Consider the following 57,671-nt stretch of genomic DNA (forward strand, 5'->3'; position numbering starts at 1 on the left):
GATTGAAGGTGGTCAAATTGATTGGGCGGGTCACGCAAACGATGCGGGTTGGATGTTAAACGAGCTGCTTAAATTTGATGAAGCTGTTGAAGCTGTGCATGAATGGGTAAAAGACCGTAACGATACACTAGTCGTTGTGACTGCAGACCATGAAACGGGCAGTTTTGGTTTTAGTTATTCAAAGCATGAGCGACCAGAAGCACAGACGCTGTCTGGTGATGGTATGTATGTTAACGGTGTTGCAAAAGAATATCACCCCAAGTTTAACTTTGGCCCACTTGCGCAATTAGACAAGCTTTACGCACAAACGGGCACCTTCTTCGATATTCTAGCGGCAGCAGCTCCAGATGAAGCCTATGAGAATGTGTCTGGCTCAACGTGGCAAGCAACAATTGCAGATATGACAGCGTATACAGTGACGCTAGATAACGCGGCAAAAGTTGGTCAGAGCGTATACGATGAAAATAGCGCGGATATGATCCCTGCGTTTGAAGACTTTAGTGATTTCTATGTGTATGCGAAAGAAGACTATACAGGTAAAATTGCACGAGCGCTTGCGTCAGAGCAAAACGTTGTTTGGGGCACGGGCACCCATACCGCTGCCCCTGTCCCTGTTTATGCTTATGGCCCAGAAGGGGTAACTAAGCAATTTTCAACGATGCAGCATCACGTTGATATTGCTAATAAAATGATGACTGCGCTTGGTTTAACTGAATAAACCAAGCTCAAAACTCATTAAGCCACAGCAATGTGGCTTTTTTCTGTCATTAAGGCCAGAAACTCATTTTGTGGTAGCGGCTTTGAATAGTAATAGCCTTGACCAAAGTCGCATCCTGCTTGTTTTAGCAGTTGATGTTGAGTGGCTGTTTCGACGCCTTCAGCAATAACACGTAAGCCCAATCGATGTGCCATTAGAATGATGGTCTCACAAAGTGTTAAATCGTCTTCATTAGTGGCGATACTGTCCACAAAGCGCTTATCTATTTTTACAAAATGGCAATCTAATTGTTGTAAATAAGCCAAAGAAGAATAACCGGTGCCAAAGTCATCAAGTGCAAATTGAAAACCATGTTGTTTTAGTCGCTCAACACGTTGCTTAGTACGACTATCATTATGCAGCATCATACCTTCAGTAACTTCGAGCACGACTTGCTTTGCAGCGATGTTTAACGTGGTTAATTTGTCATGCCAAGATGCAAGTGTGCAGTTTTTCGCGGCAAATTGTACCGGAGATACATTAATACTTATTTGGGTATCATGACCTAAGTGCTGTAACTGAGTCAGGGTATCCAGTGATTGTGTGAAAGCAAAATCACCAATATTGTGAATTAATTGGGTTTCTTCAGCTAAGGGAATAAACTCAGCTGGGCTTACCATACCTTGCTCAGGATGACGCCATCGTATCAGTGCTTCTGCTTTTACAATATGGTTGTCATGCAATGACACAATCGGCTGATAGTGCATTTCAAACTGGCTGTGATTGAGCGCTGTTCGGATACCTTTAAGCATTTGCATTCTTGATTCTGCTACTTTTCGCAAAGTATCATCAAAGATGACATAGCCGTTGCGGCCTTGTTGCTTCGCTCGATACATTGCTTGGTCGGCGGCTTTTAATAGTGACTCAGCGCCATTACCGTCGTTTGGGGTCGCGGCAATTCCAATACTCGCAGTAATGTGGCACTGCTCATCTTGGATCTCAAATGGCTGTTTTAATGCGGACTGAATTTGCGCGGCGAGTGCCTTACACTCGGTTTTATCCTTATCATCAGGTAGGACAAACACAAACTCATCACCACCAATACGTGATAAAAACGCCTGCGGTGAGATTTTTTTGAGCCGCTCGGCCACGGATTTTAGTAATAAATCACCGTAATAGTGACCTAAAGTATCGTTAATATCTTTAAAATTATCGAGATCTAGTAGTAATACAGCCGTGCGTCGTTTGCTACTATTAACTTGCTTTTTCAGGTGCTTTTTGAGGCCAACGCGATTGTGCAGATCTGTTAGTTCGTCAAAATGCGCCTGTCGCCAAATTAGCGCATCTTTTCGTTTTATTTCTGTAATATCGGTGAAAATAGCAACACGACGGTAGATCTCTCGATTCTTGTCATAGACACTGTCGATGGTTAACCACTCGGTATACAGTTCACCATTTTTCTTGCGATTAACGATTTCACCTTGCCAGCGACCATGTTCATTTAATTGTTTCCACATAAGTTTATAGAAGCTGTGATCATGCTGCCCAGAGCTTAGTATGGAGGTTGATTTACCTAATACTTCTGCACGGGTGTATCCTGTCACTTTAGTAAATGCAAGGTTAGCGTCTAATATAAAGCCATTAGCGTCGGTAATTATCATGCACTCGCTACTGTTATTGTAAACTAGCGCCGCCAGATTTAAGGCTTCTTCTTGGTGTTTACGCTGACTAATATCACGAAAAATAAGCAGGGCTTGAGGGTGTGACTCAATCGCACACAGGCGACACTCAACAACTTGATTGGCTGTGGGGGAAAACTCCAGTTGTACGTAGGTGTCATCGTTTAACATCGCGAGCTCTGCACAGATCCTCTTGTATATATGCTCGGGCAACAGTGCCTCTAGGGTGTGAGCACCATCTGTGTAAGCACCATATCGAGACAAAATTTGTGCGTGTTGGTCTAGGCGTACATAACTATCTGGTAAGGCATTAATCAACGCTCTGACTACCGCGAGTCTGTGGTTGGCGTTATCTTCTGCGGCTAGCCTCGTTCTTGCCATGTGTGCAAAACGTTCAGCAATATGCTCAAACTCACTCGGTACTTTTGTAGCTTCAAAATCAGAGTCTTGTTTACCGGATTCTAATTTGGCAATGGCGTGCGTTAAAGTTCGTAATGGTTTAAGCAGTTGCTGTTTTAGCTGCCAATGTGTTTGCCAAAATAACAGGGCGACCACCGAAAAGAAAATCCCCAAGAATATGGCAAAGCGGTTGTCAATCTTGCTTAACTGAGATTCAAAATCAAAACTAAAATAAATTTGTAAAGCGCGGCCGCTGCTATCTAAAGGTTGTTTAACATAGACTAAGCGGTTGCCTTGTGGCGTTTTAAGTAAGGTTGCTTGCTGTTGCAAATTGCGAGGCCAAGCTGTACTTACAGCGCGACCAAGCTCAGCCTTAGAGGCTGGGTATTGTGCAATGATCTGATCTTTTGCATCAGCTATCATAACGCGCGTCCCAACAGGCAAAGGTAGTTTTGCAAGGGTTTGACTCCAATGAGTCAAGCCTTTTACGGCAACGAGCATAAACAAAAACTGCTGCTGTTGATCATAAATAGGCAGTGCAAAGTTCACGGTAGCGCGCTGCATGCTTCTGTCTATCTGGTATTCACCGACACTGAATTTGGCGGTGCGCATGGCCGCTTTAAAATAGCCTCTGTCAGCAATATTAATGGCACCTTGTCCGGTTTGGTGCGTGGTGCAGAGAACATCTCCTTGGGCGTTGACTATGCCTAGGTTCGCCAAATTTGGGCTGAGAAGCATCGCATGATACAAAAGGGCAGGGCAATTGCCATTGTCTACTTTAAGGTGGTCAATACGAGTCGATAATTGCTGCAACACAAGTTCTGTATCGGCAAGCTCTACCTGTTGGATAGCCGCAACCTGCTTAGCATAATGTAAAGCTTGCTGTGACTGTTGTGTTAACGCCTGCTGACGTTGCTCACATAATAAGAATAAAATAATGATCAAACATGGTAAGCAGAGTAGAACAAGTAAGCGATAAAATCGAAACTTTATTGAAGAATTTAGAATAATCCCACCTGTGGAGCTGATCAAAGAGCGCGAATGATACCGAATCCAAAGGGGACAACCAAGCAAATTTGCATAAATAATTCACTGTTTTTGGGACTGTCACACTCTCCTTGAAGTTAGGAATTTTTAATTTCTAATTTTAAAGTATGAGATGATTATCAAGTCAAAATTATTGGTGTTTTTTCTGTTCTCCACTTTTTTCCACCAAATTCATGATCTTCCACAAATCCCGCGATTTTTCTGGCTTGCAAAGGTGTTAAAGGTACCGACTTAGCTTGACAAAAGTGCTTGTCAAGCCCTAAACTGTTCTTCTGTGGTAAAAAGTGGGTTTTAGTGGTTCAAACTGGATCAGCCAACTTATAAATAGGGTCACTCATGTTTCGAGGTGCAAGTTCGCTAGCTTTGGATGACAAAGGGCGCTTTGCGGTACCAACCAAGTACCGTCAACCGCTGCTGTCTGAAGCTCAGGGGACGGTTATTTGTACTATTGCGATCAATGAACCTTGTTTGTGGCTTTACCCACTCACCGAATGGCTAGAAATTGAGACCAAATTAAGTCGCATCTCTAACACCAATCCCAGAGTAAGGCGCTGGCAACGCATGTTGCTCGGTCATGCTACAGAATACCAACTAGATAAAAACGGCAGAATTTTATTAGCTCCGGCACTACGAGCACATGCACAGCTTGGGAAAAAAATTATGCTAGTTGGATTGCTAAATAAATTTGAAATTTGGGATGAAGAACGCTGGTATCAGCAAATGCAAGCAGATACTGAAATTGAACATTCAGGAAACTTTGAGGAAAGCCCTGAATTGGAAAACTTTTCCTTGTAGGGGTAGATAAATTAATGAGCGAAGAGTTTAAGCATATTTCGGTGTTAATGGCCGAGACATTAGATGCTCTAGCAATCAATCCCGAAGGTATTTATATCGACGGAACATTTGGACGAGGTGGGCACTCAGGCGAAATCCTCAAGCGATTAACCTCTGGGCGTTTGCAAGCGATTGATCAGGATCCTCAAGCGATCAAAGCTGCTCAGAAGTTTGCTGATGATACGCGCTTTGCAATCGCGCGCAGTCGTTTTTCAGAAATAAAATCAGTCGCTGAAGAGGCTGGAATTTTAGGTCAAGTCGACGGTATTTTACTGGATATAGGCGTGTCTTCTCCTCAACTTGACGATGCCGATCGTGGTTTTAGTTTTATGAAAGACGGGCCACTGGATATGCGGATGGATCCTGATTCGGGTCGAAGTGCTGCTCAATGGCTCGCTGAAGCTGAGCTAGAAGAAATGGTGTTTGTGATAAAAAAATACGGTGAAGAGAAGTTTGCCACCCGTATTGCACGTAAAATCATCGAAACACGCGAGCACACCGCAATTACCACCACGGCGCAATTAGCGCAATTAATTGATGATGCTGTGCCTGTAAAAGATAAGCACAAGCACCCCGCAACTCGCACTTTTCAAGCTATTCGAATTTACATTAACAGTGAGTTAGAAGAAATTCAGACGGCATTGCAAGCCTCCCTAGCGGTATTAAAACCTGGTGGGCGGTTAGTGGTGATCTCGTTCCATTCCTTAGAAGATCGTATCGTAAAGCAGTTTATCAAGAAGCAGAGTAAGGGAGAGGCGATACCCAGAGGTCTGCCTTTAACGGATGAACAACTTAAACAAAATCTCACCTTAAAGGCCGTGGGTAAAGCCATTAAACCGAGCGATCAAGAGATTGCACTGAACCCACGCTCTCGCAGCTCGGTATTGCGAGTGGCGGAGAAGCTCTAATGAATGCCAGCAAGCAACGCCAACCGAATCTGTTTGTCGAAATTAGCCACTTCTTAATTTCTAATAAGCTGACGGCGTTGTTGCTGGTGACGATCTTGATTTCTGCACTTTGTGTTGTTCAGATCACACATTTAACTAGGCAACAATTAATACTACAAGATGAGCTATTACAGCAACGTGATGAATTAGATCTGCAATGGCGTTACCTCGTTGTTGAAGAGGAATTTTATTCACAGCATGCAAGGATTGAAGAGATTGCCAAAATGCAGCTAGAAATGAAACGTCCAACAAGTAAAGACGAACAGGTGATTGTGCTGCCATGAATAAGCCAAAGCAAAAGACTCAATCAATCATCACTTGGCGCTTTGCGCTGGTATGTGGCGTGATGCTTATGGTTTTTATGACTTTGGTCGCACGAGCGGCATTTTTGCAAGTCATAGAGCCTGATAAAGCGATTAAAGAAAACGAAAAGCGTACAGTTCGTGTTGAAAAGTTAAATGTTCAGCGCGGGATGATTTTTGACCGAAATGGCAAAGAGCTAGCGGTAAGCGTACCTGTGGTAAGTGTGTATGCTGATCCTTTGGCGATCGATAAAGCGTTGGCAAAAAAGGTACTCCGTAAAGCTCGCAAAGAGGGAGAAGACCACAAGGCATTGGCACAAAATGAGCCAGAGCTGACATTGCGAAAACAAGCTTGGTATGACGATGAGATCCGTTGGAAAGAACTAGCCGATGTGCTCAGGCTAAAACCACAAAGTGTAGATGAACGGCTTAGGGGAGACCCAAGCCGTCGTTTTGTTTATTTAAAGCGGCAAGTGACAGCAGTCGTCGCTAATTATATTCGTCAAATGCGCCTACCAGGCGTTCACCTGCTTGATGAGTCTAAGCGCTTTTACCCAAGTGGTGAAGTCACGGCACATATGATAGGTGTAACCGATATTGACGGCAAAGGTATTGAAGGTGTGGAGCGGATGTTTGATTCTGCACTCACCGGCACTGCTGGTAAACGAACAATCCGTAAAGATGCTCAAGGCCGTGAGGTTCAGGTTTTATCTGAAGAACAACGGGTTGAGCCTGAAGATGTGTACTTAAGTATTGATTTACGTATTCAAGCCATCGCATACCGAGCGCTCAAATCCGCAGTTTTGAGCTACAAGGCGACTTCTGGCTCAGCAATAGTAGTAGATGTTCACACTGGTGAAATTTTAGCTTTAGTAAACAGTCCAAGTTTTAATCCTAATGATCTGAGCACGGCAGCGCCCTATAAACGTCGTAATCGCGCCATGACAGACTTATTTGAGCCAGGTTCAACACTAAAGCCTTTGGCGGTGTTAGCAGGATTACATTATGGCGCAATCCAAGCTAATGACACGATAAATACACACCCTGGTTGGATGAACTTAAGTGGTGGGTTAGTTAAAGATACACGTAATAATGGGGAGCTAAGCCTCAGAGAAATTCTTAAAATCTCCAGTAATATGGGGGTGGCTAAAATTTCGCAAATGCTACCGAAAGAAGCATTCATCAATTTATATCAACAAGCTGGTTTTGGCGAACCGACAGGGTCAAATATGATTGGTGAAAGCGCCGGATTGTTTTATCCAAACCGTCGCTGGTCTAACTTCGAAATAGCAACCTTGTCCTATGGCTACGCGGTTTCTGTGAGTACGGCACAAATGGCAAGGTTATATGCCATGTTTGGCGCTGGGGGCATATTGAGACCTTTGACCATAGTGAAGCAAGACGAAGTCCCAGAGGGGAGACGTATATTTAGCGAGCAAGATACTCAAGCTGTAGTGGAAATGATGGAATCTGTGTTTGAGCGTGGCGGCACCGCCCATAACGTAAAAGTTGATGGGTATCGCGCTGCGGGGAAAACCGGTACTTCAGAAAAAGCAGTAGCAGGCGGCTATGGTGATGAGTATGTCGGTTATTTCGCGGGGGTTGCACCGGTGAGCGATCCGCGACTTGCGGTGGTTGTTATGGTTAATGAGCCAGCAGGTGATGTTTATTACGGCGGCCAAACTGCGGGACCGGCTTTTGCAGAAATCATGTCTAATGCACTAAGAATTTTAAATGTAGCGCCAGATAAAGGGCGTGTAGCGTATGTTTCAGGAGCCGATAATGATGCGTGATTTGGCTCAAATATTAAGTGAATTTGGAGTCAATACTCATACTATTGAAGTTAAGAACTTACGAATTGATAGTAGAGCGATTGAACCTGGAGATTGCTTTATTGCGTTACAGGGGCATACCCAAAACGGCGCTAAATATGCTGCCAGTGCAATTGCGCAAGGAGCTAAGTGCGTATTAGCTGAAACAGCAAGTGAACCAAATGTGGCACCAGAGCAGGTTATTTTTGTGGATAACCTAACTGAGAAACTAGGGGCTATCGCTGCCCAATTTTATTGCCAGCCAAGCAAAAAGCTGAAATTAACAGGGGTGACCGGTACCAACGGCAAGTCTACGACTACTGCCATGATTGCTAATTTAGCCACTTTAATTGGCCGCGCAGGAGCGGTGGTTGGGACTCTTGGCTTTGGTCATCCTGATACACTTATTCCATTGGCAAATACCACGCCATCAAATGTCGACTTACAACGTATTCTCGCTACGTTGAGCCGCGATTTTACGCACGTAGCTATGGAGGTTTCCTCTCACGGTTTAGTTCAGGGGCGCGTTGATGAGTGTAACTTTGATGTGGCGATTTTCACTAACCTGACTCGTGATCACCTTGATTATCATGGTGATATGCAAAGCTACGCAGAAGCCAAAAAATTACTTTTTACTCGTTGTGCGCCTAAGCACAAGGTCATCAACATTGATGACGAGGTTGGCGCTAGCTGGGCGCATGCCCTCAATGATGAAACTCTCGTTGCTTACGGGCGCTGGGATGCAAAACATGCGTTCAAGCAATACGTATTTTTTGATGCAGTATCAACACATCCGCATGGTTTGAGCGCGACATTAAAAACCAGCTGGGGTGAGTGTCAAATTAACGTGCCACTCTATGGTGAGTTTAACCTGTATAACTTAACTGCTGCGTTTGCCAGCTTACTCCTTCAAGGAGAAAGTCTCGAAACACTAGCCTGTGCCTGCGTTAAATTATCGCCGGTAGCTGGGCGTATGGAGCCTTATAGTGCACCAGAAAAGCCAACTTGTATTGTCGATTATGCCCATACCCCCGACGCTTTAGCGCTAGCGTTACAAGCATTACGTGCACATGTCCCAGGCGAACTTATCTGTGTGTTTGGGTGTGGTGGTGATAGAGACAAAGGCAAACGTCCTGAGATGGCCCGAGCGGCGGAAAAGTTTGCGGATAAATTGGTGATCACCAGTGACAATCCTCGCAGTGAAGATCCTAATGTAATCATTGCAGATATTAAGGCAGGACTCATCAACCCTGAGTATGCTGTCTGCCAGCCAGATAGAGGGCTGGCCATTCAACACGCGATAGCGCTGGCTGATAAAAATAGTGTGGTGTTGATCGCGGGTAAAGGTCATGAAGATTATCAGATTATAGGTACTGAGCGCATTGATTTTTGCGATAGGCAATGTGTTACAGCGATTTTAAAAGGGGAAAAGGCATGATCAAGATGGATTTCTCTTGGCTTGCAGCAGTCTTAAAAACCTCTTACAACGGGGAGAATTTGGCAGTCGCTAACATCAATACGGACACCAGAACCATTGAGTCTGGAGAAGTATTTTTAGCGCTTAAAGGGCCTAACTTTGATGGCCATCGCTTTTTGGAAGTGGCTAAGGCGCGGGGCGCGATAGCGGCTATTGTATCTTGCCCCGATGAAGATATTGATTTAGTGCAGTTTGTCGTTGATGACACCCGTATTGCTTTAGGTCAAATTGGTAAAGCTGTGATTGACACTGTGGCGCCTAAAACCATTGCGATCACCGGCAGTGTTGGAAAAACCACGGTAAAGGAAATGTGCGCTGCTATTTTAGCGCAAAAAGGCAAAGTGTTAGCAACAAAAGGTAATTTTAACAATGATATAGGTGTTCCTTTAACCTTGCTGCGGTTGACTGAAGAAGATCAATATGCAGTGGTTGAATTAGGTGCTAATCATTTAGGGGAAATAGCCTATACCACCGCGCTCGTGAGTCCTGATGTTGCCACTGTATGCAACGTTGCACCTGCACACATTGAAGGGTTTGGCTCAATAGATGGTGTAGGTAAAGCCAAAGGGGAAATCTTTTCAGGCCTAAAGGTAAATGGTGTCGCTGTGATTAACGCTGATAGCGATTACGCTGCGATGTGGCAAGAAAACCTAACTGTCACGAATGTTAAACGTTATAGCTTGCATGAACAGCTCGACATATGGGTGGACGAGGTGGCGCTAGACGAGTTGGCTAGACCTACCTTTAAGTTATGCCGAGACAACCAGAGTGTCAGGGTTAGCTTACCACTTTCAGGACAACACAATGTCAGTAATGCGCTCATTGCTGCGGCGTTAACAACTGAGTTAGGTGCCAGTCTTGAAGAAGTGGCTACGGGTCTTGCACAGATGGCTGAAGTGAAAGGCCGAGTCAACATGATCCAAGTGTCAGATACGCTACGAGTTGTTGATGATACTTACAATGCCAATGTCAAGTCGGTCAATGCCGCCATTGATTTACTGGCTTCGATGTCAGGATATAAAGTATTAGCGCTAGGTGATATGGCTGAGCTTGGTGAAGGGGCTCGTGAGTATCACAAAGAAGTAGGCGAGTACGCGAAACAGCAAGGCATTGATGAGTTGTTTTCTTTGGGGGTGCTAAGTAGTAGCGCCAGTAATGTATTTGAAAAACCAAATCGTCATTTCTCCACAAGAGAAAGTTTGATGAAGGCGTTAAAAGTAGTGTTGGCTGAGCAATCAGGCCGATGCACGGTCATTGTAAAAGGATCACGTAGCGCGCGGATGGAATTGCTGGTTGAAGAATTAGTAAACGCTGGCCAGTCGGATAGCGAGACAGGAGAAGTAACATGTTAGTTTGGCTAGCCGAGTATCTTACCCAATACTATTCGGGGTTTAACGTTTTTTCTTACCTCACTTTAAGAGCGATTTTAGGTATTTTAACAGCCTTGATGATCTCTTTATATTTCGGTCCAAAACTTATTGCGGCACTACAGCGCATGCAGATTGGACAAACAGTACGCGATGATGGCCCTGAATCTCATCTTTCTAAATCTGGTACACCAACCATGGGCGGGATTTTGATCCTTGCAGCTATTTTTACCAGCACGTTACTTTGGGGAGATTTGAGTAACAAATATGTATGGGTAACGCTGTTTGTGATCGGCAGTTTGGGTATTGTGGGTTTTGTTGATGATTATCGCAAAGTGATCCGAAAAGATAGTAAAGGCCTTATCGCCCGTTGGAAATACTTTTGGCAGTCAGTGATCGCAATCTCTACCACTGCATTTTTATACATCACCTCAACCAATGCGGCTGAAACAACCCTAGTTGTACCATTTTTGAAAGATGTCCTGCCGCAACTTGGTTTGTTCTACTTGGTGATGAGCTATTTTGTGATTGTGGGCACTTCAAATGCCGTTAACCTTACAGACGGTCTTGATGGGCTGGCGATAGTACCAACTATCTTGGTTGCTTCGGCTCTTGCCATTATCGCTTATGTGACTGGTAACGCGAATTTCTCAAGCTACCTTCATATTCCTCATTTACCACTAACAAGTGAGTTGGTGGTGGTCTGTACTGCAATTGTTGGTGCTGGACTTGGCTTTTTATGGTTTAACACTTATCCCGCACAAGTGTTTATGGGGGATGTTGGCTCGTTAGCCCTTGGTGGTGCACTTGGCATTATTGCAATTCTGGTGCGCCAAGAATTGGTGTTGATCATTATGGGTGGCGTATTTGTTATGGAGGCACTGTCCGTTATTTTACAAGTTGGCTCGTACAAGCTCCGAGGACAGAGAATTTTTAGAATGGCACCTATTCATCATCACTATGAACTAAAAGGCTGGCCTGAACCTCGCGTGATCGTGCGCTTTTGGATCATTTCAATCATTTTGGTGCTAGCAGGTCTTGCCACGTTGAAGATTAGATAATGACGTATATTGAACAATTACAAAAAAAACATATCACCGTACTGGGGCTTGGCGTCACAGGACAAGGGATTGTGCGTTTTTTGTTGTCGCACGGTATCAATCCAAAGGTGGTAGATAGCCGTCCGGTTCCTCCCTGTGCAGATTGGCTGAATCATAATGCACCGGATTGTGAGGCGGTATTTGGCAACCTTGCAGATGCCGCTTTGGCACAGACCGACCTTATCATTATCAGCCCAGGGATCCCGCTTTTTGAACAGAGCGTGGCACAGGCTATTGCTAAGGGAGTGGAGGTAATTGGTGATATTGAACTATTTGCTCGACTGAACACTCGCCCTGTTATTGCTGTAACTGGGTCAAATGGCAAGTCGACAGTGGTGAGTTTAGCAACAGAAGTACTCAAAGCCGCAGGGTTAAAAGTTGGACTTGGCGGAAATATTGGCACGTCAGTACTGTCAATACTTGATGATGAACGCGATGTGTATGTGTTGGAGCTATCTAGTTTTCAGCTAGAAACAACCCACAGCTTAGCTTGTTTGTCTGCGATGATCTTGAATATTACAGAAGATCATATGGACAGGTATCCAGATTTTCAGGCCTATATTAAAGCCAAGCAGCGTATTTATCAGCATGTTGAACATATTGTTTTTAATGCTGAAGATCAACATACCTTTGCAGAACATGGTCAAGGCAGCAGTGTATCCCTCACTGAAGGGGATTATCATTTGATGAAGGTGGCACACGAACCTTATTTTGCCTACAAGCAAACGCCATTATTGCCTGTAAGCTCGCTTGCGATGGTGGGTAAACACAATCAGTTTAATGCTTTGGCCGTGTTGGCATTATTGGCGCCGATGCAGCTGCCAACTAGCGCATTTGTCACTGCATTTGGAGCGTTTCGTGGCTTACCTCATCGCTGTCAATTGGTCGCGGATGTTGCTGGCGTGCGCTATTTCAACGATTCGAAAGCCACCAATGTAGGGTCAACGGTGGCTGCGATTGAATCATTAGCAAGCACTAAGCGAAATATTATCTTGATAGCCGGCGGTGATGCCAAAGGTGCCGATTTAACACCGTTGAAAGCACCGCTAAACGCACACTGTAAAGCTCTATTTTGTTTTGGTCAGGACGGTGAGCAGTTTATGCCGCTGCTGCGCAACAGCCATAGAGTCAATAATCTTAAAGAAGCGGTTATTGCGGCAAAGAGTATTGCTACCATTGGGGATATTGTCTTGCTTGCGCCTGCGTGTGCCAGCATAGATATGTATCCAAATTATATGGCTCGCGGTGATGAGTTCGTTCAGTTAGTGGAGGAACACACGCTTGTTTAGTATCACAAACCTAAGAGAGGCTTTAACGCCTCGCCAGTCCGAAAGCTTGTTTGACGTGCCATTGATGTACTGCATGCTGATGCTTATTGGAGTGGGGTTTGTGATGGTCACGAGTGCATCAATGCCGGTTGCCGAGCGCCTGTTTGATAATCCGCTGCACTTTACTATTCGGCATGTCATTTTTTTAGTCGGCTCTTTTTTACTGTTTTGGTTTACCTCAAATATTCCGATGACTTGGTGGAAACGGAGCAATCCATATTTGTTACTTTTTGGACTGATATTATTGGTTGCAGTACTGATTATCGGCAGAGAAGTGAATGGCGCGAGACGATGGATCCCGTTGGGGCCGTTTGGTCTGCAAGTTGCTGAAGCGTCAAAGCTATTTTTCTTTAGTTATATTGCGGGTTATTTGGTACGCAAACGCGATGAAGTACAAGAGAATATCAAAGGCTTCGCCAAGCCCATGATAGTATTTGCGGCTTACGCATTTTTAATTTTAATGCAGCCTGACTTAGGAACTGTAGTGGTCATGTTTGTCACAACGGTTGGTTTGTTATTTTTAGCAGGCGCAAAGTTATGGCAGTTTTTCACTTTGATGTTAACAGGGGTTTCTTTGGTGGTGTTACTCATCATCATTGAGCCTTATCGAATGAAGCGAGTAGTCGGTTTTTTAAATCCTTGGGAAGACCCATTTGGTGCCGGTTATCAATTAGTACAGTCGTTGATGGCTTATGGACAGGGAGGCTGGTTTGGTCAAGGTTTGGGCAATAGCATCCAAAAACTACAATACCTGCCAGAGGCGCATAACGACTTTATTTTTGCTGTCATCGCTGAAGAGCTCGGCTTTGTTGGTGTATTCAGCATTATCATTTTACTGGGTGTGTTAGTGACTCGAGCGCTTTTTATTGGTCAAAAAGCACTGAAGGCCAATAAGGAGTATGAGGGGTACTTTGCGCTGGGGATTGGTATTTGGTTTGCTTTTCAAGCCGTTGTAAATATTGGCGCAAGTGCAGGGATCTTGCCCACCAAAGGCCTCACTCTGCCATTTATCTCTTATGGTGGTTCGAGTCTTTGGGTGATGACAATTGCGGCTGCTATTCTACAGCGTATTGATTTTGAAACTAAAATGTCGACAAGGCAAGCAACATCCCGTGGAGGTAGGCGATGACAAAGCGTCTTCTTGTGGTTGCGGGCGGTACAGGAGGGCACATTTTTCCTGGTATTGCTGTAGCGCAGTTTCTACAAAGCCAAGCCTGGCTAGTGAGCTGGGTTGGGACTGCCGATAGAATGGAAGCCGACGTGGTTCCACGTTACGGCTTTGAGATAGATTTTATTGCCATGAAAGGGGTTCGTGGTAATGGTATAAAACGCTTAATTACCGCGCCATTTATGGTGCTGAAGGCCATACTTGCAGCCAAAAAGATATTGCGACAACGTAAGCCCGATGTGGTTTTGGCTATGGGAGGCTATGTGACGGGGCCTGTTGGTGTGGCTGCAAAACTGCTTGGGATCCCTTTGGTGATCCACGAGCAAAATGCAGTTGCGGGAATGAGTAACAAACTGTTGGCTAAAATTGCCACCAAAGTATTGGCAGGGTTTCCAGGCGCATTTAGTGAAAAGCTCGCTGATGTCGTAGGCAACCCTGTGAGAGCGAGTGTGGCCGAGATAACAGAAAAATCGCCTTCGGTACCGCTAAACATATTGATAGTGGGAGGCTCGCTTGGCGCACGAGCACTCAATGAAGTGGTACCTGAAGGGCTGGCTCAGTTACAACAACAAGCACCTGATGTATCACTGGCAGTTCGCCATCAAAGCGGCAAAAACAATCAAAATGACGTGCAAAAACATTATGAAAATGTGGGTGTTAATGCTGAGGTCAGCGAGTTCATTCATGATATGGACACTGCATACGCTTGGTCAGATATTGTAATTTGCCGGGCAGGCGCCTTGACTGTAAGTGAAATCGCGGCTGCTGGAAAAATGGCAGTATTTGTGCCTTTTCCACACGCTGTTGATGATCACCAAACAGCGAATGCTCAGTTTTTAGTCTCAGCGGGGGCTGCACAGCTAGTACAGCAATCACAGTTGAGCGCTGAAACACTCACGCAGATATTATTGCCCTTAGTCACTGAGCCGAAAAAAATTGCACTGATGGCAGCTAAAGCGAGACAATGCGGTAAGTCGGAGGCAACGGCTAAAGTTGCCCATATTTGTACAGAATTATCGAATTAGGAATGTAAATGGAAGCTTCAAGCAGAAGAGCAATGCGACGTATCAACACCATCCACTTTATTGGAATTGGTGGTGCTGGTATGGGTGGTATTGCCGAAGTGCTGGCCTTTGAAGGTTACCGTATCACAGGTTCAGATATTGCTAACAGTGCAATGACTGAGCGTTTAAGCAAAATGGGCGCTGAGGTTTTCATAGGCCACCATGCCGATAATGTAAAAACCGCAGATGTGGTTGTAGTGTCTAGCGCAATTAATGAGCAAAACCCAGAGATCCAAGCTGCGCTTGCCAATCGAACACCGATTGTTCGACGTGCAGAAATGCTTGCCGAACTGATGCGCTTTCGCCACGGTATAGCAGTAGCTGGAACGCATGGCAAAACGACAACAACAAGCTTGATTGCGAGTATTTTTGCCAAGGCACAGTTAGATCCTACTTTTATCATTGGCGGTCTATTAAATAGTGCTGGTAGCAACGCCAAAGTAGGTAGCAGTGAGTACCTTATTGCGGAAGCAGATGAAAGCGATGCGTCGTTTTTACACTTGCAGCCAATGGTATCTGTAGTTACAAATATCGAAGCAGATCATATGGATACTTATGACGGTGACTTTGAAAAAATGAAAGACACCTACATAGAGTTTATCCATAATTTACCGTTTTACGGTTTAGCGGTTGTTTGTATTGACTCCCCTGTAGCAAAAGAGCTACTACCTCGCTTTGCAAGACCCACTATTACTTATGGCGAAGCGGCGGACGCTGACTATCAGTTATTTGATTTCACACAAACACAGAGTGAATCACACTTTAAAGTAAAAACAAAAGAAGGTGAGGTGCTTGAGGTTACACTCAATATGCCAGGTAAGCACAATGCTCTCAATGCTGTGGCATCGATAGCTGTTGCTAAAGATCACAACATTGAAAATGATGCGATTTATCAAGCATTAGCGAGCTTTGAAGGCGTTGGCCGTCGCTTCCAACATTATGGTGCATTTAAAAACGAAGTTGGAGAAGTGATGTTAGTTGATGACTACGGACATCATCCCTCTGAAGTCGCTATGACCATCCAAGCTGCAAAAGCTGGCTGGCCAGATAAGCGCCTTGTGATGATCTATCAGCCTCATCGCTATAGCCGCACAAGAGACCTATATGAAGATTTCGTAAAAGTACTATGTGATGCTGATAAGTTACTGCTGTTGGATGTTTACAGTGCTGGTGAAACACCAATTGTTGGTGCAGATAGTAAAAGTTTGTGCCGTAGCTTACGTCAACGTGGCGTAGAGCCTATCCATATCAGCGATCATGCTGAACTTGCGCAAGTATTAGCAACCACGCTACAAGATGGAGATTTAGTGTTAACGCAAGGAGCTGGTAATATTGGCCAAATCGTAAAACAGCTAGCCGCAACAGGGCTATCAATAGAGCAATTAAAACAGAGTAAGTTATGAGTAGTCAGTTTGGTAAAGTAGCAGTATTACTTGGTGGCAGTTCGGCTGAGCGAGAAGTTTCGCTTAAGTCTGGTAATGCGGTATTAAATGCTTTTGTTAGCCAAGGTGTTGACGCAATTGCTTTTGACCCAGCAGAGCGTAATTTATGGGAACTGAAAGAACTCGGTGTGGAACGCGTATTCATTGCGCTACACGGTCGTGGTGGCGAAGATGGCACGATTCAGGGCGCTCTTGAGTTTATGGGGATCCCATATACAGGTAGCGGTGTATTAGGCAGCGCGCTTGCGATGGATAAAGTTCGCTGTAAGCACTTATTTCAGTCGGCAAAGCTCAGCACTGCACCTTACGCTGTCGTGAGCAAAGAAACGGGATTTGATGCTAAGGCACTCATAGCACAATTTGGTAAAGTCATGGTCAAGCCGAGCCACGAAGGCTCTAGTATTGGTATGGCACAAGCCGATAGTGAAGAAAGCCTCACTGGAGCACTAAATAACGCCTTCAAATTTGACGACCAAGTTTTAGTAGAGCAATGGATCACAGGTCGCGAATTTACGGTGTCCATGCTAGGTAAAGATGCGCTCCCTGTTATTGAAATGCGTACCCCACGTGGGTTTTACGATTACGAAGCTAAGTACCAAGTTAATAGCACTCAATACTATTGCCCTGCAGAGATTAGCGCAGCGCATACTGAACAATTACAGGTGATGGCAAAACACGCGTTTGAATTGGTTGGCGCGACGGGGTGGGGGCGAGTTGACGCAATGCAAGATGAGCAGGGGCATTTCTATTTATTGGAAGTCAATACCGTTCCCGGCATGACAGAAAAGTCTCTCGTGCCTATGGCTGCAAAAGCAACGGGTGTAAGTTTTGAGCAATTAGTTGTTCGCATTTTGGAGCAAACCCTTTAAGATGCGAGCATTTTTGGTGAAGGCAAAGCTTATCAGTTCCAAAGTGAACTGGCCCCTGTTCTGGGGACTGGGCTTTTTCTTTGCTGTTATTTTTACATTGATACGAGGTACATACTGGGTAAGCGATTGGTTAGTCGTGCATCATGATGCACAGATAAAAACGCTAAAAGTACTTGGTAAGCCTTATTTTACCAATGAAGATGACATTGTAACGGCGATAAAAACGACCGACTTAACGAGTTTCTTTAAATTGGATGTAAAAGCGGTGCATGAGGCCGTAAAGTCGCTTCCATGGATTGCCACGGTATCGGTTAGAAAACAATGGCCGGATACACTGCAAGTATATGTGGTGGAGCATAAACCCGTTGCACATTGGAATAGCGACTTATTACTCAATAGTGATGGTGAAGTATTTCAAGCGATAAGCAACAAATTACCAGAAGGGCTACCGGAGTTATATGGCCCTGAAGGCAGTGCTGAGGAAGCTTGGCACACATTTAAGCAGTTTAAAGCTTTATTGGCCGTGAACCAGTTTAGGTTGGAGAGCCTCGCGCTTTCTGAACGTTTTGCTTGGCAATTATGGCTAGATAACGGCATCCGCTTGAATTTGGGACGAGAAGATAAAGCCAAACGAGTACAACGTTTTATAGATGTATATCCTCGCATGGAGCGCCCTGAAGGCAAAGTGATAGACGTGATTGATTTAAGATACGACACGGGACTGGCAGTGAGTTGGAAAGAACCCATTGAGCAGAAAGAACAACAAAATAACAAGAGTGAAGCATGACGAAGTCGGCAGAAAGAAACTTAGTGATTGGATTGGATGTGGGCACATCAAAGGTCGTCGCCACGGTTGGGGAAATCACTGTGGACAATCAACTTAGTATTGTCGGTGTTGGGCGCCAAGATTCTCACGGAATGGACAAAGGCGGAGTGAATGACTTAGACCTTGTTTCTGAATCCATCAAACGTGCCGTAGATGAAGCTGAGCTAATGGCAGATTGTCGAATTAGCTCGGTATATTTGGGGATTTCTGGCAAACACATTCAATGTCAAAATGAAAGCGGTGTGGTCGCAATTAACAACGCGGAAGTGACGGATGATGATATTGCCAATGTTATCCATATTGCACGCTCTGTGCCTATGTCTGCTGAGCGCAAAATGCTGCATTCATTGCCACAGGAATATAGCATCGATATGCAAGAGGGAATTAAAAACCCACTAGGCATGAGCGGTGTTCGAATGGAGGCAAAAGCTCATATTATTACATGCTCGAATGATATGGCTAAAAACATCGAAAAGTGTGTTGAACGCTGCGGTCTACAAGTTGATCAGTTGACGTTTAATGCACTGGCGTCGTGCTACTCGGTACTGACGGAAGATGAAAAAGAACTGGGTGTTGCAGTATTAGATATCGGTGGTGGCACCATGGATATTGCAATTTATGTTAATGGTGCATTGCGTCATACCGCGGTTATTCCTGTTGCTGGAAATCAAGTGACGGGAGATATTGCAAAAATATTTAGAACACCTATTTCGCATGCCGAGTCTCTGAAAGTACAATATGCGTATGCCGCAAGCCAAATGGCCTCAAGTGAAGAAACCATAGAAGTACCAAGTGTGGGTGGGCGACCTGCACGGATAATGTCGCGTCATACATTATCTGAAGTAGTAGAGCCTAGATTCAGAGAGCTATTTGAATTAGCGCAAGACGAAATTCGTCGTTCTGGGTTTGAAGACCAAATTGCGGCTGGCCTTGTGCTCACCGGCGGTAGCGCCAAGATGCAAGGAGCACAAGAAGTAGCTGAAGATATATTCCAAATGCCAGTCAGAATAGGTAAACCGATTGGTATTAAAGGATTAACTGATTATGTGGATGACCCTGCATATGCAACAGCCGTTGGCCTATTACAATATGGTCGATCGCTGCAATCGATGAATGCACAGAAGTCGAAAGCAGATGTAGAGGGGAGTTGGTGGAACCGTGTTACAAAATGGTTCCAAGGCGAGTTTTAATACTCAAGTCGGAGAGTGAAGATGTTTGATATTATGGAACAGCACAGCGAAGAAGCTGTCATTAAAGTCATCGGTGTTGGTGGCGGTGGTGGTAACGCCGTAGAACACATGGTGAATCAAGAAATTGAAGGTGTTCGTTTTATTGTTGCGAATACTGATGCACAAGCGCTACGCCGTTCATCTGCGGATGTTACGGTACAGCTTGGTACACAAATTACTTCGGGCTTAGGTGCTGGCGCAAACCCTGAAGTGGGTAAAAGCGCAGCGGAAGAAGACCTTGAGACTATAAAAAGTAGTCTAGAAGGCGCCGATATGGTCTTTATTGCCGCAGGTATGGGTGGTGGTACAGGTACTGGTGCTGCACCTGTGGTTGCTCGCGCGGCAAAAGAATTAGGTATTTTGACTGTCGCTGTAGTTACGCGCCCATTTGACCTAGAGGGCAAAAAGCGTATGGCGGCAGCAGAGCAGGGGATTGCCGAGTTGTCAGAAATTGTAGATTCACTTATTACAATTCCGAACAACAAACTGCTTAAAGTTCTTGGTAAAGGGACTACACTGCTAGATGCGTTTGCTAAAGCGAATGATGTACTCTATGGCGCAGTTCAGGGGATCGCAGAGCTGATCACCCGTTCAGGTCTAATCAACGTTGACTTTGCAGATGTAAGAACGGTGATGTCAGCAATGGGGACAGCTATGATGGGAACTGCATCAGCAACAGGCCCAGACAGAGCGCAAGAAGCTGCTGAAGCTGCAATTTCTAGCCCTTTACTCGAAGATGTTGATTTAACTGGCGCAAAAGGTATCTTGGTAAATATTACTGCGGGTATGGATATCACTATCGAGGAGTTTGAGGTCGTCGGTAATCATGTCAAAGCACTGGCGTCAGAAAATGCGACAGTTGTGGTTGGTGCGGTAATTGACCCTGAAATGAGCGAAGAGCTAAGAGTTACCGTCGTAGCTACTGGCTTGGGTGGAGATCGTCGTCCTCAGTTTGGTATTGTAGACAATGGTTTCAAGCAAGCGTCAGGTTCGGATGCGGTAGGTGGAGCACAATCAAGCTCACAAACTAGCATGTATGTACCAAGTTTTACACAGCCACAAACGTCATCAGCTGAGCCTGAACAGCCAGCTGAAGCGCCAGCTCCTCAAGTGCAAGAGCAAAAAGCAGCACCGAAGCCGGCCACAAATGCGAGCAATGATAGTAAGGAAAAAGGCGACTACTTCGATATTCCTGCTTTCTTGCGTAAGCAGTCAGACTAAAGTTGGTATAAAAATTAAACAGAGATTGGCAGTTTGGCGGAACTATGTTATACTCCGCCGCCTATCTGAAATTTAAGTGGGCGAATATATGATTAAACAACGTACGATTGCACAAGTCGTAAAAGCCACAGGTGTAGGTTTACACAAAGGTGAAAAGGTCACGATCACTCTCCGACCAGCTGGTGTGAATACAGGTGTTGTATTTCGCCGCGTTGATCTAGACCCAGTTGTTGACTTTGAAACAACGCCAGAAGCTGTGGGCGACACGCAACTGTGTACGTGTTTAACGAATAAAGACGGTGTTCGCTTGTCTACTACTGAGCATTTAATTGCTGCGGTAGCTGCACTTGGGATTGATAATCTAATTGTTGAATTAGATAGCGCTGAAGTGCCGATTATGGATGGCAGTGCATTGCCATTTATCTACTTAATTCAGAAAGGCGGTATTGAAGAACAAAATGCTGCTAAGCGTTTTATTCGCATTAAAGAGAAGGTGCGTGTTGAAGACGGCGACAAATGGGCTGAAATAGAGCCTTACGACGGCTTTCATATCGACTTTGAAATTGACTTCAACCATCCTGCAATAAATGCGAGCCGCCAACGTATTGGTTTAGACATCACTGCACAAAGCTTCACTGAAGAGATCAGCCGAGCGCGTACTTTTGGTTTCATGCGAGACATTGAGTACATGCACGCTAATAATCTTGCATTAGGTGGCAGCATGGATAACGCAGTGGTGCTGGATCAGTTTAAAGTATTGAATCCTGATGGGCTTCGTTATGCGGACGAATTTGTAAAGCACAAAATTTTAGACTGTGTTGGCGACATGTTTATGGCGGGCCACAACATTCTAGGAAAAATTTCATGCTACAAATCAGGTCACGGCCTTAACAACATGTTACTGCGCGAGATTATGGCGACAGAATCAGCATGGGAGTGGGCAACCTTTGAAGAGCCGGTCAGCATGCCTGCACCAGGTATGGAAGCTGGTATCAATACTGCAACTGCTTAAAAATCTTAATTGGTATCAATAAAAAAATGACGCTGAGGCGTCATTTTTTTTGCGCTGCGGTTGCGTGTTTGGCTAATTTTTCTAGCTTGGCCTTCAATGAAGGTGGTGCCGACTCTGCTAATGCCAGCAGTTGCTCGCCAGTTGCTTGGCTCATGTTACGGTTAGCTTTGTAAGCTGTGGATGGTGACTCAACAGTATTGTTTAGCCGCTGTTGTGCCTCAGGGTTTGTTGTGATTTTCACTAAAGCGCAGTCATGAACACCCGCCTTTCGAAAAGCGCTAAGTATATCCATTTTTAAAAAGTTGAGGCGTGTGGCTAGGGTCGCTGAAGCGGCCTCTATTGTGAGTGTGCCTTCTCGATAATGCGCGACTCGACACTTCTTACTCAAAATAGGTCCGAGCGTCTCGGCTAAGCAAGTTTGTAATTGTGCGGCCTGCGCACTTTTTTGGCCATACTGATTGAGTTTATCAGACCACCCACCCATAACTTCATCCAATGGCTTTGGATTGTAGCGATTTTTAGCCAATGACTTACTTCCCGTAGGTTGAAAAATAAAAAATAACCGCCATATCAACAAGCACAGGTACATGACGTATCGTATTTGTCGTTTCTTAGTCTCTTTGAATTATAACAGAGACTCGATATTGAGAAATCCATAAGTACTAATATTTGTGTGAATACAAATCTGGGATTTGAGAAATAAGCGAGTTAATACCAATTTTCTTAATTAAGAGGTCTATTTTGAGGCAACAAAATCTTGTCGATAACTAGGCAAAAAATTTGCTATTTAGTTGTTCTAAATAAGAAATTTTTAACGCTGTTAGCGTCAGATTTGCTCCTTCAAATCGAGCAGGTATTAAGTCAAATTGGTATAACTTATTTCTTAAAAAACTCATCTAGCGTATTTACCCTGAGGGTTTGATAAGGCGTGCCCTAACTTGCTGTTAAGGCAAAGCTTAATTTATCTCATTGTCTAGCGTCGAAAACGGCTGCTAGAAAGGTATTAATTATCTGAAGCCCAGGCTATTTACCCTCTTTCGTCATGTTATCTGCATGGATAAAGTGAGCTTCTGTCAGTTTACACCCTAAATTGAACAAGTATTGAGCAAGATAGTGTTAGCTATCATCAGCCGTGCGCTTGGTCAATTTGTGTGAAAAACTGGCTGTGCGAAAGGTACTTATTATCCGTTGCTCAGGTTATATGACCAGTCAAACCAAATCGATGAGGCGCTTTAGAGTGATGTGTCAATAAAACTTGATAACGTGCAATGGTAACCTTACGCCTAACAGTAAAGATTTCTTGCAATTAAGGCCGGTATTATTTGCTCAATAAGGTTTGCAGAAGCAAAGAGTCTGGTATGATAGGGCATAATTTTAATTCGGCAATGCACAAATGCTCACTCCTAAATTGGCAATCTAGCAACTTGAATTTAGGAACGCTTTTGTCGCCAGCAGGACAAGCGCGACCCAGTCTTAATAACACTGGCTTAGAAGTATGGGTCAGCCAATACACAGAGTGAATCGGTTCAAACATGTTAGCTAATATTTTTACCAAAATTTTTGGTAGTCGTAATGATCGCACCATCAAAAACTTAAGAAAAACAGTCGCCTTAATCAATGCCTTAGAAGAGCAGTATACCAAATTAAGCGATGACGAATTAAAAGCCAAAACCGCTGAATTCAAACAGCGTGTTGAGCAGGGATTAAGTTTAGATGACTTATTACCAGAGGCGTTCGCTACGGTGCGAGAAGCATCTAAGCGCGTATTTGGAATGCGTCATTTCGATGTGCAAATGATAGGTGGTATGGTGTTGCACCAAGGTCGCATTTCAGAAATGAGAACGGGTGAAGGTAAAACATTAACTGCGACGCTACCTGCATATTTGAATGCACTCTCTGGTAAAGGCGTACACGTGATCACGGTGAATGATTATCTAGCGAAACGTGATGCTGAAACCAACCGCCCACTATTTGAATTTTTAGGGTTGACTGTTGGCTGTAACGTACCAGGTATGATGCCGCAACAGAAAAAGCAGGCCTATGGCGCTGATATTACTTATGGGACAAACAACGAGTTTGGCTTTGACTACCTGCGCGATAACATGGCATTTAGCGTTGAAGAACGTGTTCAACGTCCTCTGAACTATGCTGTTGTGGATGAGGTGGATTCAATCCTTATCGATGAAGCGCGTACACCTCTTATTATTTCAGGCCCAGCTGAAGATAGCTCAGAATTATATGCTGAAATCAATAAAATCGTTCCTGAACTTGTGCAGCAAGAAAAAGAAGATGAAGAAGGCGTTGAAGGTGATGGCGACTTCACTATTGATGAGAAAGGCAAACAAGTTCATTTAACTGAACGTGGTCAAGTTAAGGTCGAAGAGCTACTTACTGAGCGTAATCTAATTGAAGAAGGTGATTCGCTCTATTCTGCTGGCAACATTTCATTGTTAAGTCATGTTTATGCTGCGCTTCGCGCTCACAAACTGTACCAAAAAGATGTTGATTACGTTGTTAAAGACAACGAAGTTATCATCGTTGATGAACATACAGGTCGTACGATGGAAGGGCGTCGTTGGTCTGAAGGTTTACATCAGGCTGTTGAAGCAAAAGAAGGCGTTCGAATTCAAAATGAAAACCAAACGTTGGCTTCAATCACTTTCCAGAACTATTTCCGCCTTTACAACAAGCTTGCAGGTATGACAGGTACGGCGGATACGGAAGCATTTGAGTTCCAATCAATTTATGGTCTAGATACTGTTGTTATCCCAACCAATAAACCTATGGTGCGAGATGACCGTGCAGATTTAGTCTACTTAACTCAAGAAGAGAAGTTTGAAGCTATTCTTGAAGATATTCGAGGCTGCCAAGAACGTGGCCAACCTGTACTCGTTGGTACAGTATCAATCGAAAGTTCTGAATACCTTTCTCACTTCTTACGTAAAGAAAAAATCGAACACAACGTACTGAATGCTAAATTCCATGCGCAAGAAGCTGATATCATTGCAGATGCAGGTTTGCCAGGAAAAGTGACTATCGCAACAAATATGGCGGGTCGTGGTACTGACATTGTGCTTGGTGGTAGCTGGCAGTCGGATGTTGAAAAACTTGAAAATCCGTCTGAAGAGCAAATTGCTCAAATTAAACAGGAATGGAAAACTCGCCATGATGCTGTACTCGCGTCAGGTGGTTTGCACATCATTGGTACAGAACGCCATGAATCTCGTCGTATTGATAACCAGTTACGTGGTCGTGCTGGTCGTCAAGGTGATGCTGGTTCAAGCCGCTTCTACTTATCAATGGATGATGCGTTAATGCGTATTTTTGCTGGTGAACGCATGACTAACATGATGCGCAAACTAGGCATGCAACGTGGTGAGGCTATTGAGCATCCATGGGTGAACCGCGCTATTGAAAATGCACAGCGTAAAGTTGAAGCACGCAACTTTGATATTCGTAAACAACTACTTGAATATGATGATGTGGCAAACGACCAACGTAAAGTAGTTTATGAGCAGCGTAATGAGCTACTCGAAGAAGGTAATATCTCTGAAACTATCACCGCTATTCGTGAAGACGTATTGAATGCGACTATCGATCAATACATTCCACCACAGAGCCTAGCTGAAATGTGGGATGTTCCAGCGTTGGAAGAGCGTTTGAAAAACGATTTCCATGTTGAGCTTCCGATTGCGAAATGGCTTGAAGAGGATACCAAGCTTTACGAAGAAGTACTTCGTGAGCGCATTATTGAAGAAGTAGATAACGCCTACAAGCAAAAAGAGCAGATGGTGGGTGAGGATGTACTACGTCATTTCGAAAAAGCAGTGATGTTACAGAGTCTAGATCAGCACTGGAAAGATCACTTAGCGGCGATGGATCATCTGCGCCAAGGTATCCACTTACGTGGCTACGCGCAGAAAAATCCAAAGCAGGAATATAAGCGTGAATCGTTTGAGCTGTTCTCACAAATGCTTGAGAATTTGAAGATTGACGTTGTAGGTGTTCTGAGCAAAGTACAGGTTCGTGCAGAGGAAGATGTTGAGAAAGTTGAAGAGCAACATCGTAAGAGTGAGCAAGCACCACGCGAATATCAACACGAAGAAGTTGAGCGCGTAGGTGGTGAAGCACCACAGGGCGCTGTAGTGAGCGACCGCACTGAACCAAAAGTGGGCCGTAATGAGCCATGTCCTTGTCAGTCTGGCAAGAAATATAAGCAGTGTTGTGGCAAGCTAAAATAATTGAATAATCATTATTTAATACCAATTTGACTTAATACTTGCTCAATTTGAAGGAGTAAATCTGACGCTAACAGCGTTAAAAATTTCTTATTTAGAACAACTAAATAGCAAAATTTTTGCCTTGTTATCGACAAGATTTTCTCACCTCAAAATAGACCACTTTATTAAGAAAATTGGTATAACTTTAAAAAAGCGACGAACAGTCGCTTTTTTTATGAGGAAAATCATGGAAAAAAAACGAGTAGAAGTTGCTGTTGGGGTAATTGAAAAAAACCAAAAAATCTTTGTTTGCTTGCGCAGCAAAGATCAACACCAAGGTGGGCTGTGGGAATTTCCTGGCGGTAAAGTTGAAGCTGAAGAAGACGTATTCTCTGCCTTAAAACGTGAGTTAAAAGAGGAAATCGGGATTGATATACACAGCTCTACTGAGTTGATGAGGATAGAGCACGATTATCCTGATAAAGCGGTGTGCTTACATATTCATATAGTTACTGAGTTCGCAGGAGAAGCACATGGCGCTGAGGGGCAACCATCACAATGGGTAGCGATTTCGAACTTACACGAGTTAGACTTCCCAGCGGCAAATAAAGCCATTGTGGAACGGTTACAAGCGGCACAAAAAGAGTGACAAACTTTGTTACTAAATACCAAGCTTGAATTATAGTCATCCATATGGAGCATCAGTAGACTAGTGTATGGTCGTCATACGACGAAACTCTATCAGGGGAATTTACATGAAAAAATTATCATTGACCGCTGCAAGTGTTGCGCTTGCACTGGGGTTGATTGGTTGTAGCGAACAACCGCAAACACAACAAGTTGAGCAGCCTAAGACACAAGAAGTTATGCTAAGCTCGGGTATTGAACTTAGTAATATAGATAAATCAGTTCGTCCTCAAGACGACTTTTACTATCATGTGAATGGACATTGGCTCGAAAATACGATTATTCCAGCAGACAAATCCAACTATGGCTCATTCACGCAACTGTACGATGACTCCCAAAAGGCATTGCGCAAAGTACTCGAAGAAGCAGCCAATAATAGCACTGCAAAAGCGGGATCAGACGAGCAAAAGTTGGGTGCGTTTTATCAAAGTTATATGGATGAGGGTGCAAGAAATGAGCTGGGGCTAACGCCTATCAAGCCTTATCTTAGTGAGATCCAAGCGCTGAAAAGTAAGTCAGAACTGCCAACTATCTTTGCTAAAATGCGTTTAACTGGCGCACATACTCCTTTTGGTTGGTACGTAAATAATGATGCCAAAAACTCAAGTGAAAATGCCCTATACATGTTCCAGTCGGGTTTAGGCTTGCCAGATCGTGACTACTACCTAAAAGATGATGAAAAATTCACTAAGATCCGTGAGCAATATCAGCTATATATAGAGCAGCTCATGGCCAAAACTGGGCATAAAAACCCAGCGCTAGCCGCGTTAAATATTCTAGAGCTAGAGAAGCAAATTGCTGAAGCACAGTGGACGCGTGTAGAAAGTCGGGATGCAACCAAAACCTATAATAAATTAACCGTTGAAGCTTTTAACAAATCAATGCCAGATTTTGATGCCGCAGCATTTTTACGTGCATTAGGGATCAAAACGGACTCATTGATCGTCAGTCAACCGAGCTTTTTTGAGTCATTATCTAAAATAATTGCAAGTACCGATTTAGAGGTGTGGCAAGACTATTTTGCTTTCCACTTTACCAATGACTACGCAGAGCTATTGAGCAAAGATGTGGTTGATCTTAAGTTTGGTTTCTTTGGTAAGACGTTACGTGGCGTTGAAGCACAAGCACCAACATGGAAAAAAGCCGTTGATGCGAGTAATTCAGTACTTGGTGAAATGCTTGGAAAGATTTACGTTAAGTCTTACTTCCCACCTGAAGCTAAAGCACGAATGGAAGAGTTGGTAGCCAACCTGATCAAAGGTTTTGACCAAGCTATTGACGGCCTTGAGTGGATGAGTTCAGAAACCAAAGTCGCAGCAAAAGAGAAGCTCAATAAGTTTACTCCTAAGATTGGTTACCCAGACAAATGGAAAGACTACTCGGCACTAGACATTAGCCCAGATGACTTAGTAGGAAACTATGTTCGTTATAGTGAGTTTGCTAATCAGGAGATGATTGACAAGTTAGGCAAGCCTGTTGATCGTGGTGAATGGTTTATGACGCCACAAACGGTCAATGCTTACTATAACCCAGTAAACAACGAGATCGTATTCCCTGCGGCCATTTTACAACCGCCATTTTTTAATCTAGAAGCTGATGATGCTGTAAATTACGGCGCAATTGGTGCGGTTATCGGCCATGAGTTAGGTCATGGCTTTGATGACCAAGGCGCTAAATATGATGGCGATGGTAACCTTAGAAACTGGTGGAGTGAGTCTGACTTAGCTCAGTTTGAAACGCGTAGTCAAAAATTAGTTGAGCAGTTCAATAGCTTTAAACCATTTGAGGATGCAGCGGTAAATGGCCAGCTGACGCTTGGTGAAAATATTGGTGATTTAGGTGGATTAACGGTAGCTTACAAAGCCTATCAGATTTCTTTAGCTGGCAACAAAGCGCCTGTTATTGATGGCTATACGGGTGAGCAGCGGTTCTTTATGGGATGGTCACAGATCTGGCGCCGTAAATACCGTGATGAAGAGCTGCGTAATCGTCTAATGACAGATCCGCATTCGCCAAGTCACTATCGAGTCATTGGTGTATTACCAAATATGCCTGAATTTTATCAGGCGTTTGATGTGAAAGAAGGTGATAAGATGTACCTGAAGCCAGAAGACAGAGTAAAGATCTGGTAATTTCGCACACATCTATTATGGCGGGTTTACTCAGTGCAAAGAGTAAATCCGCTCTTCTCATTACGCTTTAACTCTTCAAATAACCTCAGTAGAACAACACCCTACCTACAAAAATAAGATTGCCTTTGTGACAAAAGCGAGTAGCTTACATTTGCTTAGCATAAAGAGATTAAAAAATAATGATAGCGCTGTCATTTTAACTTTTATATGATGTTTGGGAACAATAAGTGATTAAATGCTGTTCATATTGAATTGGACATGAAGACTGGGAGCAAAAGATGAAAATAAAAACGACTTTGCTTGGGGCGATGATTGCTGGGTGCGCGTTCTATACACAAGCATCATTGACTCAACAGCAACTCACGCAGTTTGCAACTGACACACATTTTGAATTTGCCGTAGAAAATAATTTCAGCAACGGAGCTGAGGGGTTCAGTGGCTCTATTACATTGACTAATAATTCAAAAGTGGATCTACCTAAAGGGCAAAGTGACTGGCAAATTTATATCCACTCTGTACGTCATATTTCAACCGAGTCTTCAAACGGATTACGATTTGAACATATTAATGGCGATCTTCACCGTATAACACCGACAGCATCATTTGCAGGATTAAAATCAGGCGAAAAACTACAGCTTTTATTCGATGGTAGTGCATGGGTTGCTGCATACAGTGATTTTATGCCGCGTGCTTTTATGGTGTCTGGTAGTAATAAACCAGTGATATTTGCTAACACAGATACTGAAGACATGACCCAGTTTGTTGCGCCATTTGAACGTGAAAACCAGCTTAAAAGATACAACACACCAACCGACTACACCAAAATAGCCACAGCTGAATTACGCTATGAACGTAATCAAAGTAATGTTGACGTAGCAAAAGCTGATGCGCTTAAACGTATCATTCCCAAACCAGAATTTATTGATTTTAATCGCGGTGAGATTACCTTAAATAGCGATTGGCAAATCCGTTATGCTGGACGGCTAAAGTCTGAGGTTGAAGTCTTTCAAGAGGACTTGTCGGAATACGGCCTCAACCTAAAGGCTGAGCCAAATCATATCTCTGAAGGTAACTTACCAACTATTCGCTTGAAAGTTGCTAAAAGCTTAGGTCGAGACTATGACTACAAGAAAGCTGGCTCATACACCCTAGAAATAGACGATGATGTCATAGAAATTGTCGGAATTGATAACGCGGGTGTGTTTTATGGTATCCAAAGCCTGCTCGCGCTCTTTCCTGCTGGAAGCAAAAATGAAGTGACTTTGTCTCATGTGGAGATTAAAGACTCTCCTCGCTTCGACTGGCGTGGTATGCACTATGATAATGCTCGTAACTATCACGGTAAAGAGGCGCTATTTAAGTTAGTTGAACAAATGGCACGCTATAAGCTGAACAAGTTCCACTGGCACTTTTCTGATGATGAAGGGTGGCGCTTAGAAATTCCAGATCTTCCTGAGCTGACTCAAGTTGGAGCGTATCGCTGTTTTGATCTAGAAGAACGTGAATGCTTACTAACGCAGTTGGGCACTGGTCCTTTTAAATCTGGAACGGGTAATGGTTACCTTTCTCGTGAAGATTTTGTAGAGTTACTTAAATTTGCCAAAGCACGTCATATTGAGATCATCCCGGAAATTGAAAGCCCAGGACATGCTCGGGCAGCTATTAAGTCTATGGAAGCACGCTACCATAAGTTAATGGCCGCAGGTAAAAGTGACGAAGCAAAAGCTTATTTGTTGACAGATATTGATGATAAATCTGAATATCTAACGGTACAGCTTTATAAAGATAACTCAATTAATGTGTGTTTAGACTCAAGCTACGCTTTTATGGAGAAAGTTGTATATGAGCTACAAGATATGTACCGTGAAGCTGGGACTATCTTAAATACGGTGCACTTTGGTGGAGATGAAGTCGGTAAGGGGTCTTGGACACAGTCACCAGCTTGTGATGCGTTATTTGCAAAAGCAGATAATGGTGTTGCCGGGCCTAACGATCTTAAGCCTTACTTCACGCAGCGAGTTGCAAAATTACTTGCTAAAAGAGGGATAACACCGGGCGCATGGGAAGATGGCCTCATGTATAATACCACGACAACGTTCAAGCGAGATGAATTTCCGAATCCACAGTTTTTAGTAAATACATGGGATAATATTTGGGAGTGGGGGGTTGCAGATCGCGCGCATCGCTTTGCCAACAATAACTATCAAGTTATTTTATCTCATGGCACTCATTTGTACTTTGATCATCCGTATGAAGCACATCCGCAAGAACGTGGTTATTATTGGGCGACTCGTTATACCGATACTAAAAAGTCTTTCTCTTATATGCCGGACAATGTTTATGCAAATGCTGACTTTACCCGAAACAGAGAGCCGATTGAAAACTTAGAAGCATTGGTTGGTCGAGCGCTACCACCGTTGAAAAAACCACAAAATATAATTGGGATGCAAGGACAGATATGGAGTGAAACAATCCGTACTGAAGAGCAAGTGTTGCGGTTAATCTTCCCGCGTATACTCTCAGTTGCCGAGCGTTCATGGCATAAAGCCGATTGGGAAGGGCGCAAAATAGATAAAGCGGAGTTAGACAAAGACTTTTCATTATTTGCAGCGGCACTATCACTGAAAGAAATTGCTAAGTTGCAAAATGATGGGGTTAATCCAAACCTACCTGTGCCAGGTGCCAAAGTGGTACTTGGAAAGCTGAAAGCTAACAGTGCATTTCCTTTTCTTCCTATCGAGGTGAGTTTGGATAATGGCGAGTCTTGGCAACAATATACTGGACAGATGAGTATCGCGGATAAAAGTAAAGTGCTACTCAGAACACGCATGGGTGACAAAAATGTCAGCCGCGTTACGGGATTAAATTAAATTACTTTGAACCACTGCGCGCTGTTTGGGTTGGCGCGCAGCTACAAACACGATAAAAATATTCAATTAGAACAATTGAATATAAACTTTTTAGCCAGTCTATATGGATGTAGACTCGTCACGTTTGTAGCGCAGTGGTGAAATGTATAATGTGTTTTTAACTGCTTTAACGCACAGTTAAAGAAGCAAAAAGAGTGAAGCGCAGCCTTCTATATACAAAAAGCTGGATGTAGCTGAGCGCCTTGCTCAAAATCTATCTGGAAATGAAACAAATTTTAACGTAAAGTTAAATGTCAGCGCTGTCATTTTTGTAAAAGAAAGACTGTAAAAGCAAAAATAAAAAGGCAAAAGCCAAACGAACAATAAACGATGAGTAATGTTTATGGAAGCTACCGTGTCGAATACAACAAAACGAAGTAATGCTATCCCGATGGCGATAGTCGCCGCCATGTTTTTTATTCTTGGCTTTGTGACTTGGCTCAACGGGTCTTTGATGCCATATTTGGAACAAGTGTTGAAACTCACTCCATTCCAATCTTCATTTATCCTATTTTCTTTCTATATTGCGGTCACGTTTACTGCCGTGCCTTCAGCACTCGTTATCAGAAAGGTCGGCTATAAAAACGGTATGGCTATCGCCATTGCAATGATGATGTGTGCCGCGTTACTTTATATTCCAGCTGCAAAAACACAGATGTTTGCACTATTTTTATTTGCACAGTTCACCATGGGAATTGGTCAAACATTATTGCAAACTGCGGTAAACCCATATGTGGTTCGTATTGGCCCTGAAGAATCAGCTGCGGTGCGAGTGAGCATCATGGGTATTTTGAACAAAGGAGCAGGTGTGGTTGCACCATTGGTGTTTACAGCCTTAGTGTTAAGTAATTTTACGGATATGGCAGGTAAAGACTTAACTCAGGCCGACATCGACGCGATGGCGAATGGCTTAGTTGGCCCTTACCTTGGTTTAGCTGTTTTTATTGGCATATTTGCTTTAGGCATCAAGTTTGCGCCACTGCCAGAGCTTGAGAAGGAAGGTGAGGAAGAGCACGGTTCAGTAAAAGAAGCATTACAGCACCCGAACCTAAAACTTGGCGTCATTGCGCTGTTTTTATACGTTGCGGTTGAGGTAATTGCAGGAGACACGATTGGCTCGTTCGCACTAGCGCTTGGAGTTGAGAAGTATAGCGTCATGACTTCTTATACCATGGCATGTATGGTTGCCGGTTACATATTAGGTATTTTATTAATCCCAAGAGTGATCTCTCAAGAAAAGGCTCTAACCGCTTCTGCTATTCTTGGTGTATTACTGACACTGGCAATTTCATTTGGTAGCCCCGACTCGTTCATTATCTCAAACCTACTTGGTTTGTCAGCGTTACCTGATATTCTATTAATGGTTGCAATACTCGGCTTGGCTAATGCCATTATGTGGCCTGCAATTTGGCCTCTCGCATTATCTGGACTTGGCAAGCTAACCAGTGTAGGCTCAGGGTTATTGGTTATGGGAATTGCCGGTGGTGCATTTGGCCCTGTATTCTTAGGTTTAGCTAAAGGTACGTCTGGTACAGTAGAGTCGCAGCAAATAGCGCACCTTGTAATGCTGCCTTGTTACTTATTCATTATTTTCTATGCTGTAAAGGGCCATAAGCTCAGAAAGAAGGCGTAGCAAAATAACGTAAAGCATTTCTATGTATGTAGAAATAATCCCGTGTGTGATGCCACCTGAATAAGGTGGCATTTTTTATTTCTATACCTATCAGGCCATGTGGTTATACCAATAGACTTACTACTTGCTTAATTTGAAGGAGTAAATCTGATGCTAACCGTGTTAAAAATTTCTTATTTAGAACAACTGAATAACCTGAGCTTTGGATAATTAATACCTTTCTAGCAGCCAGCTATTAGCACGTATATTCGCCTTGCCTACAGAGCGTAGGTACCTTAGAGAGAGCGGGACGCGGTAGCGGAGTTATCGACAAGATTCTGTCGCTTCAAAGTAGACCACTTAATTAAGATAATTGGATATCGATGTTTTTTAAAGTGTGAAAGCAGTGTGGTCGGCAAGCTAAAACCAATCGTTTTTTCAACTCAGCCAGACAATTTAGTCAACAGCAGCAAATGGCGTAAAAAACAGTTTGATTAGGATGAATTGAGCACTAATAAGGTAAGAAATTCTATGATGCAGGAAAGAATGGGGCGACTGATGGGGCTCGAACCCACGACAACCGGAATCACAATCCAGGGCTCTACCAACTGAGCTACAGCCGCCACAAAAAGAATTGAACACCTCGTTTGGTGTGGCGCGCATAATACATAAGTTTTTAAAAAAAGCAAAGCGAAATATGCAAAAAAACGGAGAAAAAGATTTTTTTGCATAAAAATTCTGCATACAGCAAATATTCATATATCCTATGTATGATCCGGACGATCTAATAATATTTCTAATTGACCAGACTCACATGAGGCTTAGATAAGAAGTAATCTAACTCATTGCTATCATCGATGGCTCCGTTTTGGCGTGGAGCTGACGCTGCTGTACTTATAGCGCTTCAGTGGGGGGGGAAATTTGTTCTAGACAAGAAGGGGTTGACGCAGTTAGCGTCAAACCATCAGAGCAACAAGTATTCAGTCGATACAAACTACTACTGCGTAACACAAATAACAAGAGGAATGGGGATGGAAGCTATCTGGAATTGGGTTAACGAAAACTCAGACTTAATCTTGCACTACGCACTTCAAGGTGTGATTGCGCTAATTATCTTTTTTATTGGTTTGAAGCTTGCCAAACTCAGTGCGAAGCTCACAATCAAAGCATTTAGTAAACGCAATGTCGACAAAGCGGTTGGCTCTTTTGTTGCTAACATAGCATATGCAATAGTGTTTGCTGCAACACTTCTGATGGCGCTGTCTCAAGTTGGCATAGAAACCACTTCATTTATCGCAATTTTGGGTGCCGCAGGTCTTGCTGTGGGCCTTGCACTACAAGGCTCTTTATCTAATTTTGCATCAGGCGTATTGATCATCATGCTACGCCCTTTCAAGTCTGGTGACTATATTGAAGCAGGCGGTAAGGCCGGTAGTGTACAAAAGATAGAGATCTTTTCGACAGAGTTACGTACACCAGATAACAAAGTAATTGTGATGCCAAACTCGTCGATTATGTCTGGTGCCATTGTTAACTACTCGCGTGAAAAAACGCGTCGCATTGATTTGGTGATAGGGGTTGGTTACGATGCCGACCTTAGAGAAGCAAAAGCAGTATTAAAATCCGTACTCGACAACGAACCAAGGATCCTAAAAGAGCCGGCGTACACTGTTGCAGTTCTAGAACTGGCAGATTCAAGCGTTAACTTTGTGGTGAGACCTTGGGTTGAAACGCAAGAGTACTGGCCAACTTATTTCACCCTAGTAGAAAATATAAAAATTGCACTAGACGACGCGAATATCACGATTCCATTCCCGCAAATGGATGTTCACCTACACAAAGATCAGTAAAAAGGTTAGTTTGAAATGAAAGTAAAGGTTTTAACCTGTTGTATTCTTATGGCTGTTAGCACAACAGCAGCGGCAGAAGGAAAAGCGAAAAAGCCAAAGAAAGTTTGGGATGTAACAAGTGAGGTAGGTGCGATCATAACCAGTGGTAATACTGAAACAACCACACTAAAGGGTGGCATAAAAGCAAAGCATAACCTCACAAATTGGCATAATGAATACAAGCTGGATGGCTTCTATAAAGAAGACACACGCGAAAATGATGCCGGTGAAGATATCACATCACGCACTAACGAAAAGTATTCGGCTTCGGTACAAGGTAACTACAAGTTAAATGAAGATCACAGTCATTTATTTGTATTTGGCTCTTACGTATCTGACTACTTTGGCGCGTATCGCAGTGAAGCTGTGGCTTCTGTGGGTTATGGCCAGCGTTTATTTGAAAATGATGATATGTACTTAAATGCTGAAATTGGTCCTGGTGTTAAGCGTTTTGAGCACCAAGATGATAGTAAAGAGCTAGGCGATAATGGCGAGCTATTAGCTGGTACATCTGAGAGTGAGTTTATCGGTGTTGGTAAACTAGACTATCAATGGCAAATTTCTGACAACGCACGTTTTACTCAGCTGATCGCGATAGAATACGGTGACACAAACACCAAAACAACGTCAGAGACCGCACTATTAACTAAAATCAACGGCTCGCTGCAGATGAAAGTGGCTTATAACATTATTCATAACTCTGACGTAGCAGACGAAAAAGAAAATACAGACACTGAAACCTCACTTACGTTGGTTTACAGTTTCTAACAAGTATCTTGCCAAAGGGTACCTCAGTGCCCTTTTAATTCTTTTAAACTTCGGTAGAATGCTCAAAGTTTAACAAAAATCCATAATGGAAGAGATTTCAGTGAAGTTCTTCAGAATATTATTTCTCTCAGTATTTATACTTATCTCGCATCAAACCGTTGCGATTACACCGAGTAAACAGCAAATTGAGCAGTTTAAAAAGCTTCCAAAAGCGCAGCAGGAAGCGCTTGCGAAACGTTACGGTATAGATTTGAACACCTTAGACGGGAATACTAAAGGTGATAAAAAAGATGAGGAGAAAGATTCCTCAATTCGACCTCGTGATCAAAAAGATTTGCTGGAGGAAGAGACAGAGGAAGACAAGTACAAGCCAAAATTAGAAGAGTTAAAACCTTTTGGTTATGAGCTTTTTGCAGGAGAGCCAACGACCTTCATGCCATCAGAATTGGCAGCGATACCTGACACTTATTTGTTAGGTATAGGTGATATGGTGAAGATCAATCTGTATGGTAAAACCAATGAAGAGCATGAAGTCCAAATTGACAGAGAAGGTCGCCTCGCTATCCCAAATTTAAGTCCTATCCATGTGATTGGACTGTCATTCAAAGAGCTAAAAGCACTGATCTCAAAAAAAATCGCAGAAGAAATGATTGGAGTACAAGCCTTTGTTTCTATGGGTGAGCTAAACCCTATGCGTATCATGGTTGTTGGTGAAGCATACAAACCAGGTAGCTATACGGTATCTCCTCTTGCCACTGTGACGCATGCGTTGTTTGTGTCTGGTGGGGTGAGTGATAATGGCTCATTAAGAAAAATTCAAGTAAAAAGAGCTGGCGAGCTTGTTACTACTTTTGATCTATATGACTTATTATTGTTTGGCGACAGCTCAGATGATGTTGTACTAAAACCTGGTGATGTTGTATTTATTCCACCGGCTGCGAAAAAAATCAAAGTTAAAGGTGAAGTAAATCGCCAAGCTATTTTTGAGCTTAAAGATTCTGACTCACTTGACAGTGTCTTAGCAATGTCTGGCGGTTTTAAAGCGAATGCAAATAAATCAAAAGTGGTAGTTTCACGCTACAACGGTGATGGTAAACGCATTACGCTTAACTATAATTTTACTCAGAATACCAGTTACAAGCCGCAAAATGGTGATGAGATTTCCGTAAATGCGGCTTCCACACGGTTTCAAAATACCGTCACTGTAGTGGGTGCGGTAACGAGTCCAGGACACTATGAGTGGCACCAAGGTAAGACGTTAAAAGACGTATTTAGCGCACCACGTGAAGACTTACTATCGATAGCAGACTTTGGTTATTCACTTATCATCCGTGAAGTAAACTTCAAAGGTGACATCGACATCTTACAGTTCTCATTACAAGATATTTTTGATGGTAAATCCGGTGACATTGCACTGTCTTCCAACGACACGATTGTTGTTTTTAGCCGTTATCAATTGAAAGAAGAAGAAGAGCAGCTATTAGACGATTTAGCTTACAATAAAGAGCAATTGAAGCTGCGTGAAAATGTCAAACTGTGGGAGCAATTTGAGCGTGACGAGTTCTTAAAGTACATTGGATTGAAAGACGATGAGCTTTTTGAATTAGAAGAGGAAGAAGTCAAACTCATCACCAGCATAGGGGCTCTTTTTGAAGAGCCGGAAGAAATTGAAGAAGATGACTATGCAGTATTTAGCCGTCAAAAACTTCTTGCGCCTATCGTTGCTAAGTTACAAAGGCAAGCAACGCCAACTGAGCCTGCAAAGTTATTTGCTGTTAATGGGCAAGTTAAATTCCCAGGCGTTTATCCTCTTGCTAAGCAAGCGAACTTCCAAAAAGCAGTACAGGCAGCCGGTGGCTTTCTTGAAGCAGCATACCTTGAGCAAGTTGAGTTGACCCGCGTTGTATATAACGATGGTAAACAAGTTGAGCATATTCAATTTAACGGCTTAGATGAACTAACAAGCCCCACGCAGGCACTAACGAGTAAAGATACAGTCAATATCTTCCCGCGACCAAATTGGCAGGATAGATTGCAAGTAAAAGTTGTGGGTGAGGTCAGGTTTCCTGGTATTTATACCATCAAGCGCGGAGAGACGCTGGAAAGCCTACTTACCAGAGTTGGAGGACTTAGTGAGTTTGCCCATAAGGATGCGGCAATTTTCACTCGTGAATCAATTAAGCGTAAAGAAACCTCGCAAATTCAACGCCTAACACAAGAGCTTAGACGCGATATCATTACGAATACCTTCCAAAAAAGTGCGACAGCAAATACTTCGATGCCTTATGAAGATATGGATAAGATTTTACGTGATTTATCTAAGGTTGAAGCACTGGGGCGTCTTGTTATTGATTTAGATAAACGCGCGACAAAAACGATTCAACTAGAAGATGGCGATGCGCTGTATATTCCAGCGATGCAAGATTCAGTGAGTGTTATCGGAGAGGTCAATCTTGCCGCGACACACTTATTCGATGCGGGTAAATCGGTTGATGACTATATCAAAGCCAGCGGTGGTCTAAAACAGAAGGCTGACGATGAGCGTATTTACATTATAAAAGCTAACGGGTCGGTAGTTCTACCAGGTTCAGGTTCATGGTTTGCGGTGAGCAATTACGCCAACCAATTAGCTCCAGGTGATACCATCGTCGTGCCACTAGACGCGCAGCATATGGATCAATTGACGCTCTGGAGTACAGCGACTCAAATATTGTCACAAATAGGTCTTGCGGCAGCATCGCTGGCAACATTGAATAAAGACTAATACGTCATAGAAATCTAACACAAAAAGGGTACGGGAAACTTGGGTTTCCCGTATTTACGTTTTATGCAGAAACTAAAAAAGCACATCATCAATATCATTGAGTTTACCCGAGGAGCTGTGCGACCTTTTTTTGTTGCTGTGCCGACGTTAAGTAGACTTTACTATTTACTGTTTGACCGCGCATTTGGCTACGAACAGCAGGCGATACTAAAAGCAAAGATCCAATATCAAAAGCATCAAGGGATCCAAAAAAGTGCCAGTGCATTACTCAGACGTAATATTCATAGGCTGGAAAAGGGGTTGATTATGCGGCCTCGAAAACCAGTATTTGCTCTGGACTATATTGCTGAAACTGTGTCTGTGTATCAGCGGGCTACACAAGTTGATAATCTAGAACAGACAGATCTAAAGTGGGCTCATTCGGTGCTCAAACAGTACTTTGATGTTTGTGATACCAGTCACCCTATTGTTAAAAGTAGTTACCTTACTTTTCAGACTATTGAGTTTGAAGGTGATTGTAGCGCCACACCTTATTCAAGTAGTCAGCGAGTAAAGCATGATGTTTCTTACGAGCAACTCAAAGCGCTTGCTACATCAAGGCGCTCCGTTAGGTGGTTTGAGCAAAAAACCGTAGATAGATCACTACTAATTGATGCTTTGACTATCGCAACCCAAGCACCCAGTGCATGTAATCGTCAAGCTTATGAATTTATGTGGATTGATGATGAGCAGATAAAGCAAAAAGCAGCCAGTTTACCAGGAGGCACGGCTGGCTTCGCAACCCAAATCCCTTGCTTATTAGCGGTAGTGGGGGATTTATCAGCGTACCCCTTTGAACGAGATCGTCATGTAATTTATATCGATGCGTCGTTGGCCAGTATGCAGTTTATGCTAGCATGCGAAACGCTCGGATTATCGACGTGTGCGTTAAATTGGCCTGAATTACATAAATTAGACGAGCGAGCTGCGCGCTTACTTAATTTACCCCAGCATAAGCGTATTGTAATGTTTATTGCCGTCGGATACGCCTTAGCTGATGGTGGCATTCCATTTTCAAACAAAAAATCAGCAGAAGTGCTACTAACACGTGTGGAACCAAAAGAGTGATTAATATAGAAGTAAAAGGGGTTCAGTTTTCCAATAAAGGTGCTGAACTAATGCTGTTGTCTGTGTTAGAGCAGCTAGATAAAGAAATAGGTGAGTACAATCTAGTATTGTCTCCAGGTCCAAACCTTCCCTACAAACAAAGAGCTAGATTAGGGGCGTTGCAAAAGCTTAGTTTTCGGAGGGGACCCTTCGACTTAACGGGGTTATTCGGCAAATTACCGCAATTTGCTAAACGCCTACTTAAACGTTATGGCATTGTAACAGAGGCAGATGTCGATATTATTTTGAACGCCAGTGGTTTTTCGTATGGCGATCAATGGCCATTAAATGATTTGAAAAATGCAGCAAAGGAAGCTGTACGATTCAAACAAGTAGGTAAGCCTTATATTGTGTTACCGCAAGCACTTGGTCCGTTTAACAAAGTAGAGCATGCAAAAGCGGCTCGAAAATTGATAAACTCAGCGACAAAAGTATATGCCAGAGATAAAGCATCCTATCAGGCATGTGCCGCACTTAATGAAGTTGGCACGTTACATCAAAGCCCTGATTTTACGGCGCTAATAGAACCAAGTATTATTGAACCATTTACGACAAAGACGGTCTGTTTTATTCCAAATAATAAAGTGATTTCTAAATATCACCATGAAACAGCACAAACTGGCAGCGAAGCATATATTGCATTTTGGCGTTATCAAGCCGAGTTTTTTAAACAGCATGGATTTGATATTTTGCTCCTAAACCATGAAGGTGCTGAAGATAAGCATTTGTGTGAACAGATAGCTGAAGTTATAGGGGAAAGCGTTGAAATCGTCGATGGTTTGGGTGCAGTTGAAATCAAAGCGCTGTTAGGGCGCTGCCAGGCAGTGGTTAGTAGTCGCTTTCATGGTTGTGTCAGTGCGCTATCACAAGGTGTTCCTTGCTTGGCTACCAGTTGGAGCCATAAATACGAAATGCTCTTTGAAGAGTATGGCTTAGCAGATAATATTTTGAATTACCTAGCGAAGCCTGAGCAAGTAAATAAGCAGCTAACGCAATTTATCAATAACCTAGATAGCCAGAAACAAGCCGGTTACGGGCATGCGGCGCAGGTAAAACAAGAAAATAGAGCAATGTGGCAAGCCGTGATTGCTGAAATTAATGGGTATCAGCCAAAATAAGCTGATAAAATAGACTGCGTATAGAAACAAGTTGGGTGCCAAATACTTTATTAGGACTCAACCAAAAAATGCAGATGTAGCTCATCAACGATAGAGGAACTAAAGATGAAAAAAGCAAGAGGTTTTAGCTTAATAGAACTGTTGATCGTATTGATCATTCTAGGGTTATTGGGTTCCTTAGTTGCACCTAAGTTATTCTCAAAAGTCGGTTCATCTAAAAAGAAAACGGCTGTAGCCCAGATGCAAATGTTTGAAACGGCGATCGATACGTATCGTTTGGATATGGGCACTGTACCATCTTCACTAGAAGAGTTAAGACGCAGCAATGCAGCTAATTGGGATGGTCCATATCTGCCAAAAGATATTCCACTAGACCCGTGGGGTAAACCGTATGTGTATACCGTACCAGGCAGTGACAATCGCCCTTATGACATCCTGTCTTATGGCTTAGACGGTAAGCCCGGTGGTGAAGGCGAAAGTGAGGATGTAGTACATAAATGATGGATATTAAATCGCTACTGAGTGAGTCATTCAAAGTATCAAACTCGGACATTGATAAAGCTGCAACTTATCAACAAAGATATGGTGGACGTTTAGAGAATATCCTCATCAATATGGGGTGTTTAACGGAAGATGATTTACCTCCCTTATATCAAGTTCTGCTTGGTTATGAGACATTTGAGCCCGCACATTATCCAAACTGGCAGCCAAGTGACTCGGTAGCGTTTGAGTGTTACGAAAAGTTAAAAGAGCTTAACTGTGTCTTGTTATCCGCGGATAACGACAGTTGGGTTATTGCTTGTAAAGACCCTCTTGATACAGAGCTGTCGCAGTATTTGATGCGTCAAAATGTAGCGATTACTGTATTAGTTGCAACTGAGGCGCAATTACAAAGCTTCTTCTATGAAATTCAGAGTCAAACAGAAGCAAACTTCAGTGAAGATGAGCTCACCGGAGCTGAAGAAGCAAGACTGCGAGAATTAGCTTCAGAAGCGCCGACTGTTAACTTATTAAATTCATTGATTACTAAAGCGTTATCTCGTGGCGCATCGGACATGCACCTTGAGCCATATAAAGGGCGTTTTAGGGTGCGATATCGAGTTGATGGTGTACTGCATGAGGTTGACTCATTAGCACCGAAAATGCAGTTACCTATTACCACTCGTCTTAAGATCTTATCGGGCATGGATATCGCTGAAAAACGTCGTCCACAGGATGGCAAGATAGAGATGCGTATTGCCAATCAAGAATTAGATATTCGTGTATCAGCATTGCCGTTGAATGAAGGTGAAAGCATTGTTTTACGTTTTCTGAGAAAAGACTCTATTCGATATGATATGTCTGTGCTTGGTTTGTCAGAGGATACTCAAGGGCTAATCAATCAAGACTTGAAAAAGACCACGGGTGTGATCTTACTGACCGGTCCTACAGGCTCAGGTAAAACTACTACGTTGTATACCTTTCTTAATGAGCTAAACACCGAAGACGTAAAAATTATTACGTTAGAAGATCCGGTAGAATACCAACTGGAAGGTATTAACCAAGTACAAGTAAACCCTGAGATAGGGTTTGATTTTGCCGCAGGTCTTCGCTCTATCGTCCGACAAGACCCTGATATCATCATGGTCGGTGAGATCCGAGATAAAGAAACGGCACAAATTGCGCTTCAGTCAGCGTTAACTGGTCACTTAGTATTTAGTACAGTACATACTAACGATGCCGCGGGTGCTTATACTCGACTACTTGACTTAGGTGTTGAAGAGTTCTTATTAAACGCAGCCCTTGTATCAGTGGTTGCTCAGCGTTTGGCGCGTCGACTCTGTGCGCATTGTGCACAGCCTGCTGAAAATGCAGATGAACTAATCAATAAGTACCCTCTACAAGAAATAGCTGATATGGCGGGTATAAAAACCTTAAACTTAAAACAGCCCAAAGGCTGTGAACACTGTAATAATTCAGGTTTTAAAGGACGTATTGCAGTGAATGAATACCTCCGTTGTGATGATGATATCAAAGCAATTCCTAAAAATGACCAATTTATTGGTAAAGCCAAAGCGCATAACAAAAAGCTACAAAGAAGAGACTTGCTTGAAGATGGCCTCTTTAAGGTGATCACCGGTGTTACCACGATAGATGAAGTCTTAAGGGTAGCAGGCTAATGGAGTTTGAGTACAAGGCAATAGACAGCAATGGTTCCCGCCATCAAGGAACCATTGAAGCCAACGACCAAGCACAAGCTCAGCAACGCCTCAATGCAGAGGGGCTTAGTCCGATAGAAATAAAGGCAATTGCTAAGTCATCCTCTTTTTCTGGGTTATTTACGCAAAAAGTGACGCTCGATCAACTGGAGTTTTTCACCAGTGAACTCTCCTTGTTGCTCGAAAGTGGGGTAAGGGTAGACAAAGGGATTGATATTATTCGTCAATCTAATTCCGATCCAGCACTTGGGCGGCTGCTAAATCAAATTGCCAGCTCGATAAAAAAAGGGGAATCGCTCAGCCAAGCGTTTGGCAAACATGAAACTCTGTTTGGACCGCTATATATTAGCCTGCTAAAAATTGGTGAAACCTCTGGTAATTTACCCGAAGTGTTGCAACGTTTAGCGGCTGATCTTAAATTTCAAAAAGATCTCAAATCACAAGTTAGTACCGCGCTTACTTATCCAAGTGTGATTTTCTTTGTCTGTTTGATGGCTGTGTATTTTGTGCTGACATTTATTGTACCGAAAATGTCAGGGATTTTTACCGACTTGAGTCAAGCGCCGTGGTACACTCAAATGATCATCGGGGTGAGCCAATTTTTTATTGATAACCAGTTGTTTATTATTGGTGGTGCAATTACGAGTTTAGTCTTAGGTGGCTACGCTCTACAACAACCAGAGGCAAGAAATTGGCTATATGTACAAGCCAGTAAAATCCCCGGTATTGGCGCTATTATCACTACCTCTGAAAGGATTAGATTTGCCCAATCTATGTCAATGATGCTAGAAGCCGGTTTGCAACTAGACACTACACTTGCGCTAACAGCTGAAACATTAAAACACCCAGATTTTAAACGTGACGCAAAACAAGCGCTAAAACAACTAAAGTCAGGTAAACAGTTGGGGGTTGTACTTAGTAAAACACGGATATTTCCTGACTTCTTTCTATCCATCATCAAAGTGGGTGAAGAGACAGGGCAACTACCCAAAGTATTTAATGAAGTTGCAAATCGCTCACGTACAGACCTAGAGCAAGTGATCAGTAAATTTACCACAATGCTAGAGCCTATCATGTTGCTATTTATGGGTGGCTTTGTTGGCGGTATTGTTATCACGATGCTGTTAAGTATGGTGTCTATTAATGATGTTCCACTCTAAATCCAGTCAAGGCTTTTCACTCATTGAGTTAATGATAGTCCTTGCTATTATGGGGGTGGCGATGAGCTTAACGGGTGGGCTTGTCATCCAAGCATTCGAGAAAAATAAAAGGCAGGTTGAATTAGAGCGAGTAAAGCAAGCTTTTAAAGTATATGGCTACCGATCATTTTATTCAGGCTATGACACAAAAGTGGAGTTGGTAGGCAATACCGCGGTTATTTCATCAGGTGCGGATGAAGAGCCAGAAGTTATTGAATTCGAGTCATTGACTTTTGTCGCAGAGCAATTTCATATTAGTCAAAAACTAACCATACAACCTGCAACATTCGGTGTGTTTATCAATGAACAGCCTAGATTTTATGGCGTTCCTAGTGTGTTAGAACATGGTCAATAAGCCCTCTGGTTTTACTCTTATTGAAGTACTTATTGCGGCGGTGATTTTGTTTTCGTCAATCGCCATCGTTGCTGAGCTATTTTCAGCAAGCAACTTAAGCGCGGATAAAATAGTAGATTCAAACCGAACGCATCAAGCAATTTATAGCGGCATCCCTATGGTCAAAGAAGCACTACGCACTAAGGTTTATAAAGCAGCGAAGCCTGAATATGTAACAGGTGTGGTCGAGAGCTTTTCAATGCCAATAGTTTGGCGGGCCAACGTTGTTGAGCGTTTTGCTCCTCCAAGAGATATTGAAGATACATTTGAGCAACCTAAGCGTTATACATTGTACCAAGTTGAGATGAGTACAAATAATCAGCCTGATCGGGTTTTCTCATTTAATATGGTGGTATGGGAGTGATGCGTCAGCGAGGCTTTTCACTGATTGAGTTAATGATAGCAACTACGCTGTTGTCCTTAGTTATGTTCGCAGGTTACTACAGCTACAGTTTATATAGTGGTGCATGGAACAAGCGTGTTGAGTATTTTTGGAAGTATGCAAAAGAAGACGTTGTTCAGGTAAAACTGGTAGAGCTATTTCAAGGGATGGCGCCTTATCTGATAAAAAAAGAACGTGGTAATGAAGCATTCATTGCATTTTCAGGCACGTCACAAACGATGACATTTATCTCTCAAGGGGGCTTTTTCGCACATGGCTATGTCGTAGCCAAATTAGAAGTTGTGACTGCGCAGCAAAGCGGCAAAACAAGGCTACAATATAGCGAGGCCAAAATAGGCGCCCAACCTCTGCTACATTGGGAGGTAGAGCAGTTGGAGTTTACAGAGCCTTATATTATTTTTGATGACTTGGTATCTGCCAAGTTCAGCTACTACGGTTGGCAGGACTATGCGAGTGCATTTCGTAAAGATGATGACGAGTTATTAATCACAGACACTAGTAAATACCAGCGCTGGTTCGATAATTATCTCGCTAAAGAGAAGCGGCTGAGCCCACTCAAAATTAGGTTGCAACTGCAAGCCACTCAAACATCAAGAGAGTCTGACATTATTTTGCCTTTGTACAGTGCACCAGAGCTTGTGGTTTCCAGTGGGTCGGGAGCTAACTTTTAATGCGTAACAAGCAACGTGGTATTGCACTAGTACAAGTACTAATTATCTCTGGGGTGCTAATGTTGTTGGGTATTTTTATTCAACAAACCTTGAGGCAGCAGGCACAAGTAGTTGCTATTGGCAATGATAAGGTAATGTTAAGACTAGCACTTGAAGATGCACAGGCGCAGGTTGTGACGGCACTCCTATCACACAACCGCTATCAAGAACCTAACGCGCAAAACATGGTTGTTAAAAGTTGGAACTTTTATGGCCAACCTTTCATGGTGGGTGATGTGACTGTCAAACTTCAAGATATATCAGGGTTACTGAATATCAATACTGGTAGCCGTATTATGCTGACTCGGTATTTTGAAAAGCACATCGATAAGCCGAGCTTCACTGACCACTTAATAGATAGTATCGCAGATTGGAAAGACGCGGATAATTTAAAACATCTCAATGGGGCTGAAAAAGGGGACTATAAAAATGGTATTACTCCTAGAAATGACTACTTGCAGAGCATTGACGAGCTAAAGACAATTATGGAGCACTTAAAGCTAGGCTTTAATCACGCTCAAAGCGTTCAGTCACTCAGTTTTGCAAGAATTTCAGGGTTTAATCCGCTCAATGCACCTGTTGATGTATTAGAAACATTGTTGCAGAATGAAGATCAAATACAGCAGGTGATACAAGCTCGCGACCAAGGTCAGCTAACAGGCCTTCGTTTTTATCAGATTACGGGAATAGACTACGACGAATACGTTACTTTTGGCACTTCGCAGCATATTAGGTTAGAATTGTCGGCTACAAAAAATGGGGTCAGAGTAACTAAAAAGCTGAATCTAAAAGTCAATCCCAGAGCGCTAGAAAAGTCACTCACAATTTCTAATATAGTGTGGTATTAAACTTGGAAATTATTAATAAAATACAACAAGCTGCTTCAAGTTACTTAACTGGTAAACTCAGTTATTTTGATGGTACTCACTATGCAGTAAAGGCATCAGGGTTTAGCGAAACTAAGCAACCTGGTGCAATCTGTATTGTGGCGCGTAACCACTGCGTGGAGACCAAAAAAAGCTACAGCTCTATTAGTCGCAAAGAATTACAAGCCATTCTAACTCTAGAAAAGAAAAACGCAGCTCAGCCCACTTGTTATCGCGTAATAGAGAACGCGAAGCAAGACGCATTTGAAGTGCACAAAACGGTATTCTCAGTTTCGGTCGAAACACTAAAAAATGCGTGGTTACTGATACCGGAGAGCTTTTTGCTCGGAACGTTATATCCAAAACAACTACTAAGTGTAGAAACGCCAAGTGGTACACTTTATAGTTATATGTCAGATTCATTGCATTGCTTGTACCAAGCTGGGCTAATTCGCTCTATTGAGGCTTTTAAACACAGTGTTGGACTGCCTGATGATGTTAACGATCAAACGCTTACTTTATCTGATTATGCAAAAGCCATAGGACAAATAGGAGTAAATAAATCATTACTTGAGCTACTTCGTGCCTCTGCCGTTTGCACCCAAGGCAAGGTGAATGCAAATAAATTACACGCATTGTATATTGCCCCCTTAATGACGTTTACTATTCTACTTGGTAGTGCTGTAGGCATGCAGCTGTATCAGCTCAACAAAAATGAAGCAGTAGCTTTGGCAGCGAGCGATGAAATTAAAACGATTTTGGCAACCTCAAACAACATCACACAGATGAATGCGGTAATAGCTGAAGTGAACGAGCAGATCCTAAGTAAACCTCTGGCCTATCACCATTGGCAGTTGTTAGCATTATTGGTAGAAGAGAAAGTTAAATTTAACTTCCTCCGCTATGAAAACAATGCAGTTGTTGTTGATGGCGAAGTTGAAAATTCAAGTAAAATGCTGGCAAAACTGAACCAGCATCCGCTAGTACAAAGTGCCCAATTTACTGGAGCGGTGAGTAAAAGTGGTGATACAGACAAGTTTAATCTAAACATCACTTTGAATTAAGCGAACGGTAAAATGAAAGAACTCACAAAGTATAAACATTATTTAATTTTTATCGTGGTGATTTTGGGAGCTACGTATATTACCGATCCGTTATGGTTGCTTTACCAAGAACAAAAAGAAACCTTGGCCTTATCAAAAAAACGCACAGAAAAAGCCCAGGCACTGGTTGCCAACCGCGATGAATTAGAGGCTAAGTTTAGCCAGTTGAATCAAGAAAGTTCTAAAGCTAATGCACTGCTTTTTAGCCAAGTTAGCGAGGGGGAGTACAAGCTTGCGGTACAAAATACGTTGGAAGAAATTTTGTCAAACGCTGGCTGTACACTCAATGTTGTAGACTGGGAAGAGGCTGCACAGGTATCAGCATATGTACAAAGCAAAAGCATAAAAGTAGATTTTAGCGGCAGTCCTTTATGTTTAGCAAAAACAGTGAGACTAATTGAGTCAAATACCCCAGCGCTACGCATAGAGCGATATGCGTATGGTGCAAGAGGGTGGTATGGAAAGTTTTCAGAGCGCTTAGAAGCAGAATTAACAGTAAAGTCATGGCGTAAGGTACAAGGCAAATGAATAAAGTGATAATCACACTGTGTTTAGCCGTGGTGCTATGGTTTGCCTCTCAGCAGTGGTTGGCAGAAGCCGATGGCGGGCTTTCACATCAAACACCAGACACCACAACATCACTTAACGCTTTTTCTAGGCTTGAAGTTGGCGTGCTGGAACAAACATGGCAGCAAGCACTCGCTGCACAAAAAAAGCAACAAGAATTAGCAGTACAAGAGCAGGCTAAACGCAAAGCGAAGCAAAACAAGAATTTAATTAGTATCGGAAACCACTCATTTGAATTGATTGGGGTGTTTAAGCAACAAGCTGAGAGCTTTGTGCTACTAAAGCCAGAATCAGGCGCGTTAATCAAATCTGGTGTCAACCAAGTGGTGATCGATGAAATTAAAGTGACGAGTATTTCTGCAAACAGTGTAGTGCTTAGTAGTGCAGATCAAAGCAAAGAATTTAAACTTTTTAAGTGGCATAAAAATGAACAAGTTAATTAGAGTCGCCCCGATTGCGTCAGTGCTACTGGCACTATCTGGCTGTCAAAGTGTGGTTGCGCCAAATAGCCCAACATCTGCAAAGCAAGTCAATGTTCAGCGCTCATACTTAGAAGAAGAGGCCGCAGGCGCTACGTCGAAAACGCCTGTAAACACTGAAAATGCCACTCAAGAAGGCGGTTTTGAGTACTTGAATCGCCTGGCCGATCGCAAACAAAATCTAAAACTCGAAATTGACCTATCAGCCCAGTTTAGTGGAACGGATAAATATCAAGTCTCAGTGGATGCGTTACCACTGAATGACTTTATTCATTATGCGCTTGGTGAGTTACTAGATGTTTCTTACCTGATAGAGCCGAGTGTAAAAGCAAAAACCACGCCGGTAACGCTAGAGCTAAAAACCGAAGTGGGCGCAAAGCGCTTATTTCAACTTATTCAAGAGGTGTTAGCGCAAAATAATATTGATATTGTGCTAAACGATGGGGTTTTCTACGTTTACCCGTTTGAAAAGTCAGGAAGTAAATCAGAAAGAGCCTTTGGCTTTGGCCGTACCGCTGCCTCGGTACCAAATGTGTCGAGTGATATTATCCAGCTGGTACCGATAAAATATGGCGTATCAACTGGGCTTAGGAATTCAGTTGCAGGTTTGGTTGATGCGCAAATTGCGATTGACCCCGCGCAAGGGATGATGACGGTGATTGGTAAGCGTGAACAGATTATACGTGCGCTAGAGCTACTTGCGCTTATCGACAGCCCAGCACTGAGTAACAAAGCTATTGCGCTGATGAGCTTTACCTACATTGACTCGCAAACCTTTATTGAGAAAGTCAGCGAAATTTTGGAAAATGAAGGGGTGCCCGTAAACAGTGGGGCAAGAAGCTCAGCCAGTATCCAATTTGTTCCGATAGAACATTTAGGTAAAGTGGTGGTGTTTGCTACCGCTGATGAAATTATTGACCGTGTTGAATATTGGGCTAAACAGCTTGATAAACCGGCCACAGGCTCTGAGCAAAGCTTTTACATCTATCACCCTAAATATGCACGGGCAAGCGATTTAGGGCAAAGCCTAGCACCTTTGCTTGGTGGTAATAATTTTGCAACAAACAGCGGTAATAATGCCCGTTCAGAAACGCGTGCAAGTACCAGTAGTAATACCTCAAGTTCGGCTACACAAAGTAATCGAACACGTAGCGGTGGTGCTGGTAGTAGTGCCGAGAGTGGTAGTTTCGCCGTAGAGAGCGATGGCATTAAAATGGTGGTTGATCAGCGCGCCAACGCATTGATTTTTTACTCTACAGGGCAATATTACCAAGAGCTTCAGCCAATTTTAAAGCAGCTGGATATCATGCCAAAACAGGTGATGATGGAAGTGGTTATTGCTGAGGTTAAGCTGACAGGCGGATTTTCTAAAGGCGTGCAATATGCTTTAAAAAGTGGCGACTCAACCACTACCACAGAGGAGTTTAACTTTAGCTCGAAAGATGGCTTTAACTACTCTATTGTAGGCATGCCTGGCAGCATTAAGGTTAATCTCAATCAGTCTAATGGTTTGGTTAACGTGCTGTCACGGCCAACCCTTTTAGTAAGAGATGGTGTGGCGGCTAATATTAGTGTGGGTGATGATATACCCACAAAGGGCAGTACCACCATTGACCCTTTAGGTAATACTGACCGTGAAACCTCTACAATACAGTATCGTAAAACAGGGGTGAATTTAAATGTAACACCGACTATTAATGCTCAGGGTACGGTTATTATGACTATTGAGCAAAGTATTTCGTCGGTGAATAACGAAGCTGCCGGTATTTCAGGAACTCCAGCTATTTTTGAGCGTAGCCTGAGTACCGAAGTCGTAGCAGGCGATGGTCAAACTGTGTTATTGGGAGGGTTAATTAGCCAAAATAACTCCAAAGGGGCAACATCTGTTCCCTTACTGGGTTCACTCCCTATGCTTGGTCACCTGTTTAGAACAGACGAAAGCAGCACAGATAAAACCGAGCTTGTAGTATTGGTAACCCCAAAAATTATTAATAATCGTGATGATTGGCGAAAAGTTGAACAGAGCTTTAAAAAAGGTTTAGAAAATTTGGTATTTTAGCTTGATTATCCAACAAATTATGGTTAATTTAAGCTAGTTTCTTTGACCCTAAAGGAAAAGCTCGTGGGTAAAAGAAAATTTCAATCTCATTTGGTGCTAAATCGCGGTAAATATGAAAAGAATAGTCACTGCATTAGTACCAAAAACTGTGATATTTAATAGGGTAAAACTTGACATCTAGACAAGTTATACTTAGATTGACACCATTCGATGGAAGTCGATTAAAAATATAAAAAGTTCTTGGCTTATTGACCCTTCCTAATCAATAAGCCTGTTTCATGAAACTAGGAGAATGGAAATAATGAAACTATTCAAAAAAGCGCTTGTAGCTACGGCTATCTTTGGTGCTATCGGCGCTCAGGCTGCTGACGTATCTGACGCTACTCAATTCACTTCATCAGAAGGTTTTTCAGTAGGTAACCTTGCTACACTAACAAGCCAAGATCCTGGCGTTCGTGTTATCGTACGTGAACAGCTTGAAGCTGGTGACAGAATCAAGCTACAGTTCGGTGCTGGTCTTGATTTCGAACCTACTGGTGGTGGTTTCGCGGGTGTTAACCTTTATAACAGCAATACTGGTACTGCTCTTCCTGCAACTGGTGTACCTGCACGTACTTTAGGTATTAATACTGGTTCTGGTACTTACGAACTAGAAGAAGTTCCTTCTCTACGTGACGTTAAAAACGGCGTTGTCGTTCTTGAAGTTAAAACAGGTTTCACTATCGAAAAAGACGAGTCTTTCGAAGTCATTCCTGACGTACTTCTTTTTGATTCAAAAGCTACTACAGCTAACGCGACTGTAACTTATAGCGCTACTAAGTGGCAAGACGGAACTCCTAAAGATACTACTGGCGACAACACAGGTTCATTCCTTAAGTTTGCAACTCAGTATTCAGCTAAAGTTTCTACTTTGCTAGACGGCGTAATCGAGCGTGAAGATCAACTATCGTTCATCTCTGGTAACGTTACTGGTGACGACAACGCTGATACTCTTAAAGTAGGTATCACTGATAATGCAAGCTACATTGCTGCTGCTACTGGTGCAAACGTTTCTGCTGATTTCGTAATCACAGGTGATTTCTCTGACCTAGTAGCTGGTGATTTTGCTGTTACTGCTGACGCAGGTGCTGATTTCGTTAACGCTGATCTTTCAGTAGCTCTAGCAGGCGACAAGAAGTCTGCAACAGTAACTGTTGTAGATACAGCTGCGCAAGACGACGGCATCGCTGGTACGTTCACTCTTAGAATTGATAATGCTACTCGTACGGGTGCAGGCACTCCAATTACTATCAAGGCAACTTCTTTCACTATCAAAGGTGATGTAGACTTTGACGGTGCTGGTACTATCACTGACACAAATGTACTTGCAGCTAACACAAACGCTGGTCAATGGGTACTTGATGCAACTATCATCAACATTCCTTACTTCCCAGTAGGTTTTGAAGGCGTTAACTCTCAAGTTAACTTTGCTAACGAAAGCGGTGCAGCTGTTGATGTAAACGTAACTGCTATCGACGGTGCAGGTGTTCAGTACTCAGGCTCACTAGCTGACCTTGCTAAGTACAGCACAACTAAAGTAAGCCAAGTTACTCTTATGGCTGCACTTAAAGACAGCAAAGGTAACACAGTACCTGCAGGTTCTAAGCTAAGCGTTACTTTCAACATCGATGCTGATGACGGTAAAGTAAATGCGTACGCGTTCAGTGAGAAAGTTGGTCTAGGTCGTCAGTCTCTAGTAACTTCTCAGCAAAAAGGCATCAAATAATAATTTAATTATTTAATGCAAAAAAACCCAGCTTAGGCTGGGTTTTTTATGCCTGTCGTTTCCATAGTCGTGTAAAGCCATCTTTTCCTCTTTTCAACATCCACCTTGCCTATTACAATCAAGTCCTTATCGAGTTTATTATTTTAAGGAGCCTTTAATGCGTAGATTAAAAACGGCCATTGCGTGCTTGCTGTGTTTTTCGCCTGTTGCTTGGGCAAATTTATGTGCATTACCTGAGGCGTTAACCAGCCAAGCCGGTAAAAAGCAAACCATCCCTTTTGCTAAAGACAAGCGTATGTATATTGAGCAGTGGCTCACCACAAAAACGATTAGTCCGCACTCTGCTGTGCTAGCCACCAATATTACTTGTCAAAAAATGGAAGGAGTACAATACACAGGTTCAAAAGAAGAGTGGTATGGTCTTATGAATGCCATTGCCAAAGGGTTTGTACAACAAAATGCTAAAGATATCGAGCTGACATTAGTGGGAGAAGACGATGCGGTTTATCAAGGGAAACAAGCTCACCAAGAGTACACCTTGACCGCAGATGTGAGCGGTAATAAACAGTTTATTCGCAATATCACTTGGTTAGACTTTGACGCCAACACGGCATTGACGGTCTCTGTGAGTGGTAACGAAATCATTGCCCCACAAATCGTAGAGCAGTATAAACACCTGATCCACACCATTAATCGTTAATACTATTCTTGTGATAGCTGCAGTGGTTATCTTCATAGCTGAGCTTGGCGATAACCACAACAGATAACAAAAAGAGCGGAGATTACTTGGCTGTACAAGCGTCGTTAACTTACTTTAACCAGTGTAGCCAAATAAGTTCTAGTACTACGATAAAACATCATAAAGCCAATACTTGCCATACCGTAGGCCACCACACTCGAAATGGCTGCACCAACACCACCATATTGTGGTATCAATACCGCATTTAGTACTATATTCACAATGGCACCTACTAGGTGGCTATGTAAACTTAACTTGTGGTTATTAGATAAAATGAGCCACCGGCTCATAAAAGCTCGGCTAAAAATAAATAAACAGCCAAAGATATGTATTTGCAGAATCAAAATACTGCTGTGATAAGCCTCTCCAAACAGTAGTAAAACGACAGGCTCGGCAAGCCAAAGAGTGAGTGCGATGACGATGATTGCTGCGATGGTGGAATATAAGTAGCTGCGCCTTTGTAGTTGCCAGTAAAGCTTTGGTTGAGCGCGATATAAGCTTACTAATTTTGGCATAAATACATTAGCAACCAGCACTGGCAACACATACCAAAACTCGGATAACTTAGCCGCTGCGGCGTAATGCGCTACCGCTTGGGTATCTACTAAACTGGCTAGCATAATTTGGTCAATTTTTAAGTAGAGCACCGCTGCAAGGCTTGAAAGCAGCAGCCATTTTCCGCGCTGAAGCAATAACCGTGCCCCACGTTGTAGTCTAGGTGCGGTGTTGAGTCTCTCTTGTTTAGAAGGGGGCTGTCGTTTAAGTAACAGCAAATAAGCCAGCGCCAGCAAAATATATTCAAGGCCTGTGAGTATTATCCAAAGTGCGATTGGCAGCTCAAGTATAATTGCCACCAGTAGTGCAATTTTACACGCCACTTTGATGACTACCCTTGGGACAAGTGTAGCAATGATGGATTGCTTAGCGATAAAGAAAAACTCAATGACGGTCGCTGCATTGCCTACTTGTAGCGCCACGAGTAAAGCAACTAAATAGGCATCAGTCGGGGTGAGGGTGAGCCACCCCAATACATAGGCGATAGGAATAATAAGCACTGCAAATATAAACCGCACCAGCAGTGAAGCATTTAAGTAGAAAGCGCTGTTATGAGGGTATAGAGTAAAATATTTGCTACTTACATTGTTTAGCCCCATTTGGGTAAACACAAGAAACAGCGAACCGAATGCTACAATGGTTGAAAATTGCCCAAATAGCTCTGTACCCGCATATCTGGCCATGAGCAGTGCGCTTGCAAAGCTAAAAAACAGTACAACAAAGCGCTCAATGATTAATAGTGCGCTATTTATAAAGAGCTTTCGTCTCACCCAAAGCGCTCTCTAGCTACGTCTATGTTCTTAAGCTCTTGTTCACAAAGCTTAGCAAGGTGTGTTTTTATTTCTTTGGATCTAAAATATTCTTGCAGTGTATCTACTACTTTTTGGGTTTCATGGCTTATTTGAGACTCAGTCGCATTGTGTACTTTAATGTCAAGTGGACGATTAAATTGTTGGGTGAACTTGTCACTAAACGCGTTAAGGTTATCTAAAAAGCCAACTAGGCCAAAGCAAGCGAGGTTTTCAATAAATCTAGTATGCTGCGCCTTTGCCTCATCAGGTGTGGCAGGGTAGCGGCCACAAATAAAAGCACTTTGGGTATTGGCCATTTGCCATCCTCTGGTACTAAAAAGTATGGTATTTGCTTCGGCAATTAAGTCATCGTTACTAAAATTATTGGGAGGCATCACAGGTAAATTGTTTGTGAGCTTGTTAAAGATATAATTTGATTTAAGTCGGGCAATTGGATCTCTCAACATCGTAATAAAGTGTACGTCGCGATAGGTGCTTAAAATATCGTGATTCACCCCCCAGTGACCACTAACATAATGTCGTTCAAGAGATAAAAAGTATCGTAACAGGCCTTGTAGCTGGATGAGATGGTGCTCACTAAAGCGGCACTGGCTATCAAGAGAGTCGAGGGCTTGTCCAAAGTTGGTCATACTTGCGGCTATACTGGTGTCTCGGCACAACCTAGCATCTTCTGGGGTTGCAAGCGCTTTACGAAGCGCGTTGTCTATAGCGCTGCCACCACATTTACCAATATGAATATACGCGGCACGCTTTGCAACTGGGGTGTTGGTAATAGGGGTTACAGTAATATGGTAGCCAAGTTGGCTGGCTAAGCTTTTGACGAGCTGTTTCAGCATAGTGGGTTAGCAAATTTAGATTTTTCAATATTCTAGCACTTAAGACGTCGCACAGAAACAAAACGACATGGTACAGTGGCTGTTATCTTGCGGTTAGCTTGTGCTATTGTATAAAATTTGAGAGTTTAAGCGGAAGTGACTCTGAAAAGCGCTTGATATATAATGCGCCTCTGGTCGAATCTTTCGGCAACTAATGAATAATTCTCACATAGGTCAATTTTAAGTGGTATTAAGTAACATTATCATTTTTTTTGCAGCTTTTCTTAGCTTGTTCATATTTAGAAAGCTGGCAAAAATAATCAATCTCGTCGATACCCCCAACGAGCGGAAAAACCATAAAGGGCGGATCCCTTTAGTTGGTGGTGTGGCAATATTTGTGATTGTGTGTTGTTACTTATGGCTGTCAGGTAATGGCATGACCAATGTCGGGGTATATCTTATTTGCGCTGTAAGCTTGCTAGTGATTGGCGTGATTGATGACCTAATTGATGTGTCATTTAAATTGAGGCTTGTAGTGCAGGCCGGTGTGGCATTTGCCATGATTTTCTTTGCTGATTTAATGCTCTCACAAGTTGGTACTTTGGTTGGGCCATTTGAACTCAATATTGGTATGTTTGGCATAGTAGCTACGGTCATTGCTGTGGTTGGTGCTATCAATGCATTTAACATGGTAGATGGCATTGACGGGCTGCTAGGTGGTCTCGCTACCGTTTCTTTTAGTTCGATGGCGGTGCTATTTTACTTAGCTGGGCTCACTGATCTGTTTGCTTTTACTATCGCTATTGTTGTTGCCACTTTACCCTATATTTTGATGAATTTAGGGATCCCTTTAGGTCGACGGTTTAAAGTATTTATGGGCGATGCTGGTAGCACCGTTATCGGGTTTACTGTTGTGTGGTTATTGCTCGAAGGCTCCCAAGGTAGCGTGGTTGCGATAGACCCTGTTACGGCACTATGGATTGCGGCTATTCCAATTATGGATGCGGTTTCTACAATTATGAGGCGGATCAAAAAAGGCCAATCACCTTTTAAACCCGACCGTGAGCATCTACACCATATTCTACAAAGACTAGGTGTGGGCCCTAAAATGACTTTATTAGTCATCTGCTCAATCGCGAGTCTTTTTGCGCTAGTCGGTATCTTTGGGCAGCTTTACGACGTTCCAGATTACGTGATGTTTTATGGGTTTATTTTTTGCCAGCTAGTTTACAATCAAATTATGGTAAACATCTGGAAAATTACTGTACTGGTGCGGAAGTTTTTTGGTATCTCTAAAAAGCAAGAGGCAAACGAAAGTGAAGAGCGCGTAGGCTAATGCGCATATATCTAATGCGCTTATCTATTTGCTTTTTATAAAAACGATATTGTGATGCTGAATAAACTTATCCGACAAGCTGGTGTATTGCTCAGCGGTAACTTGTTTGCTTCTGTACTTAATTTTTTATCTGTCGCTATTTCTTTAAAAGCGCTTGGCGTTGAGTCTTTTGGTCAGGTGACCTTATTGCAAGCGTATATTCTTGTGATTAGCTTGTGTTTCAACCCACAAGCTTGGCAAGGGCTGATCCGGTATTTCAGCCTTGAAACAGACCAAGCAGGGCTGCTTACTTCAACATTAAAATATGACTTAATATGCGCAGTGCTTGGCACTGTGCTTGCTATTTTGATCGCCCCACTTTACACCGAAAGCTTTAAGCTCAGTGAATACACTGAGCTTTTACAGTGGTGTGCTCTTTATATCTTGATTAATCAAACCAGTGTTGCCATTGGTATTTTACGCTATCAGGAGCGCTATAAAGCCCTTGCATTACAAAATGTGATAAGTGCTGTACTATTTTTTGTTTGTGTACTTGTGGGCTTTTGGTTGGCGTTAGATGTAGACTACTATGTTGCTAGTTACCTGCTAACGCTTGGGCTTGGTGTTG

46 protein-coding genes and 1 tRNA gene (2 of these 47 running past the window's edge) are annotated in these 57,671 nt (G+C 43.0%); 42 read left to right on the forward strand and 5 right to left on the reverse strand.

Features of this window, described 5'->3' with window-relative positions; genetic code table 11:
- On the forward strand, nt 1-718 hold the 3' portion of the coding sequence (locus F9Y84_RS04095; RefSeq protein ID WP_147389039.1) for an alkaline phosphatase. Its footprint begins 947 nt before the window's first position; the window shows 718 of its 1,665 coding nt (coding positions 948-1,665); its start codon lies beyond the left edge, outside the window; its stop codon occupies nt 716-718.
- 17 nt (nt 719-735) lie between these two features.
- Here F9Y84_RS04095 and F9Y84_RS04100 read toward each other — a convergent pair whose 3' ends face one another.
- Nucleotides 736-3,720 carry a bifunctional diguanylate cyclase/phosphodiesterase gene (locus F9Y84_RS04100; protein WP_211091545.1) on the reverse strand — a complete coding sequence of 995 codons (2,985 nt, stop codon included), beginning with the start codon at nt 3,718-3,720 and terminating at the stop codon, nt 736-738.
- Between the two features lie 438 nt (nt 3,721-4,158).
- Between F9Y84_RS04100 and mraZ the strand changes: the two genes are divergently transcribed.
- The 16 genes from mraZ (at nt 4,159) to lpxC (ending at nt 21,819) form a co-directional block, all read left to right on the forward strand.
- Entirely contained in the window at nt 4,159-4,617 is a 459-nt protein-coding gene (gene mraZ, locus F9Y84_RS04105) for a division/cell wall cluster transcriptional repressor MraZ (RefSeq protein ID WP_125251058.1), read from the forward strand.
- 14 nt (nt 4,618-4,631) lie between these two features.
- Entirely contained in the window at nt 4,632-5,564 is a 933-nt protein-coding gene (gene rsmH / locus F9Y84_RS04110) for a 16S rRNA (cytosine(1402)-N(4))-methyltransferase RsmH (RefSeq protein ID WP_125251059.1), read from the forward strand.
- Nucleotides 5,564-5,887, forward strand: coding sequence for a cell division protein FtsL (ftsL, locus tag F9Y84_RS04115; protein ID WP_128731106.1), 324 nt, complete (start codon nt 5,564-5,566; stop codon nt 5,885-5,887). The genes rsmH and ftsL overlap by 1 nt, the downstream gene beginning before the upstream one ends.
- Nucleotides 5,884-7,698, forward strand: coding sequence for a peptidoglycan D,D-transpeptidase FtsI family protein (locus F9Y84_RS04120; protein WP_128731105.1), 1,815 nt, complete (start codon nt 5,884-5,886; stop codon nt 7,696-7,698). Before ftsL ends, F9Y84_RS04120 begins: the two co-directional genes overlap by 4 nt.
- Nucleotides 7,691-9,154, forward strand: a complete 1,464-nt coding sequence (gene murE, locus F9Y84_RS04125) for a UDP-N-acetylmuramoyl-L-alanyl-D-glutamate--2,6-diaminopimelate ligase (RefSeq protein WP_147389050.1) — start codon at nt 7,691-7,693, stop codon at nt 9,152-9,154. The genes F9Y84_RS04120 and murE overlap by 8 nt, the downstream gene beginning before the upstream one ends.
- The gene (locus tag F9Y84_RS04130; RefSeq protein ID WP_147389040.1) at nt 9,151-10,545 is read left to right on the forward strand and encodes a UDP-N-acetylmuramoyl-tripeptide--D-alanyl-D-alanine ligase; all 1,395 of its coding nucleotides are present in this window, start codon (nt 9,151-9,153) and stop codon (nt 10,543-10,545) included. The genes murE and F9Y84_RS04130 overlap by 4 nt, the downstream gene beginning before the upstream one ends.
- Entirely contained in the window at nt 10,539-11,621 is a 1,083-nt protein-coding gene (gene mraY / locus F9Y84_RS04135; protein WP_147389041.1) for a phospho-N-acetylmuramoyl-pentapeptide-transferase, read from the forward strand. Before F9Y84_RS04130 ends, mraY begins: the two co-directional genes overlap by 7 nt.
- Complete coding sequence (gene murD, locus F9Y84_RS04140; protein ID WP_147389042.1) at nt 11,621-12,949, forward strand: UDP-N-acetylmuramoyl-L-alanine--D-glutamate ligase; 1,329 nt, start codon at nt 11,621-11,623, stop codon at nt 12,947-12,949. The genes mraY and murD overlap by 1 nt, the downstream gene beginning before the upstream one ends.
- On the forward strand, nt 12,942-14,117 hold the full coding sequence (gene ftsW, locus F9Y84_RS04145; RefSeq protein WP_128731102.1) for a cell division protein FtsW: 1,176 nt from the start codon (nt 12,942-12,944) through the stop codon (nt 14,115-14,117). Before murD ends, ftsW begins: the two co-directional genes overlap by 8 nt.
- Nucleotides 14,114-15,181 carry an undecaprenyldiphospho-muramoylpentapeptide beta-N-acetylglucosaminyltransferase gene (murG, locus tag F9Y84_RS04150; protein ID WP_147389043.1) on the forward strand — a complete coding sequence of 356 codons (1,068 nt, stop codon included), beginning with the start codon at nt 14,114-14,116 and terminating at the stop codon, nt 15,179-15,181. Before ftsW ends, murG begins: the two co-directional genes overlap by 4 nt.
- An 8-nt stretch (nt 15,182-15,189) precedes the next feature.
- Entirely contained in the window at nt 15,190-16,623 is a 1,434-nt protein-coding gene (gene murC / locus F9Y84_RS04155) for a UDP-N-acetylmuramate--L-alanine ligase (RefSeq protein WP_125251067.1), read from the forward strand.
- The gene (locus F9Y84_RS04160) at nt 16,620-17,531 is read left to right on the forward strand and encodes a D-alanine--D-alanine ligase (protein ID WP_147389044.1); all 912 of its coding nucleotides are present in this window, start codon (nt 16,620-16,622) and stop codon (nt 17,529-17,531) included. The genes murC and F9Y84_RS04160 overlap by 4 nt, the downstream gene beginning before the upstream one ends.
- A gap of 1 nt (nt 17,532) precedes the next feature.
- Nucleotides 17,533-18,318, forward strand: a complete 786-nt coding sequence (locus F9Y84_RS04165; RefSeq protein WP_147389045.1) for a cell division protein FtsQ/DivIB — start codon at nt 17,533-17,535, stop codon at nt 18,316-18,318.
- Nucleotides 18,315-19,547 (forward strand): cell division protein FtsA, encoded by a 1,233-nt coding sequence (gene ftsA, locus F9Y84_RS04170; RefSeq protein WP_125251070.1) that lies wholly within the window; start codon nt 18,315-18,317, stop codon nt 19,545-19,547. The genes F9Y84_RS04165 and ftsA overlap by 4 nt, the downstream gene beginning before the upstream one ends.
- A gap of 21 nt (nt 19,548-19,568) precedes the next feature.
- Entirely contained in the window at nt 19,569-20,807 is a 1,239-nt protein-coding gene (gene ftsZ, locus F9Y84_RS04175) for a cell division protein FtsZ (protein ID WP_128731097.1), read from the forward strand.
- Between the two features lie 88 nt (nt 20,808-20,895).
- On the forward strand, nt 20,896-21,819 hold the full coding sequence (lpxC, locus tag F9Y84_RS04180; protein WP_010368639.1) for a UDP-3-O-acyl-N-acetylglucosamine deacetylase: 924 nt from the start codon (nt 20,896-20,898) through the stop codon (nt 21,817-21,819).
- 40 nt (nt 21,820-21,859) lie between these two features.
- Here the strand turns inward: lpxC and F9Y84_RS04185 are convergent, their stop codons facing one another.
- A complete protein-coding gene (locus F9Y84_RS04185; RefSeq protein ID WP_192503271.1) occupies nt 21,860-22,345 on the reverse strand; it encodes a DUF721 domain-containing protein in 486 nt (161 codons plus the stop codon).
- A 1,006-nt stretch (nt 22,346-23,351) separates the two neighbouring features.
- Between F9Y84_RS04185 and secA the strand changes: the two genes are divergently transcribed.
- From secA to nagP, 5 genes are all read left to right on the forward strand, one after another.
- Nucleotides 23,352-26,060 carry a preprotein translocase subunit SecA gene (secA, locus tag F9Y84_RS04190; protein ID WP_125251073.1) on the forward strand — a complete coding sequence of 903 codons (2,709 nt, stop codon included), beginning with the start codon at nt 23,352-23,354 and terminating at the stop codon, nt 26,058-26,060.
- A gap of 226 nt (nt 26,061-26,286) precedes the next feature.
- Complete coding sequence (mutT, locus tag F9Y84_RS04195) at nt 26,287-26,688, forward strand: 8-oxo-dGTP diphosphatase MutT (protein ID WP_147389426.1); 402 nt, start codon at nt 26,287-26,289, stop codon at nt 26,686-26,688.
- 106 nt (nt 26,689-26,794) lie between these two features.
- Nucleotides 26,795-28,858, forward strand: coding sequence for a M13 family metallopeptidase (locus F9Y84_RS04200; RefSeq protein WP_147389425.1), 2,064 nt, complete (start codon nt 26,795-26,797; stop codon nt 28,856-28,858).
- Nucleotides 28,859-29,136: 278 nt separating this feature from the next.
- Entirely contained in the window at nt 29,137-31,728 is a 2,592-nt protein-coding gene (locus F9Y84_RS04205; protein WP_147389424.1) for a family 20 glycosylhydrolase, read from the forward strand.
- 382 nt (nt 31,729-32,110) lie between these two features.
- Nucleotides 32,111-33,400 carry an N-acetylglucosamine MFS transporter NagP gene (gene nagP / locus F9Y84_RS04215; RefSeq protein ID WP_373865580.1) on the forward strand — a complete coding sequence of 430 codons (1,290 nt, stop codon included), beginning with the start codon at nt 32,111-32,113 and terminating at the stop codon, nt 33,398-33,400.
- A 526-nt stretch (nt 33,401-33,926) separates the two neighbouring features.
- Here nagP and F9Y84_RS04220 read toward each other — a convergent pair.
- Nucleotides 33,927-34,002, reverse strand: a tRNA-His gene (locus tag F9Y84_RS04220).
- Nucleotides 34,003-34,410: 408 nt separating this feature from the next.
- Between F9Y84_RS04220 and F9Y84_RS04225 the strand changes: the two genes are divergently transcribed.
- The 18 genes from F9Y84_RS04225 (at nt 34,411) to F9Y84_RS04310 (ending at nt 53,507) form a co-directional block, all read left to right on the forward strand.
- Nucleotides 34,411-35,229 carry a mechanosensitive ion channel family protein gene (locus F9Y84_RS04225; RefSeq protein ID WP_125251078.1) on the forward strand — a complete coding sequence of 273 codons (819 nt, stop codon included), beginning with the start codon at nt 34,411-34,413 and terminating at the stop codon, nt 35,227-35,229.
- Between the two features lie 15 nt (nt 35,230-35,244).
- A complete protein-coding gene (locus F9Y84_RS04230) occupies nt 35,245-36,036 on the forward strand; it encodes a DUF481 domain-containing protein (protein WP_147389422.1) in 792 nt (263 codons plus the stop codon).
- An 85-nt stretch (nt 36,037-36,121) separates the two neighbouring features.
- Nucleotides 36,122-38,800 (forward strand): SLBB domain-containing protein, encoded by a 2,679-nt coding sequence (locus F9Y84_RS04235; RefSeq protein ID WP_147389421.1) that lies wholly within the window; start codon nt 36,122-36,124, stop codon nt 38,798-38,800.
- A gap of 63 nt (nt 38,801-38,863) precedes the next feature.
- The gene (locus tag F9Y84_RS04240; protein WP_147389420.1) at nt 38,864-39,907 is read left to right on the forward strand and encodes a nitroreductase family protein; all 1,044 of its coding nucleotides are present in this window, start codon (nt 38,864-38,866) and stop codon (nt 39,905-39,907) included.
- Nucleotides 39,904-41,064, forward strand: coding sequence for a polysaccharide pyruvyl transferase family protein (locus F9Y84_RS04245; protein WP_147389419.1), 1,161 nt, complete (start codon nt 39,904-39,906; stop codon nt 41,062-41,064). The genes F9Y84_RS04240 and F9Y84_RS04245 overlap by 4 nt, the downstream gene beginning before the upstream one ends.
- Before the next feature lie 105 nt (nt 41,065-41,169).
- On the forward strand, nt 41,170-41,565 hold the full coding sequence (gspG, locus tag F9Y84_RS04250) for a type II secretion system major pseudopilin GspG (protein WP_128731087.1): 396 nt from the start codon (nt 41,170-41,172) through the stop codon (nt 41,563-41,565).
- Nucleotides 41,562-43,223, forward strand: a complete 1,662-nt coding sequence (locus tag F9Y84_RS04255) for a GspE/PulE family protein (RefSeq protein WP_147389418.1) — start codon at nt 41,562-41,564, stop codon at nt 43,221-43,223. The genes gspG and F9Y84_RS04255 overlap by 4 nt, the downstream gene beginning before the upstream one ends.
- The gene (locus tag F9Y84_RS04260; protein WP_147389417.1) at nt 43,223-44,422 is read left to right on the forward strand and encodes a type II secretion system F family protein; all 1,200 of its coding nucleotides are present in this window, start codon (nt 43,223-43,225) and stop codon (nt 44,420-44,422) included. Before F9Y84_RS04255 ends, F9Y84_RS04260 begins: the two co-directional genes overlap by 1 nt.
- Entirely contained in the window at nt 44,406-44,816 is a 411-nt protein-coding gene (locus F9Y84_RS04265) for a type II secretion system protein (RefSeq protein WP_147389416.1), read from the forward strand. Before F9Y84_RS04260 ends, F9Y84_RS04265 begins: the two co-directional genes overlap by 17 nt.
- Nucleotides 44,806-45,219, forward strand: a complete 414-nt coding sequence (locus F9Y84_RS04270) for a type IV pilus modification PilV family protein (RefSeq protein ID WP_147389415.1) — start codon at nt 44,806-44,808, stop codon at nt 45,217-45,219. The genes F9Y84_RS04265 and F9Y84_RS04270 overlap by 11 nt, the downstream gene beginning before the upstream one ends.
- The gene (locus F9Y84_RS04275; RefSeq protein ID WP_225740766.1) at nt 45,219-45,929 is read left to right on the forward strand and encodes a PilW family protein; all 711 of its coding nucleotides are present in this window, start codon (nt 45,219-45,221) and stop codon (nt 45,927-45,929) included. Before F9Y84_RS04270 ends, F9Y84_RS04275 begins: the two co-directional genes overlap by 1 nt.
- Nucleotides 45,929-46,816, forward strand: a complete 888-nt coding sequence (locus F9Y84_RS04280; RefSeq protein WP_147389413.1) for a type II secretion system minor pseudopilin — start codon at nt 45,929-45,931, stop codon at nt 46,814-46,816. Before F9Y84_RS04275 ends, F9Y84_RS04280 begins: the two co-directional genes overlap by 1 nt.
- Before the next feature lie 2 nt (nt 46,817-46,818).
- The gene (locus F9Y84_RS04285) at nt 46,819-47,898 is read left to right on the forward strand and encodes a hypothetical protein (protein ID WP_147389412.1); all 1,080 of its coding nucleotides are present in this window, start codon (nt 46,819-46,821) and stop codon (nt 47,896-47,898) included.
- Nucleotides 47,899-47,910: 12 nt separating this feature from the next.
- Nucleotides 47,911-48,465, forward strand: a complete 555-nt coding sequence (locus F9Y84_RS04290) for a hypothetical protein (RefSeq protein WP_147389411.1) — start codon at nt 47,911-47,913, stop codon at nt 48,463-48,465.
- A complete protein-coding gene (locus tag F9Y84_RS04295; RefSeq protein WP_147389410.1) occupies nt 48,462-48,947 on the forward strand; it encodes a hypothetical protein in 486 nt (161 codons plus the stop codon). Before F9Y84_RS04290 ends, F9Y84_RS04295 begins: the two co-directional genes overlap by 4 nt.
- Nucleotides 48,931-51,042: a secretin N-terminal domain-containing protein gene (locus F9Y84_RS04300; RefSeq protein ID WP_147389409.1), complete on the forward strand. Its 2,112-nt coding sequence runs from the start codon at nt 48,931-48,933 to the stop codon at nt 51,040-51,042. The genes F9Y84_RS04295 and F9Y84_RS04300 overlap by 17 nt, the downstream gene beginning before the upstream one ends.
- Nucleotides 51,043-51,343: 301 nt before the next feature.
- A complete protein-coding gene (locus F9Y84_RS04305; protein ID WP_147389408.1) occupies nt 51,344-52,807 on the forward strand; it encodes a hypothetical protein in 1,464 nt (487 codons plus the stop codon).
- A gap of 157 nt (nt 52,808-52,964) precedes the next feature.
- Nucleotides 52,965-53,507, forward strand: coding sequence for a hypothetical protein (locus tag F9Y84_RS04310; protein WP_147389407.1), 543 nt, complete (start codon nt 52,965-52,967; stop codon nt 53,505-53,507).
- A 104-nt stretch (nt 53,508-53,611) separates the two neighbouring features.
- Here F9Y84_RS04310 and F9Y84_RS04315 read toward each other — a convergent pair whose 3' ends face one another.
- Both F9Y84_RS04315 and F9Y84_RS04320 read right to left on the reverse strand, forming a co-directional pair.
- Nucleotides 53,612-54,871, reverse strand: coding sequence for a flippase (locus F9Y84_RS04315; RefSeq protein ID WP_147389406.1), 1,260 nt, complete (start codon nt 54,869-54,871; stop codon nt 53,612-53,614).
- Nucleotides 54,868-55,749, reverse strand: a complete 882-nt coding sequence (locus tag F9Y84_RS04320) for a hypothetical protein (protein ID WP_147389405.1) — start codon at nt 55,747-55,749, stop codon at nt 54,868-54,870. The genes F9Y84_RS04315 and F9Y84_RS04320 overlap by 4 nt, the downstream gene beginning before the upstream one ends.
- A gap of 223 nt (nt 55,750-55,972) precedes the next feature.
- On the opposite strand from F9Y84_RS04320, the gene wecA reads away from it, so the two are divergent.
- Both wecA and F9Y84_RS04330 read left to right on the forward strand, forming a co-directional pair.
- Nucleotides 55,973-57,064, forward strand: a complete 1,092-nt coding sequence (wecA, locus tag F9Y84_RS04325) for a UDP-N-acetylglucosamine--undecaprenyl-phosphate N-acetylglucosaminephosphotransferase (RefSeq protein ID WP_147389404.1) — start codon at nt 55,973-55,975, stop codon at nt 57,062-57,064.
- A gap of 54 nt (nt 57,065-57,118) precedes the next feature.
- Nucleotides 57,119-57,671: the 5' end (the start) of a lipopolysaccharide biosynthesis protein gene (locus F9Y84_RS04330; protein ID WP_147389403.1), read on the forward strand. The gene runs 731 nt beyond the window's last position; the window shows 553 of its 1,284 coding nt (coding positions 1-553); the start codon lies at nt 57,119-57,121; its stop codon lies off the right edge, out of view.

This window comes from Pseudoalteromonas peptidolytica (genome assembly GCF_012641745.1).
In the GTDB taxonomy this organism is placed as follows: domain Bacteria; phylum Pseudomonadota; class Gammaproteobacteria; order Enterobacterales; family Alteromonadaceae; genus Pseudoalteromonas; species Pseudoalteromonas peptidolytica.

Coding starts and splice junctions, on each gene's coding strand:
- mraZ (WP_125251058.1), top strand. CDS start 4,159: ATGTTTCGAGGTGCAAGTTCGCTAGCTTTGGATGACAAAGGGCGCTTT.
- rsmH (WP_125251059.1), top strand. CDS start 4,632: ATGAGCGAAGAGTTTAAGCATATTTCGGTGTTAATGGCCGAGACATTA.
- ftsL (WP_128731106.1), top strand. CDS start 5,564: ATGAATGCCAGCAAGCAACGCCAACCGAATCTGTTTGTCGAAATTAGC.
- F9Y84_RS04120 (WP_128731105.1), top strand. CDS start 5,884: ATGAATAAGCCAAAGCAAAAGACTCAATCAATCATCACTTGGCGCTTT.
- murE (WP_147389050.1), top strand. CDS start 7,691: ATGCGTGATTTGGCTCAAATATTAAGTGAATTTGGAGTCAATACTCAT.
- F9Y84_RS04130 (WP_147389040.1), top strand. CDS start 9,151: ATGATCAAGATGGATTTCTCTTGGCTTGCAGCAGTCTTAAAAACCTCT.
- mraY (WP_147389041.1), top strand. CDS start 10,539: ATGTTAGTTTGGCTAGCCGAGTATCTTACCCAATACTATTCGGGGTTT.
- murD (WP_147389042.1), top strand. CDS start 11,621: ATGACGTATATTGAACAATTACAAAAAAAACATATCACCGTACTGGGG.
- murG (WP_147389043.1), top strand. CDS start 14,114: ATGACAAAGCGTCTTCTTGTGGTTGCGGGCGGTACAGGAGGGCACATT.
- murC (WP_125251067.1), top strand. CDS start 15,190: ATGGAAGCTTCAAGCAGAAGAGCAATGCGACGTATCAACACCATCCAC.
- F9Y84_RS04160 (WP_147389044.1), top strand. CDS start 16,620: ATGAGTAGTCAGTTTGGTAAAGTAGCAGTATTACTTGGTGGCAGTTCG.
- F9Y84_RS04165 (WP_147389045.1), top strand. CDS start 17,533: ATGCGAGCATTTTTGGTGAAGGCAAAGCTTATCAGTTCCAAAGTGAAC.
- ftsA (WP_125251070.1), top strand. CDS start 18,315: ATGACGAAGTCGGCAGAAAGAAACTTAGTGATTGGATTGGATGTGGGC.
- ftsZ (WP_128731097.1), top strand. CDS start 19,569: ATGTTTGATATTATGGAACAGCACAGCGAAGAAGCTGTCATTAAAGTC.
- lpxC (WP_010368639.1), top strand. CDS start 20,896: ATGATTAAACAACGTACGATTGCACAAGTCGTAAAAGCCACAGGTGTA.
- secA (WP_125251073.1), top strand. CDS start 23,352: ATGTTAGCTAATATTTTTACCAAAATTTTTGGTAGTCGTAATGATCGC.
- mutT (WP_147389426.1), top strand. CDS start 26,287: ATGGAAAAAAAACGAGTAGAAGTTGCTGTTGGGGTAATTGAAAAAAAC.
- F9Y84_RS04200 (WP_147389425.1), top strand. CDS start 26,795: ATGAAAAAATTATCATTGACCGCTGCAAGTGTTGCGCTTGCACTGGGG.
- F9Y84_RS04205 (WP_147389424.1), top strand. CDS start 29,137: ATGAAAATAAAAACGACTTTGCTTGGGGCGATGATTGCTGGGTGCGCG.
- nagP (WP_373865580.1), top strand. CDS start 32,111: ATGGAAGCTACCGTGTCGAATACAACAAAACGAAGTAATGCTATCCCG.
- F9Y84_RS04225 (WP_125251078.1), top strand. CDS start 34,411: ATGGAAGCTATCTGGAATTGGGTTAACGAAAACTCAGACTTAATCTTG.
- F9Y84_RS04230 (WP_147389422.1), top strand. CDS start 35,245: ATGAAAGTAAAGGTTTTAACCTGTTGTATTCTTATGGCTGTTAGCACA.
- F9Y84_RS04235 (WP_147389421.1), top strand. CDS start 36,122: ATGGAAGAGATTTCAGTGAAGTTCTTCAGAATATTATTTCTCTCAGTA.
- F9Y84_RS04240 (WP_147389420.1), top strand. CDS start 38,864: ATGCAGAAACTAAAAAAGCACATCATCAATATCATTGAGTTTACCCGA.
- gspG (WP_128731087.1), top strand. CDS start 41,170: ATGAAAAAAGCAAGAGGTTTTAGCTTAATAGAACTGTTGATCGTATTG.
- F9Y84_RS04255 (WP_147389418.1), top strand. CDS start 41,562: ATGATGGATATTAAATCGCTACTGAGTGAGTCATTCAAAGTATCAAAC.
- F9Y84_RS04260 (WP_147389417.1), top strand. CDS start 43,223: ATGGAGTTTGAGTACAAGGCAATAGACAGCAATGGTTCCCGCCATCAA.
- F9Y84_RS04265 (WP_147389416.1), top strand. CDS start 44,406: ATGATGTTCCACTCTAAATCCAGTCAAGGCTTTTCACTCATTGAGTTA.
- F9Y84_RS04270 (WP_147389415.1), top strand. CDS start 44,806: ATGGTCAATAAGCCCTCTGGTTTTACTCTTATTGAAGTACTTATTGCG.
- F9Y84_RS04275 (WP_225740766.1), top strand. CDS start 45,219: ATGCGTCAGCGAGGCTTTTCACTGATTGAGTTAATGATAGCAACTACG.
- F9Y84_RS04280 (WP_147389413.1), top strand. CDS start 45,929: ATGCGTAACAAGCAACGTGGTATTGCACTAGTACAAGTACTAATTATC.
- F9Y84_RS04290 (WP_147389411.1), top strand. CDS start 47,911: ATGAAAGAACTCACAAAGTATAAACATTATTTAATTTTTATCGTGGTG.
- F9Y84_RS04295 (WP_147389410.1), top strand. CDS start 48,462: ATGAATAAAGTGATAATCACACTGTGTTTAGCCGTGGTGCTATGGTTT.
- F9Y84_RS04300 (WP_147389409.1), top strand. CDS start 48,931: ATGAACAAGTTAATTAGAGTCGCCCCGATTGCGTCAGTGCTACTGGCA.
- F9Y84_RS04305 (WP_147389408.1), top strand. CDS start 51,344: ATGAAACTATTCAAAAAAGCGCTTGTAGCTACGGCTATCTTTGGTGCT.
- F9Y84_RS04310 (WP_147389407.1), top strand. CDS start 52,965: ATGCGTAGATTAAAAACGGCCATTGCGTGCTTGCTGTGTTTTTCGCCT.
- F9Y84_RS04320 (WP_147389405.1), bottom strand. CDS start 55,749: ATGCTGAAACAGCTCGTCAAAAGCTTAGCCAGCCAACTTGGCTACCAT.